The sequence below is a fragment of the Carnimonas bestiolae genome (assembly GCF_051251145.1).
Classification (GTDB): Bacteria; Pseudomonadota; Gammaproteobacteria; order Pseudomonadales; family Halomonadaceae; genus Carnimonas; species Carnimonas bestiolae.
Genome location: NZ_JBPCZK010000004.1, coordinates 115,344 through 173,014, shown reverse-complemented (window position 1 = coordinate 173,014; position 57,671 = coordinate 115,344). Strand labels below are relative to the sequence as shown.

Here is a 57,671-nt window from a genome sequence, read left to right as displayed (position 1 = left end):
GCGCGAATATGCGGTCACTTGGTGGCCCGCGCTGCAAGCGGCATCGGGAGGACCGTCAACACTCGGGTTTGTATTCCAGATAGCGCTGCTGGTGCTGTTCTTTTTGATCAACTACTGGAGTGTAAAAGCGTTCGGGCGAGTCAACACGGTGGTGACGTTCTTCAAGTTTATCGTACCGTTGATGGTGATCGTCACGCTGTTTGGTTTCTTCACAGCCGACAATCTGGCGGTGGCTCCTCCGCCCCCAGGCGGGTTGCACGGGATCTTTTCGTCACTGACGGGTGCCGGCATTGCTTTTTCCTATCTTGGTTTTCGCCAAGCGGTCGATTTCGCCAGTGAAGCCAAAAATCCTCAACGCGATATCCCGCTGGCCATTCTGATTGCGCTGGGCATCAGCTTTGTTGTTTATCTGCTGCTGCAGTATGCGTATCTCGGCGCTGTACCCAACTCGGTACTCAGCGAGAAGGGCTGGGACGGCGTTGCGTCACTCTATAGCTCGCCATATGCCGATATTGCCATTCACCTAGGACTTGGCTGGCTGACCTCGCTAGTATTGGTCGATGCCGTTATTTCGCCTGCCGGCACCGGCAACATTTATATCGCGGGCGCTAGCCGAGTGCTGTTTGCGTGGGCCAAAAACGGTCACCTGTTCGAACTGTTCTCCCGAGTTGATCCGAAGTCGGGCGTGCCGCGTGGTGCCCTGTGGCTATCACTGATCATCTCGATTGCCTGGACGCTGCCGTCCAACTTCCAGGTGTGGGGCGGGCTGATTTCTGCCTGTACCTCAGCAATGGTCTTCACCTATATGCCAGGCTCCACCAGTCTTGCCGCATTCCGCGCGCGCATGCCGCAGATGCAGCGACCGTTCAGCCTGCCGTTCCATCATTTCCTCTCACCGCTGACCATGATCGCCTGTACCTTCCTTCTCTACTGGAGCGGATGGAACGTAGTGTCGGTGCTGGTGCCAATTCTGGTTGCCGCATGGGTGCTCTATGCACTGTTCGGCAGCAAAAATGAAGAAAGCGCTAACGACATTCACTCAGCGTGGTGGCTGTTGTTCTACTACGTCGCGCTGATGCTGGTATCGTGCTTCGGCTCCTTCGATGGCAGCGGCGCGCTCTCAGGCACCCCGGAAAATATCCTGATCGTGGTGATCGCGTTGATTACTTATTATTGGGGAAGCGCTACCGCGCTCAAGGCACCGCGTATTAATCACGATTGAGTGGTGGTGGGGGGAAGGGGGTTGATTTGGAGGTTTGCGTAGGTTTTCGATGTTGGCGGCTTAATCGGGTGGCTGATTCTAAAGCCTGCGCAGCCTTTCACTGTTAGCTTCTTTGCAAACGTTATTGATTGATATCCGAAGGGGACCTTGCAGGCCCCCTTCACCCCCGCTGTCGTCAGTCGCGCCAGACCATCCGCTTGCAAAAATGCGCTGCAAGCGGATGATTCCGCGCCTTCCTACATGAGACTTGCGATATTGCTGGCTTTATCAGGTGGCTGATTCTAAAGCCTGCGCAGCCTTTCACTGTTAGCGTCTTAGCAAACGTTATTTCTGTGATTCGAAGGGGACCTTGCTGGCCCCCTTCACCCCCGCTGTCGTCAGTCGCGTCAGACCATCCGCTTGCAAAAATGCGCTGCAAGCGGATGATTCCGTGCCTTCCTTACGAGGTTTGCTGTATTGGTGGTTTACCAAGGCCTGACAGCCTATTGAATGTGTGCGCTGTGCTGCTTTTTTGCACAGCGACATCACATTCGGGGCGCTTCCACGAGCGGGAGAGCGCGAGAGGGACAAGGTTCCTCTCGCATTCAAAGGAAAGGTTAGGTTTGAAAAGACGCTAACAGTGAAAGGCTGCGCAGGCTACCGAATGAGTTATTAGTAAAGACGCCATCAGTGAAAGGCTGCGAAGACTCACTTACCCGCCAATCCCGCCCGATGCCGATGCAACTTTGTATAGCTATCGAGCAGTCGCTGATGACGATCGAGTCCTTCCAGCTGCATGCTGGTAGGCGTTAGCCCGTAAAAACGTACATCGCCGTTGATCGAGCCGACGACGGCGTTGATAACTTCTTCGCCGAACATGCGGGTGAGATTGTGCTGGTAGTCGTCGAAGTCGAGTTCTTCGTCGATGGCAATTTCCAATACTGCGCGCATTGCTTGATAGAAAAGAGCGCGAGCGACGGTGTTATCGTTGTATTGCAGGAAGGTATCGACGCGTTCCTGTGCATCCTCAAACTGTCCCAGGGCGAGATTGATCAACAGCTTCAGCTCGAGCAGCGTTAGCTGTCCCCACACGGTGTTGTCGTCGAATTCGATACCAATCAGCGTAGTAATATCGGTGTGTTCGTCGCATTCGCTGTCGTCGAGACGATCAAGCAGGTCGGCGAGTTGGTCGTCGCTCAACTGGTGTAGATTGAGAATATCTTCACGGAAGCTCAACGCCTTGTTGGTGTTGTCCTCAATCAAATCCTCGAGCGGATAGATTTCGGAGTAACCGGGAACCACGATGCGGCAGACGGGCGCTCCGAGATCGGTGTGGACGAATTCGTAGGCTTCCAGCCCCATCTCTGCCAGCAGACCGAACAAGGTTGCGGCTTCCTGCTCGGTGGTGCCGGAAAAGTCCCATTCGACGAATTCGACATCGGCGCGGGTGCTAAAGAAGCGCCATGACACCAGCCCTGACGAGTCGATAAAGTGCTCGACGAAGTTATTAGGTTCGATCACCGCCTGCGAATTGAAGGTTGGAGGCATGAAGTCGTTGAGCCCTTCGAAGCTGCGGCCCTGCATCAGTTCGGTGAGGCTGCGCTCAAGCGCGACCTCGAAGCTGGGATGGGCGCCGAATGACGCGAATACGCCGCCGTTTTTGGGGTTCATCAGGGTGACACACATCACCGGAAAGCGGCCGCCCAGCGAGGCATCCTTGACCAGCACCGGAAAGCCCTGTGCTTCGAGTGCCTGAATGCCCGCCACAATGTCTGGATACTTGTCGAGCACCTGCTGCGGTACCTCCGGCAGCGCTAGCTCCTGCTCAAGAATCTGCCGTTTGACGGCGCGCTCGAAGATTTCCGACAAGCATTGTACTTCAGCTTCTGGCAGCGTATTGCCGGCGCTCATGCCGTTACTGAGGAACAGGTTTTCCAGCAAATTGGAAGGGAAGTACACGGTTTCGCCATCGCTGTGGCGAGTGAAGGGCAGCGCCACAATGCCTCTATCGCGGCGGCCCGAATTGGTATCGATCAGATGCGAGCCATGTAGCTCGCCGTCAGGGTTGTAGAGCGCGCGGCAGTGTTCGTCGAGCAGGCCTTCAGGCAATGAGTCGTCGGCGCTAAGTTCAAACCAGCGCTCATTGGGGTAGTGAACGAAACTGCTGTTGGCGATCTGCTCGCCAAAAAACTGATCGTTATAGAAGAAGTTACAGCTCAAGCGCTCGATAAATTCTCCCAGCGCCGAACACAGCGCGCTTTCACGCGTGCTCCCTTTACCATTGGCAAAACACATCGGCGACGCCGCATCGCGAATATGCAGCGACCACACGTTGGGCACTATGTTTCGCCAGGATGCAATCTCAATCTTCATGCCAAGATTTGCCAACAGCTGCGTCATATTGGCGATGGTCTGTTCGAGCGGTAGATCCTTGCCCTCGATCCAGGTTTGCTGATGGTCATCGGGGCTTCCCATCAACAGCGCCTGAGTGTCTTCGTCGATATTCTCGACGGCTTCGATCTGAAACTCTGGGCCTGTCTGCACCACCTTCTTGACCGTACAGCGATCGATAGCGCGCAGAATACCGGTGCGGTCCTTGTCGGAAAGATCCTCCGGCAGCTCGATCTGGATCTTGAAAATCTGGTTATAGCGATTCTCAGGATCAACAATATTGTTCTGCGATAGGCGAATGTTTTCGGTCGGAATATCGCGCGCGTTGCAATACACCTTCACGAAATAGGCAGCACACATCGCCGACGACGCCAGAAAGTAGTCGAACGGGCCCGGCGCCGAGCCATCGCCTTTATAGCGGATGGGTTGATCGGAGATCACCGTAAAATCGTCGAATTTTGCTTCCAGACGAAGATTGTCGAGATAGTTGACCTTGATTTCCATGAGCGCTCGAATGTCCTGAACCCCGCGCGACACCTGGTAGTGTCGGCAGAGCCGTTCGATGAGTGGCAGCGACGCAGGCTGAGATGCGCGCCATTATCCAGCTTTGGGACGCGTTTGGAAAATCGGCGGGGTGGTTTGTCGAGATGAAGCGCTAATCGACAGTCTGCTTGGCGGCGCGAGGGCTTTCGCTGTGTACTCTCCAACGCCCTAAACGCATCGAGCCACCACAGCCCCGCGGGGCCGAGGGTGGTATCGCGACGGCGTACAGCATCACTTTGCAGTCTTCGCTGCCAGCCGCTGACCGGTAGCTCAATCAGGCTATTATCGCCGTAAAGCGCAACCGGCTCGCGGGGAAGTTCGGCCCAGCCTAAGCCCGCCATCACCATTTCGAGTACGGCAATGTAATCTGAGGCCGACTACACGGGGCCTGCGGAAGAGGAGAGCAGCGAAAGAAAACCCGCCACGATGGGCGGGTTGTGGCGCCGTTGAGACACTACTTGATGAAATAGATCAGCGCGCCATTTATAGCACTAAAGAATGCGGCGAATACGCCCATGGCCGTAATCATTTTCCACGTTTGGGCCCCGATTGACTTGTGTAACTCCGTGTTGACATTGGCAATGTCTTCTTTGGTGGCCATAGTCTGCTTGATAACGGCAACATCAGCTTCAAGGCACCCAACTCGCGTGTAAAGGTCATTCATCGGTGGCTCTCTCCATCCAACGTCTTTACCAGTGCCGCCAATAGACGCATTGTCGGGAAGGGTAAATGTGCTGCGGATTAGATTATCCACCATTTTTACTTACCGCATAATAAAGCCATTATTAATTTCGTTTACTCGAAAATTCCACAGGTATCCGCACTAAGTACAAAATGCCGCGCAAGTAGGATAAGGAATACCAATGGTTTCGTGCGCTTTCATCCTGAAATGCCCAATGATGTGAGCTGGGTTATCTGGACCGTCGGCAGCCACTATTGGAAGCTCGGAGTATAGGCGTGCCGAGCATTTCAGGGGCGGCGAAAAGCTTTCAAGAAATGCATGGAGATCATCGCCAGAAATCGCCACATTGTCAGGCCTTCTAGGTGAGGCGCCTATGTTGGTCTCCGTTGGCCTATTTCATGTGGAACCAAACGTATCACCGGGAATAGGTCGGCACCTTTTGCAGCAATCACGTCGACTAACGCTAAAAGAGTGCTTTCAGTCTTGGCACTATGTCTCCAACGCTTTAAACGCATCGAGCCACCACAGCCCCGCGGGGCCAAGGGTGGTATCGCGACGGCGTACAGCGTCACTTTGCAGGCTTCGCGGCCAGCCGCTGACCGGTAGCTCAACCAGGCTATTGTCGCCGTAAAGCGCAACCAGTTCGCGAGGAAGTTCGGCCCAGCCTAAGCCTGCCATCACCATTTCGAGTACGGCAATGTAATCTGAGGCCGACCACACGGGGCCTGCGGAAGAGGGGATGCCGTGATAGCTGATGCGAATACGGCGATGGCGGTTAAGCTCAGCGATTAGATTATGTTCACGCTGAGCCAGAGGGTGGTCGCGATGGACGAAAAGCGCCACTTCACTGGAATGCGTCAGCGGCTGAATGACTATTTCAGGCGGATACTGTTCACGTCGCGACAGCAGCCCCAGCTGCGCACGCCCGCTAAGGATGTAGTCGATCACGTCGCCGCCCTCGGCATCGAGCCATTCAAGCTCGGTGTGAGGGAAACGCTGGCCGAACTGGTGCAGCAGTTTCCAGCCGGGGTCGGGCTGAAATACGTCAGAAAACACCAGCGTCAGACGTGATTCGACCTGGGCGGTCAACTGAATGCTGAGCTGACGCAGGCGGCTATCGGCGGCCAATACCTCTTCGGCGTAGCCCAGCACTTTTTGGCCTTCTTGGGTAAGTCGCGGGTAGCGCTGTGAGCGATCGAAAAGCGTGATACCTAAGTCGATTTCCAGGTTAGCCACGGCGGTGCTAACGGTTGATTGTGTTTTCCCTAACTGGCGCGCGGCCGCTGAGAACGAGCCGCGCAGCGCTGACTCGACGAAGGCTTCAAGGGATTCCGGTGAATAGCGCACGATACTCTCCTGAGTGCGTTCCAATCCATCGATAAAAGCGATGGAATCCATTTTTAACATGCAGTAATAAGCGATGATAATAAGCCGCATTCAGTACCCAATGTAAGGTTCAGATCATCATGTCGAGCAATAAATCTCTTTCCCAAGGTGCCGCCTGGGCATTTCTGCTGGGCGCGGTCGTTATGGAGGTGGTCGGTACCAGCTTCATGACCATTAGCGCTCGCGAAGATGCACTTTGGGGGTACGCGGTGATGGCGGCCGCGATCGCAATTTCCTACTTCCTGCTGGCGCAGGCGGTGCGCGCCATTCCCCTTGGGCTGGCGTATGCGATTTGGGAAGGTCTCGGGCTAACGCTGATTGCGTTGGTGGGACTTTCGGTATTCGGTGAAGCGCTTTCCTTTGCCAAGGTGGCAGGATTGTTATTAGCGGTAGGCGGGATCGTGATGATTTCGTCAGGAGAGTAATGGAAATGAACGTATTACCGGCAGTATTTGTAGTGATGGCAGCGCTGATGGATGTTATTGCCAACCTATGCGTCGCTAAATCGCGCGGCTTCTCACGCCTCGGCTGGGGCCTCGCTTCCATCCTGCTGATCTGGGCCGCCTTCTTCACGCTCGGGTTCGCAGTAAAAAGCATCGATGTATCGATTGCCTATGCCTCCTGGGGCGCCATCGGTGTACTCGGCACCGCGCTGTTGGGAAGGATCGTGTTCAAGCAGAAAATCAGCGCGCGTAGCATGATCGGTATTGTGATGGTGATTGCCGCGGTGGGGTTGTTGAGTTTTAGTGAGTAGAGAAGGAGGAGGGTATTCACCTGGTGAGTAATTCTGAATCCTGTGCAGTTTTTCGTTGTTGGCATCTTTACCGAATAGCTGATTCGAGAGCCTGCGCAGCTCTTCACTGTCGGTGTCTTTTCAAACGTTATTTATTGATATCTGAAGGGGACCTTGCAGGCCCCCTTCACCCCCGCTGTCGTCAGGCGCGTCAGACCATCCGCTTGCAAAAACGCGCTGCAAGCGGATGATTCCGCGCCTTCCTTACGAAGTTTGCGTATGTCGGTAGCTAGTCACGCTGAACGTTCTGCTTGCCAACGCATGACAGCCCATTGAATGTGTGCGCTGTGCGTGCACAGCGTCATCACATTCGGGGCGTTTCCATGAGCGGGAGAGCGCGAGAGGGACAAGGTTCCTCTCGCATTCAGAATAAAGGTTAGGTTTGAAAAGACGCCAACAGTGAAGCCCTGCGCAGGCTTTAGAATCAGCCAAGCCCCGCATCCCAAAAACTACCTCACCACCTTATCCAATCGATCAGCAGTAATCTCATCAGGCGAGTTAGCACCGATCAAGCACATGGTAACCTTCATGTCGGCTTCTATCAGCTTGAGCAGGTTGGTTACGCCTTGCTGGCCGCCGGCGGCGAGGGCGTAAATATAGGAGCGTCCTAGCAGTACGCCTTTGGCGCCGAGTGCCATCATGCGCACGACGTCGAGGCCGGAGCGGATTCCTGAGTCGGCGAGCACGGTGAGGTCATCGCCGACGGTTTCGGCAATTTCGGGCAGCACGCGTGCGGTGGGTTTGGCACCGTCCAACTGACGACCGCCATGGTTGGAGACAATAATGCCATCGGCGCCCATGCGTACGGCTTCGCGGGCGTCCTCTTTGTCCAAGATACCTTTGATGACCAGGTTGCCTTTCCAGCTATCGCGAATCCATTCGAGATCGTTCCAGGCGATGGATGGATCGAAGTTTTTGCTCAAAAAGCCCATGTAGTCGTCCATGGTCATGCGGTGACCGGTGTACTTCTCGATGTTACCGAACGACAGCGGGCGACCTTGCAAACCAACGTCGATAGCCCAATGCGGGTGCAGACAGGCCTGCAGATACTGACGCATAGTGGCGTTGGGGCCCGACATACCGGAGTGAGCATCGCGGTAGCGCGAGCCGGGCAGCGGCATATCGACGGTGAACACCAGCGTTTTCATGCCGTTTTCCCAAGCGCGTTCCAGCGAGTTCTTCATGTAGCCGCGGTCTTTGAGAACATAAAGCTGCGACCACTGCTCACCGTTGGCACCGGCAGCCACTTCTTCGATGGGGCATACCCCTACGGTAGATAGCGTGTAAGGAATACCGGCGTGCTCTGCGGCTTTCGCTGCCTGCACTTCGCCACGACGGGCGTACATGCCGGTCGCGCCGACGGGGCCTAGCGCAATGGGAAGCTTCCATTGGCTGCCGAGAATCTCTGATTCCAGCGTCGGGTTGCCGCCACCTTGCAAAACACGCTGGCGCAGCGCAATCGATTGCAATGCCTCTACGTTGCTGCGCATGGTGCCTTCAGTGACGGCAGCACCATCGATGTAATCAAACAAAAAGCGGGGAAGGCGTTTTTTGGCCGCTAACCGATAATCCGTGGGACTAGAAATAATCATGTATTCGTTTCCTATATAAATAACGGGAAGGCGATGAGAAAAGTGAGCGCCGTCGAAACGCAAGACGATCTAACAGAATAGGCGGGCAACGGCGATGTTGCCGTCGTCAATTCTGGTAACGGGGGAAGTGACCCGCAGCGGTGGCGGGTCACTTCAGCGCTATTGCGCTGAGGCAGTCGAGCTTACTGCTCGATCAGTTCGCTCATCAGGCCTTGTTGGGCCATCAGCTTGCCGTTGTCGGAATAATCCACTGGGATAGCAACGACTGAAGGGCCTTGAGTGGCCATCGCGGCGGCCAAGGTGTCATGCAGTTGATCAGGACGATTGACTGAGAATCCTTTGGCGCCCATCGATTCGGCATAGGCAGCGAAATCAATCGCACCAAATTCTACGCCTGAGCTGCGACCGTATTTATCGTCTTCCTGAATCTGCACCATGTTGTAGTGATTATCGATCCAAATCACGTGCATGATGTTGCAGTTCAGGCGTACGGCGGTTTCAAGCTCCATGCTCGACTGCATGAAGCTGCCGTCGCCAGACACCGAGATGATTTTCTCGTTAGGGCGCACCAGTGCCGAGGCGATCGCCCAAGGGAGTGCCACACCCATGGTTTGCTGACCATTCGAGATCAACAGCTGGCGGGCGCGGAAGCTGGTCAGGTAGCGGGCAATCCAGATATGGAAGCTGCCCATGTCCACGCACATGGTGACGTTATCATCCACCAGGTGCTGCAGCTCATGCACAATGCGCAGCGGGTGCACCGAATGACCGTTATCCAGCGTGGGCGCTATCTTGGCGATGTTAGCGCGCTCTTCTGCCACGCGTTTGAGCAGGTCTGCGGCAGCGCCATCGATGCTACGCGGCGTGAGTTGCTCGCTCAATGTCGTTAGCGTTTCGGCGATATCACCGCGCAGCTCTACATCCGGGTTGTAATAGTTGTCGATTTCCGCCTGAATGGAATCGAGGTGGATCACCTTGTGGTCGGCAGCGTTCCATTTGAAGGGTTCGTGCTCGGCAGGGTTGTAGCCGATCGTCAGTACCACGTCTGCGTTTTTCAGCAGTTCATCGCCTGGCTGGTTGGGCCATAGGCCAACACGTCCGGCGAATAGCTCGAGGCGCGGCATATCGATCGCGCCAGCCGCCTGAAACGTACCTGCGACCGGTAGCGTGGTTTTGTTCAGCAGTTGGTGCAGCGCTTCTACATTGCGCGGCTCGCTCGACTGCATGCCAAGCAGAATAGCGGGCTGTTTGGCGTTGTTGATAAGCTCGGCCGCCTGTTCGATGCCATTGCGGCTAGCAGCGCCCATGCGTGGAATCTTGCCGGACACCAGCACTTCCTCACTCACGCCTTCGCTGTTCATGATGTCTTGTGGCAAGGCCAGAAAACTAGCGCCGGGGCGGTCGCTCACGGCTGCTCGCAGCGCGTTGGTAACGCCTTCCGAAATCGCATTGGGCGAGGTGATCTCAGCGCTGAATTTGGTAACCGGAGTGAACAGGCTAACCGTGTCGAGGGTTTGGTGAACCTGTTTCAGGCGATCCTGTAGCGGCACTACGCCGCCCAGCGCTAGCATCGGGTCTGCTTCAGTGTTCGCGGTCAGCAAACCGGTGGTCAGGTTAGTACAGCCGGGGCCAGAGGTAACCAGCGCCACACCGGCCTTGCCGGTCAGGCGGCCAACAGCGCCTGCCATAAAGGCAGCGTTGGCTTCGTGGCGTGCCACCACGGTTTGAATGGAAGAATCTTCCAGCGCGTCGAACACGCGGTCTACCTTGGCGCCAGGGATACCGAACACCCATTGAACGCCGTGGGCTTCAAGATTGCGCACGACTAAATCCGCGCCGCTATTTCTAAGCTTGTCGTTGGTTGCCATGATCAATACCTGTCGATGAGTAACATGTGCGAATCGCTAGGCGATCGCCCATATAAAGTGAGGGATAGCCTGTCTATCAGGCTTCCGCTTGACGAATGGCTTCATCGATGTCGGCGGGGTTGAGGTCGGCATCAAGAAAGTCGGAAGAGCGCGGCAAATCAATACGCAGCTTGCTAATCACGCTTAATTGCAGGGTGCCGCGTGTCACCTTGTAATCGAGCACGTGGCCGCCGCCGTCGCGCTGATCGGTAATGTAGTGAATGTGGTAGCCCGCCACGTTCACGCCTTGCAAGTAGGAAGGTGTGCGGAAACCAATCATGGTGCCGGTGCTCTCCCTGAAATCGAAGGTGGGCTGCTCGGCGATGGCTTCAAGCATTGGTTTGTACGGGCGCTCCTGACGTGGCACTGTGCGGGTGCTCACCAGTTCGAAGTCGCCATCGATACGAATGGCGCAGAAGTGGTTTTCCGAGGGCACCAGGCGATCAATCAGGGCTTCGATGGCGTCGCTGTCCATCGCTTCATCCAGCGTAATCGTCACGCTCGGGTTGAAATCGGTAACAACGGCGAACGGCGTCTTCTGATCGTCAGTTGTCGCGCTAGCTGAACCATCCGAGCGCAGCTGGTGGGATTCCTTGTCGAACGCGATCAACTCGCCATCGAGATTGTCGAAGGTACCGAGCCCAAAGTCGCCGTGGGTGAACAGGTCACCGAGGGTGGTCTCACCTTCATACACGCCTGCGATCAGGCTGCTCATCAGCGATGTTTGATAAATCTCAACGCCGTCGTCGGCGCCGGGATGGTCATGATGAGCAAGATAGGCGGCGGCGATGCGTTCAGCGCAGTCGCAAGATGCGTTAGCCATAACGATGTCTCCAGAATTGTCAGCCAGCTCTAAAACATCGCGCCTACAGCGAAACCATTGCTGCTTACCACAGGTGCTTCAGAGCATCCTTCCGTCAAGGGATGTGTACATTATGGTAATTCTTGTGTGATTATTCCAATATATTGATGTTGCTATTTTGAGACGTTTTTAATATGGATATTCGTCAGCTCAGGTACTTTCTCGCAGTGGCAGAAACGCTGCACTTCACACGCGCCGCCGAGCACCTTGGGATTGCTCAGCCTCCGCTTAGTCAGCAAATTCGCAAGCTGGAAGGGGAGATTGGTGCACCGCTGTTCCACCGGTTCAGCCGCGGCGTCGAGCTCACCGAAGCAGGGAAGCGGTTGCAAATCGATGCGCAGCACGTAATGAATGCCGCTGAGCAAGCCCTGACCAACGCCCAGCGCGCTGCGCGCGGTATTAGCGGGCGTGTGCGGCTCGGGTTTGCGTCTTCGGCGGTTTTCCATGCCAGCATTGCGACCACCTTGCGCGCCTTTCGCGCACGCTACCCGCAGGTCGAGCTGGCCCCTCACGAGAGCGATTCACCTTCATTGATTGAAGCCGTGCGTGAGAGTCGGCTCGACGCCGCCTTTGTGCGCTTGCCCCCAGAGGACGCGGGTCTTGATTTTACGTTGGTGGCTGAAGAATCGCTGCGGCTGGTATTGCCGGATGGGCACGCCGAGGCGGGTAAGGAAGAGGTCGATCCGGGAGATTTGGGCGAAGATCCGCTGATTACGGCACCTCCCTGGACCAGTCCTGCGCTCTACGAACTTATTCTGGGCGTGTTTCGTCACACTGGGCGCGAGCCGCTGCTGAGCCAACAAGCACCGCAGGTACCTTCGTGCCCTAACCTGGTCGCCAGCGGCTTCGGCATTAGCCTGATTCCCGAGTCGGTCTGTCAGGTGCGTAGTGAGGGGGTGGTGTATCCACGCATCAAGGGCTGCTCACCGCCGATCAGTATTGTACTGGCGACGCGCCATAACGATCAGACGCCAACGATCAGAAATCTTATCGAAGTGGTCAAGCGTGAGTTGTCGTAGGAACTGATTTTTATAAGCATAATCCTTTAATTGTGCGCGTTATTATTGCAAATATTCGTCAACTATATTGCATTCTAGCGATCAAGTGAGGAAGGTCAGGCGGGGCGCGGTATGTCATCGATATTCGCTATTTGGGTAATAAAATTATTTGCATTGATTACTTGCTTTTGAAGTTATCGCTACATATATTTTTTCGTGACGGCAGCGGTGCCGCCAAACGGTCATTTAGACCTACTTTAATAGCAAGTTAATGAATATCAGAGGTGTATTATGAAAGAACTCAATGTTGCTGAAATCGCTCAGGTAAATGGTGCGGCTGGCCCGGATGAGCTCTCGTTCTACACAGATATCGCGGGCGACATTCTGAACGCGGTAGGTACTGGCCTGGATCTCGGTGCTTCTGCCATCGGTGGGCTGGTTGACGGCTATCAGGGCGTTTCTGGCCCGATCCTGCACGGCATCGGCGATGGCGTTAAAGAATTCGGCCATGCGAATATCGCTTCGGGCGTAGGCGACATCCTGGCGGGTGTTTCCAAAGGCGTTGAAGCTGGCGTGTCCGATATCAAACTGGTGGCTGGCAAGTTCTTCGGCTAATCATTTATGTATGCCTGGGCGGTATCACTCCTCCTCGGCAGCACGTGATCGGCTCTGATAGATCAGTAGAAAAATAGTATATGTATATAATAACATGCCCCTTCCGCATTTATGTGGAAGGGGCATGTTATATGTAGTGATTGCCGTTGCGTAACATCTTAAGAATATAATGCTGCGTTGGAATACCTGAGTGTATTAGTAGTGTAATTAAGCCATGCGCGCACTCGACTTTCGTATGATGTCGAACGGGCATCCCGAAGGATGCCACGCTTTCTATTATTTATATGATTAAGTCAATTTCAGTATCAAATGAACCGGCGATAATAATCGACATGTCGGCTGATCCATTACCGGCAAAATCGACGCTCAATCGCTGAGTCGACGCATCGCTTAGGGGGCTGAGCGTTACTTCTGCTCCGTTACCGCTAAACGTATCCACCCTAGCCAGATGATCGATGCCGTAAGCATCACCGATCACCGAGAGATCCAGGCTATCTTCGCCGCTGGTAAAATCGGTAATCAGGTCGGTTTGTTCAAGCGTCGATTCTGCGCTATCCAGATAGATGAAGGTGTCTTTACCGCTGCCGCCAGTAAGCGTATCGCTGCCTAGCCCGCCATAAAGCGTGTCGTTGCCCGCACCTCCTTGCAGATGGTTACCGGCAGCATTGCCAATCAGCGTGTCCTCACCGCTACCGCCGATGGCGTTATGGATGGTAACGCCCTTGGCAATGGAGACGTTGTGCACGCCCTTGCCAACGTCGGAAAAAGTGCCTTCGTTCAGGTTGATGATCTGGTAATCGGAGTAGCCAGAAAAATCAAAGGTGTTAATGCCGCCAGTGTCCCATACCGAGAAAATCAGCTGGTCGTCGCTGGAGTGCGCGCTCATGTAGTCGCGGTCGCTATTGGAATGGAAACCGTAGGTGGTGTCGCCGCTGCGGGTGTCCTGATTGACGCCGTATAGGAGCTGAGCGGCAGCGATGTCATCGATCTGTGGGCCTGCTGCAAATTCACCCACATTATTGCCGCCGGTATAGGATTCGCTCCAGTAGCTCATCACGGTGTACTGACTGGTGTCTTCCATATAGTCCGAGAACTCCCAATGCAGCGATTGGTTACCGTTGTAGTCGCCTGGATGGCTGAGTCCTAGCGCATGGCCGATTTCATGCACGAAGGATTTGCGCCCATAGTTGCCCGCTTCCGGATAGGCGTTCTGATAGGCGCCGAGATTGTCCGGGTCGTCCTGATAGCCAATGTTGAACCAGGTTTGCCCGGATAGGCTGCGGCCGCTGTAGTCAGTCAGGGTGTTGCCCGGCATCACCGTATACGCCTGGCCGGGTCCCTCATAGTTGCCGAAGGTAATGTCGGCGGCCTGATCGGGTGCGACTTCGGTAAAGTCGATATTGGCGACATCTGCCCAGCTTTGCAGCGCGCGTTGCGCCTGTTCGCGCTGCTGAGGGGTAAACGCCGAAAGATGGGTATCCTGCCTTCCCTCGTCCGGTGAGAGGTTATGGGCGTCGTAGGACCAGTCAGGAAAAGCGTAGGTCAACGACACCGAACTGCCGAGCGGTTTATCGTCGAGCTGATTCTGGCCACTGCGAATGAGCTGGTGCGCGGCCTGATCGCTGTCCCACGAGGGAATATCCTTGAAGACTCCGTGATAGGAGTGTTCGCCTCGCAGGTCGCGGGTGAGGGTATCGAGTACGGTGTTCACTTCATTGGTGTAGCGATCTGACGGAGCCTTTTTGCTGGTCATTGTCGTCTCCAAAGATACCAATCCGGAATGTCGCTTAGGTTATGTGTTCTTCCACTCACTGCATTGGCTCCCCGTGAAGGAGAGCCACTTTGATAAGCAAGAGTGTTAACGAAGGGAGTAGGGCGCGCGCTATGCCACTAGATCAGTGGTTAGATCGAACGAGCCGCCAATCACCACTGCGAACTCTGTTGCGTTAGCACCGCTGAAGTCGATGCTGAGCAATTGGCCTTGGTGGCTGTCCGACGGTTCCACTACCACCTCTCCGGCCTGCCCACTGAAATGCTCGACCTGAGTAAGTCCGGCGAGCCCTTTGGCGGCAGTAATAGCAGACAGATCGAGTAGATCTTCGCCACTCACAAAGTCGGTGATGACATCGCTGTCGGTGGCGGTGGACTCAGCGGTGTCCAAATACACGAAGGTATCGCTGCCACTACCGCCCGCCAGTGTATCGCTGCCAAGACCACCATAGAGCACGTCGTTTCCCGCACCGCCTTCAAGATGGTTAGCAACGTCGTTGCCCACCAACACATCGTTTCCGCTACCGCCGATGGCGTTGTGGATGGTAACGCCGTCAGCGATCGAAACATTCTTCTTGAGTCCACCCACATCGGAGAAGGCCAAAGCGTTGAGGTTGATATGCTGGTCGTCGGCATAGCCGGAGAAGTCGAAGGTGTTGATTCCGCCAGCGTCCCACACTGAGAAGATCAGGATGTCGTCACTGCTGTCGGCAGAGTAATAATCGCGCTCGGTGTTGGAGTGGAAGCCGTAGGTAGTGTCACCCGTGCGGGTGGTCATGTTGGCACCGTAGAGCGTTTGGATGGCGACAATGTCGTCCAGCAGTGGGGCGCCAGTGAAATGACCTTTGAAGTCGGCCCCGGTGTGCTCCTCTTCCCAGTAGCTCATGACTGAGTATTGGCGTGTGTCTTCTGCGTAGTCGGAAGCGGCGTAACCCGCGTGGCTTGAGCCGTTGTAGGCACCCGGATGGTTGAGTCCCAGGCCATGGCCGATCTCATGGGTGAGCGTGTGGCGGCCGTAATTACCAAGCTCGGGGTGCAGGTTCTGCCAGTTCTGGTCACCTTCTTCTTTCCACTTGGCGTTAAACCACGATTGACCGGCTTCGTTGCGTCCAGTGCCGTCAGTCAGTCCGCTCGGCGGCGGTTGAGTGAAGGCAACGGTCGAGTCGTATTGGTAGTTGCCGAAGGTGATTTGTGCTGAAAGATCGTCAGGCGCTACTTTGGTGAAGGTGATGTTGGCTAGATCAGCCCACGATTGCAGCGATAGCTCTGCCTGCGCTTGCTGCTGGGCATTGAAGCCGCTGGTGCCTCCTGCTGAAGAGAACCAGCCGATTCTTACCGAGCCATCCTTGGGCCAATCCGGAAACGCATAGGTGACCTCGACGGGCGTATCCGTTACATCAAAACCGTGCCACGATTGCTTGAAACCGATCATGCCGGTCGCTATATGATCGCCTGCCTGATGATTATCGAATGAAGGCAAGCCGTTAACCGTGCCTTCACCGCGCATGTCGCGGGTGAGCAGGTCGATGACTTGCGCAATGTCATCGCGCTGCTTGGTTTGATCGTATGTTGTCATGGTAAACCGCTCTCGATGTGGGTTATTGGGATTATTCTGGCGCTGTTACTGAGATGGGGCCTTACCTACTTTTTCAGCATAGACCCAAGTTTTAAGACGCGCATAAGGCTTTAGTAGAGGGGAGCACTCGTCGCGTATCCCACTTTTCTTGTACCGCAGCGATCAAGAAGGCGGCGTTCATCACCGAATGAGCAGGGCAGCCGTTGGGTTGGCGCTTGGTTAGCGCGACGAGGTAGAGCGTTACGCGGGGCTTAGCTCTTTCCGCTGCGGCAACAGATAGAGTCATTCGATCGGCAAGGGGGAGATAATGGCATGGGTAGACTAAAGTAGTAATTTTGCGCGCTGAGGCGTTTTTATCCCGTGGCTACCTTCTACTCCTTCGGTGTTTGCCTGCCTGCTGCATGTGCCGCTTGCTGGATCGCGATACCGAGTATTTTCACTGGTGCAATCATGCGGTATTTCCGAGGGGGAAGGAGGCGCTAGCGGGGGAGGGACAACTGCAATGGCTGTGCGAGGCGAATAGGCAGCGTCGCGGATATTGGTTGTGTTGTTAAGTGTTTCTATCTTTCTGAAACAAAAGGTAAATATACGTTTATAAGACAGAGAAATAGTGTTTTTTGGTGGGCCAGAAAACGTCGCTCAGATGCCTGTTATCCCTCTTTGATAGCCGATGGAAAAGCGCTGCTGTTGGCGCCAAAGCCTAAGTACACATCACCTCTCTTCAGGTTGGCAAATACCTTCCATGGCTGGCTGAAAAACAGGGTAAAAAACCGCTAGCGCGGTGTGGTCTTTCGTCGTTGAACGTTTCTTCTAATATTGGTGCTGAGCGGCCCGTTGATACGCCGTGGCGCTTTGACTCTGCCATAGAAGTCTGTTTTACATATAAAAGCCTTCCGGTGAACGAAGGTTTTCAAGGGAAAAGGCATCAGTCTTCGCGCAATACGTATAATTTTCCAACAACACTGCTATTGCCAGCTGCCGCCGATTGTCTTCCCGTCATCCGCATCCATTTGGGATTATCCAATGACCCCAACGTTATTGCGACGCGGTGGTGGCGCCTTGTGTGCCGTGATTCTTTGCTGGTTGATTCTGTACTGGATTGGCTGGGCCACCGTCGTTGAGTTTCATACCGATCTGCTCTTCTACACCGGTCAGCATTTGCTGCTGGTGCTGGTCTCCATGGTGGCGGCGTTGGTCGTGGGTATCGCCGTTGGCATAGGGCTGAGCCGACCGCGTATGGCCGGCAGTGCCGAACGTTTCATGCAGGTCTTCAATATCGCCAATACGGTACCGCCGATGGCGGTGCTGGCGATCGCGCTGGCGTTCTTCGGAATTGGCGCGACATCGGCGGTGCTGGCGCTGTGGCTGGCGTCGCTGTTACCGATCGTACGCAACACCTATCAGGGCCTCAGGAATGTAGACCCCGCGCTAAAAGAGGCTGCCAAAGGGCTGGGGATGCGGCCGCTGCAAGCGCTGATAAGGGTGGAATTACCTAACGCTTGGGGCGTGATCATGAATGGCGTTCGCATTGCGCTGGCGATCAATGTTGGCAGTGCGCCGATTTCGTTCCTGATTGGAGCCAATAGCCTGGGCAATCTGATCTTCCCCGGTATCTATCTCAATAATGCCCAACAAATGCTGCTGGGTGCCTTTGCTACCGCGCTGCTGGCGCTTGTGCTGGATGGCCTGGTGGCGCTGATTGCTCATCGCCTGACTGCTTTTCAGGGCCATAGCGCTGCGGAGGGTGCTGCATGAAAACCAATCCTAAAAGCAGAGCTCAGGGCGCACTCCGATTGGTGCTGGCAGCCATACTGCTGGCGGTGTTCTGTGGGCAAACGCAAGCGGCCAGTCAGGGCAGTATTCGTATCGGGGCGAAGTCATTCACCGAGCAGCGCTTGCTGGCCACCATGACGGAGATGTATCTGCAGCATCTGGGGTATGAGGTCGATGTGACCTGGGGATTGGCAACGTCCATCTCTCGTCCAGCGCAGATAAACAACGAGCTTGATCTGCTATGGGAATATACCGGTACGTCGCTTTTAACCTTCAATCATGTGGAGGAGGTGCTTGATTCTGAGCAGTCGTACAAGAGAGTGAGTGAGCTGGATCGCAAAAAGGGGCTGATATGGCTCGATCCCAGCGAATTCAACAATACTTACGCCATTGCCATGCCAGAGGCCATCGCCCAGAAAAATGGTGACCTGCGTACCTTGAGCGAGTTTGCCAAGTGGACGCGCGATCACCCTGAGCAGTACATGCTGTTTGCGATGGACTACGACTTTGCTGGGCGTCCCGATGGCCTGCCCGGACTCGACAAGAAATATCACTTCGGCTTCAGCCGTGGCGAAAAACGCTCGATGGACCCGGGGCTTGTGTACCTGGCACTGCGCAACCAGCAGGCATTTGGCGGCGTGGTATACACCACTGATGGACGCATCAACGCCTTCCATCTGCGCGTGTTGGAGGACGATCGCAAGTTCTTCCCCGCCTATAACGCCGCTCCGGTGGTGCGCGCCGATTATCTAAAAAAACATCCGCAGCTACGCGCACAGATGAAAAAGCTGTCAGCGCTATTGGATGGCCCGACCATGCGCTCGCTCAATACGCGCGTCGATGTCGATCAGGAGTCGGCGAATACGGTGGCACGGGACTTTCTCTCTCAACATGGATTGATCTAAGGCGCCCATGGATTTTACGACCACGCTTAACAACCTTGATTGGATGCAGGTGCTATTGCTGACCGGCCAGCACATCTATCTGGTCGCTATTGCCGTTGGCCTGGCCATCGTTATCGGTGTGCCGCTAGGCGTGCTGATGCTGCGAGTGAGCTGGCTGGCGACGCCGCTGCTTACCGCAGCAACCGTCCTGATAACGCTGCCCGCGGTGGCGCTGTTTGGCATCATGATGCCGCTCTATTCCGCCTTTGGTATGGGGCTGGGTGCGGCACCGGCTATTACGGCGGTATTTCTCTACTCGCTGCTGCCCATTATGCGTAACACCTACGTTGCGCTGGCCGGTATCGATCCTGGTATTCGTGAAGCCGGTCGTGGCATTGGCATGACCTTCTGGCAGCGCTTGCTTCGTGTCGATATGCCGCTGGCTGTTCCCGTCATTCTTGCGGGCGTGCGCACCGCAGTAGTGATGAATATTGGCGTTATGACTATCGCCGCAGTGATTGGGGCAGGTGGTTTGGGACTGCTGATTCTGAATGCCATTGGGCAGAGCAACATCCCGCTGCTGGTGGTGGGTGCGGTGATTGTTAGCTTATTGGCCGTCATTACTGACGTCGTGTTGAACCTGATTCAACGTCTTCTGACCTCCAAAGGAATTGCGTAATGATTGAACTTGATGCACTGAGCAAAGTGTTTCCAACGTCCAAGGGAGGCGACGGGGTGGCGGCAGTGGATAACGTTAGCCTTACGGTCAAAAAGGGCGAGCTTTGCGTATTCCTCGGTCCTTCCGGGTGTGGCAAGACCACTACGCTCAAGATGATTAATCGGCTGATTGAGCCAAGCGCGGGGCGTGTGTTGATCGACGGCAACGATACTGCGGCGATGGATAAGGTAGAACTGCGTCGCTCGCTGGGCTACGTCATTCAGCAGATCGGTCTGTTTCCCAACATGACGATCGAGCAGAACATTACCGTTGTCCCGCGCATGCTGGGCTGGTCAGCCAAAAGTATGCATGAACGTGCGCGTGAGCTAATGGCGATGGTGGCGCTTGAGCCCAACCAGTATCTATCGCGCTATCCACGCGAGCTGTCAGGCGGCCAGCAGCAGCGCATTGGGGTTATTCGTGCGCTGGCGGCCGATCCTCCGCTATTGCTGATGGACGAACCCTTCGGCGCGGTCGATCCGGTTAACCGTAGCGTGATCCAGGACGAGTTCCTGCAAATGCAGCGCACCTTGGGTAAAACGGTCATCATGGTAAGCCACGATATCGATGAAGCGATCAAACTAGGGGACAAGGTAGCGCTGTTCCGCTCGGGGCAGCTGAAGCAGTTTGCCCACCCCGATAGGCTGCTGGCGGATCCCAGCGATGAGTTTGTCCGCGCGTTCGTGGGGGCCGACCATACCTTGAAACGCCTGCTTCTGATCTCGGCCGGTGATGCCGCCGACGATTCTCCTTCCAGTCCGTTGGGCACTCGGGTGGGGGATGCACGTGCGCGAATGGACGAAGAAGACCGCCGCTATCTGGTGATATCGGATGCCAGCGGCAAGGGGGCCGGCTTTGTGCGCCGCCACGATTTGCGCCACGTAGACGATGCCAGCACTATCGATCGCTATTTGCGTGAGTTCTCTACCAGCGCCGAAGGCGGCGAAAATCTGCGCGTGGTGTTGTCTCGCATGTATGAATACAACACCTCATGGCTACCGGTAATCGACGATAGCGGCTCATTCATGGGGGAAGTGACCCAGGAATCGATAGCTGCGTATCTGAGCACTCGCCATGGGGCCGACGAAAGCTCAATAAAAGCGCCTGGCGTGGAAATATAAAAGGCCAGTTAGAGGCAAGCCCGGGGTATTTGCGGAAAGGTAAGGCAGATGATGCAGGTATCGCGGGAGATTTTCGGGGCGCTAAGCATGCTCAAGAACGCTAGGCCGAACGAATAGAATTAGTGCAGGGGGGCTGTGCTAATCGTCAATTGAGCGGTGAAGAAAGGATGTGGTTGTGATGGCTCCCCGAACAGGACTCGAACCTGTGACCCAATGATTAACAGTCATTTGCTCTACCAACTGAGCTATCGGGGAATATCGATGTGTAATGCTGCGGCGCTGCTGGCTCCCCGAACAGGACTCGAACCTGTGACCCAATGATTAACAGTCATTTGCTCTACCAACTGAGCTATCGGGGAATATCATATGTGATGCAGCGGTGCTGATTGGCTCCCCGAACAGGACTCGAACCTGTGACCCAATGATTAACAGTCATTTGCTCTACCAACTGAGCTATCGGGGAACAGCCTTAAGCACGCGGCGTAGTATACTTGGCCTGTCTTCAGCGTCAAGCGTCAGCGTTAAATTAGCGACGTAACGCACTGTTTCGACGGCCATTGAGCGAAGGGGGCGACGAAGACTCACAGGCGCTTTCGGGCAATACCTGAGCTCGTTATCACGCTCATTCGCGCGCATTATTTCGGCTAATCGCACGCAAATTTGCTTCTCTTGGCCACGCTAGCATGCTTAGCTGGGCGAGTAGTCGCAAACAGGTTCGAATCTCGAGTCTGTTTGCGCTGGTTTATATGCATTACAAGGAAGACATCATGTCGTTATGGATTCAGCGATGCGGTATTGCGGTGGCAGTTTCCACCGCGCTTGCCACAGCAGGGTGTTCCGCTCCGCCACCACCACCGGGTGATCACGGCGATCAGCCGCGGCAGGTCGATGTTCAAGCGCAAGGCTCGATTGAGGTCGCGCCTGACATTGCGACCATTCACGCCAGTCTGCTGGAGCGCACGCCTGCGCAGCCGGCCGATCAGCAGTCGTCGACCGATGCCAAGGCGTTGGGGCAAGCGCGCGACGGCCTGGAGCGTCGGGTGGGAGAGGCCATCCGGGCAATCGAAGGAGCGGGTGTCGACACCAAGGATGTTTCTGCAGGATCGCTGAATGTTGCGCCGGAAACCTTCTATCAGCGGGCAAACAGCGATGATCGCCAGCAAATGAGCAGAACGCGGGTTGAGCGTCCGCTCACCGTGACTGTGCGCGATCTTGAAAAAGTACCGGCGGTGCTCAATGCGCTCACGGAGGCGGGCGTCGATAATTTGTCCGGTGTGGATTACGCGCTGGCCGACCCCGACAAGGCAAACGATGAGGCGCTGCACAAGGCCCTCGAGCGCGCTCGCGCCAAGGCCGAGCTGATGGCGAAGTCACTGGGTGCTGAGCTGGGTCCGGTGCAGAGTATCGAAGAGAACACCAGCGGCGGTGGGCCACGGCCGCCGATGATGATGGCACGCATGGCAAGTGCCAAGAGTGAGTCGGCATCGGCGCCTGAATACCGCAAAGGACAGCTGAATCGCGAGTCCTCTGTGCATGTGGTGTGGCAACTCCGCTAATCAGCGCTGTTAGCGCTGATTAGCGTCACTGTACATCCGCTGTGAGGGTAGGCAAGCCAGTAATTTTGACGGCTTGCAGCAGCCCTTGCAGCGGATGTTTTAGTTGCACATCGGAAAAACGCTTGGTTTGACTGCGGCACGAATAACCGGTTGCGAGCAGCATCTCATCGTGTTGCGCGTGCTCCACTTTAGGCTGCCAGGAGAGCGCGTAGATGGTGCGGGAGGTTTCTCTGTTGCGCGTTTCATGACCGTAGGTGCCTGACATGCCGCAGCAACCAGTGCTTTCAATCTCCAGCGGTAACCCAAACGCAGCAAACAGTTTCTGCCATGCTGCCTGCGACCCCGCGGCGGTGGTTTTCTCGGTGCAGTGTGCCAACAAGCGGTAGCGGGGCAGTTCTGCCGCTGCATCAGCGGGCTGCGTGAACTGTCGCGCGCAATAATCGCTTAGCCACTCTTGTAGCAAGGCCACCTGCGGGGCGTTATTCGCGCCCAGCACCTTGGCGTACTCCTGGCGATAGGTGAGCGTCATGGCTGGATCGATACCCACCAGCGTAACGCCGCTGGCAGCCAGCGCGTTCAGGCGCGCGCTTTGGCGCTTGGCAGTGCGCTTGAAAGCAGCGCTGAAGCCGTGCACCTGCTGCGGTTTACCGTTGGCTCCATAGGGAGCAACAAACACGGTTACCCCCAAGTGTTGCAGCAGCTCAACGATGTCGCGCACCACCGCGGTATCGAAAAAGGTGGTGAAGGTATCCTGCACAATCACCACGCTGCTAGCCCGTTGCTCTTCGCTCAATGCCTTCAGGCGTTCGGGGGTGGCGTATGCAATGCCCCAACTGCGCAGTTGCTTGACCAAAGGCGCACGCGTCAGGCGAGGCATATCCACTAGCCCGATATAGCGCTGGCTGAGACGGGCAACCGGACGCCACTGGGTAATGCGGTTATACGCTAGCGCCAGCGATGCCATTAGCGGTATCGCACGCTCCAGCGATGCCACCAGATGGTCGCGTGGCGAACGCAAATAGCGGCTGTGGTAAAGCGCAAGAAACTCACTGCGGAAGTCGGGCACATTGACCTTGACCGGGCACTGGCCCGCGCACGATTTACACGCCAGACAGCCCGTCATGGCGTCATATACCTGATGCGAGAAGTCATCCCCTCCACGGCGCGCTTGCCAGGTCGCTAGCGCACGCTTGGGCATGCTCAACAGTGGCTGCCAGCGGCTGAGCTGTGCAGCGGTGGTGTCGCTGCCCGCCTGCTGTTCGCGTAGCAGCCACTCCTTGAACAAGGTGGCGCGGCCTTTCGGCGAATGAATGCGGTCTCGCGTTCCCTTCCACGATGGGCACATGGCATCGTTGGGATCGTAGTTATAGCAAGCACCATTGCCGTTGCAGTGCATTGCGGCGCCGTAGTGCTGCCATACCGTGTTATCCAACTGACGGTCGCGTGCGCCGCGCGTCGGCACTTCGTCCACCTTGAGCAGTTGCCAGGACCTATCCCGTGACGCTGAATCGCTATCGATTGGCGGGGTGGCAATCTTGCCGGGGTTGAGCTGATTGTGAGGGTCGCAGGCGCCTTTTATGCGCTGCAGCAGGGGGTACAGCGGGCCGAAGAAGGTCGGCGAGTATTCGGAGCGCACGCCTTTGCCATGTTCCCCCCACAGCAGGCCTCCGTAGCGCTGTGTCAGCTCTGCGACCGCGTCGCTAATGGTGCGAATGAGCGCTGCCTGAGCGGGATCCTTCATATCGATGGCCGGGCGTACATGCAGTACCCCAGCATCCACGTGACCAAACATGCCGTAGGCAAGACCGTGGTGATCCAGCAATGCGCGAAATTCAGCAATGTAGTCGGCCAGCTGCTCTGGCGGTACGGCGGTATCTTCGACAAAGGGGATTGGACGCTGCTCGCCTTCGACATTGCCAAGCAGGCCAACCGAACGTTTGCGCATGGCATAAACGGCGGTCATTTTGGAACGCCCCCACGCAGTGGTATGACCTAACCGTTCGACGGCGGCATCGTTATCAAGGTGCTGAGTGAAGTCGGCGATCTTCTGTTGTAGGGCTGCGTCGCTTTCAGCGTTGAATTCGGCCAGATTGATACCGGCGGTGGGAGTACTTCCTGTGGGGAAGTACTCCGCCACCTGATCCCATACCATGTCGTTCATCGCTAGCCCCAGCACCTTGCTATCGACCGTTTCGATGGAGGTGGGGCGGGTAGCGCCGTGCATCAGCGCTGTTGCGTCGCGCAGGGCGTCCATGAAGCCTGCGTAGCGTATATTGACCAGCGCAGAATACTTGGGAAGCGGCAGCACGTTGAGCGTGGCCTCAACAATTAGCCCTAGCGATCCTTCGCTGCCACACAACAAACTGCGCAGGTCGAGGCGCTGCTGATCGTCGCGCAAATGCGCGAGATCGTAGCCGGTCAGGCAGCGATTGAGCGGTGGAAAGCGCTCGGCAATTGCGTCGCCGTGCTTATCAATTACCTCGCGGGCGGTCGCCACTAATTGTCCGACGTGCCCACCCGCCGTAATGAGTCGATCGACCTCGTCATCCTCAAGGTGACCCGCGCAAAGCGTTTCACCGCCGATCAGCAGCGCATCAACGCTAATCACGTGGTCGCGCGTCTTGCCATATTCGCAGCTGCCCTGGCCGCTGGCGTCGGTATTGATCATGCCGCCGATAGTGGCGCGGTTGGAGGTCGATAGCTCGGGCGCGAAAAACAGCCCATAGGGTTTGAGCGCCGCGTTTAGCTGATCCTTCACCACACCGGGCTGTACGCGCACTCGTCGCTGCTCAACGTCGATATCGATAATGGCGTTCATATGACGGCTGAGATCGACCACCACGCCATCGGTTAGCGACTGACCGTTGGTGCCGGTACCGCCACCGCGTGGGCCGAGCACAATCCGGGTAAAGGCGGCCTCGCCAGCAATTCGCGCAAGCAAAGCAACATCTTCACGATGACGCGGAAAGACCGCTAGCTTTGGTACGCGCTGGTAAATGGAGTTATCGGTAGACAGTACCGTGAGACTTGCGTCGCTGTGTTCGATTTCTCCGCTGAAGCCTTGCTGATGTAGTCGGTCGGCAAACTGGCGGTACAGCGAAGCCAAGGCCGTGTCTGGCGGGGGAGTTGTGGCGGCGGTCATGCAAATTTCGTCCAGTATCGGGGGCGCAGCAGCAAGAGCAGTGGGCCCGTCGAACGAAAATGGCGTCGAAGGCTGCTCTAGGCGGCGTTTATCAGGCTAGCGTGGTAATAACGTTATTCTGACGTGCTGATCGTGATAGCTCAACATGGTGCGAGGTTTTTCGAGGCACAAAAAAACGCCCCGCAATGCGGGGCGTTCTTTTCAAGAGCGAGTGATTCAGCTCTTAGAAGCGGAAGGTCAGACCAGCACCAACGCGAAGCGGATCGTATTTGCTGCTGAATCCGTCATCACCTTTAACTTTCAGGTGAGTGTACTGAACGTTGACGTTGGCAGCCAACCAGCTGGTCAGGTAGTAATCAAGACCAAGCTGTGCAGTCGGATCCCAGCTGTCAGATTCGAGTTCGCCGCCAGAGTTGCTCAGGCCACGATCGGAGAATTTGGTGTAAGACGCACCAACACCGACGTAAGGCTGGATCTGAGACGCGTCACCACCCAGTGGGTAGTATTGAGCCAGCAGGCTGTACTGCTGATACTTGGCGTTAGCGTCTTTACCGTTGGAGCTGCTTTCGTAGTCGAGCTTTTTGGTCGGGGCGTTGAATTCAACACCGACTTTGTCGGTGAATTTCCAGCCCAGCGCGCCAGCGAAGCCGCGGTTGGTGTCGCCGCTGCTCAGTGCTTCGGTACGGATAGCGTCTGCACGAACATAGAAGTCGCCCAGGGTGCCGTAGGCCATTGCCTGAGAAGCGCCCAGAACAGTGCCGCTAGCGATAAGCGCTGCAGTAAGAACTTTTACGGTTTTCATAGTGATTGCGTCCTTTTAATCCCTTGAACGATGCTTTCATTAGCGTTTTGTGTAGAGTGCCAGCTTCCTAGCGTTGCTACCTCACCACTAATGATAGATCAATTCGGTTGATATGCCATCAACTGCGATCAGTGTAGCCTAACTAGATCTACCCTGACCACGTTTGAAATTGGGCAGCTGCCACCCAGTAACGGGATGAGAAATGAGTGCGCCAGCGGCGAACTATTTCCGGGTAAATCTACAGGGCTCAACCTCGTTGCTTAATAGTCGAGGTCGAACGTAGCGCCTACTATAGAAAACACTGTTCGATTTGTCATGCGTAAAATTTGTAAAAGTTCCTCTCTTTTAGATTGAGAATAACTATTACATAGATGGTTGCTGGCCTGCGGGCCTATTCGCGAGGGAAAACTCGACCGTATCTAGTGCCTGCAGCGGTGCTGACGGCCGTAAAAAACGTCGAATAGGGGCAAGCGACGGTGGCCGGGCGGGGCATTTTGAGGCGGACAATCCCTAATGCATGAGCACAAAAAAGCGCTGCCTAAAAGACAGCGCCCTTTTGCAACCAGTGGGGCCGGGCAACGTTTACCCCGACATCCACGGTGGTAGTGACTTAGTAGTGCACTACGCGCAGTTTCGAGCCAGAGCCAACCAGACGTACACGCTGCCCTTTAGAGAAGCTGTTGTCTGCGGCCTGAACGATAACCACGTTTTTACCGTCGTCACGCTCGACCTGAACTTCCATGGCGTTGGTTTTCTTGGCACCGTGCTCAACGCTGTTACCCGCCAAGGCACCGCCAACTGCGCCTGCTGCGGTCAGGATTTTCTTGCCAGAGCCGCCGCCCAGTGCGTTACCGAGGAAGCCACCCAGCACGCCGCCGCTCAGGCCGCCGAAGCCAGAAGTGTCGTCCTGGATCTGCACGGCACGAATACCGGTGATGGTGCCGTAGCTAACGCTCTGGCCGCTCATGGCTTCGTTGCCGCTGTAGGTATTGCCGTTGTAGGCATCGTTGGCACAGCCCGCGAGGGAAAGTGCGCTCATGGCAGCAACGCCGAAGATTTTTACTGCTGTTTTCATTCTAGTCTCCCTTAGCCAGCGCCTTTTTAACTTAGGGCTGTCGCGATATAAAACGGTGTTTTCTTGGTTTATTCTAGCGATGACGAAGGCGCAATGCCAATTGAGCGATACTCACGGCTTCGTCGAATCGCCTCTAGTTACGCCTCACTCTGCTCTTCCAACACCAGACTACCGCGGTTGGTTAGCTCCAGCAGCAGTTCGGCAGCAGCGGGCTCATCAAGCAGCTCGGCGGGCAGCGGCTGGTCGACTTGCGCTAGCTGCTGCGCTAGCGACAGCGAACAGGGTATCCCGTCGCCATCGACAAATAGCGTAGCGCTGTCGGCCTCATTGCCTAGCGCCGGACGGTAAGCAAAGCGCGAGCCTTGACTGCGCACCAGTTGCTCTCCTGCTGCTAGCGCGCCTCTTAGAGTGGCAAGATCGATGGAAGGTTCCAAGGCGATCAATTGATCGGGGTATTTGGTTTGGGTCATGTAGCGCCCAAACCATTCGCCCAGTTGCTGTTTGTCATCGAGTGATTCAAGAATCAGCGCGCGCACCCGCTCAATGGCGCCTTCATCAAGCAGCGCCGGGTCTTGCACGCTCAGATCGGGATCAGCATAGCGTAGGGCATCGCTTAATTGCTCGCCCCGATAGTCGGCCCACGAGGTGACGGCTTCGTCGGCAGAAGGAGCGCGAAAGCCAATCGACCAGGTCATGCAGTCGGTGGATTCGCTGATGCCGTGATGGGCATAGCGGGGCGGTAGGTACAGCATATCGCCCGGCTCAAGCACCCACTCTTCGTCATTGCTGACGGTGAATTCTTTCAGGATGCGCAAACTGATGCCATCGACGATGGCGGCGTCTTCACCCTTGAAACCGCCCAACTGCCAGCGGCGCTGCCCTGCACCCTGGAGCAGGAAGACGTCGTAGTTATCGACGTGAGGACCGACGTTACCTCCCGGCGGCGCATAGCTGATCATGATGTCGTCCAGACGCCAGCGCGGAATGAAGGAAAATTGCTCCAAAAGCTCGGCGACTTCCGGTACATAGTGATCCACTGCCTGCACCAGCAGCGTCCAGTCGCGTTCGGGAAGACGTGCGAACACCTCTTCGTCGAGCGGGCCGTGGGTCACCTGCCACGGCTTACCGTCTGCACCAACGCTTTCGATCAGCCGCGACTCAACGTCCTCTTCGCACGCCAGCCCAGCCAGTTCTTCTGCGCTGAGAGGGGATTTGAAGCCAGCAATGGCCTGACGAATCAGTAGCGGCTTTTTCTGCCAATATTCCGCCAGAAAGCGCTGCGGCGTGAGTTCTCCAAGAACGCCTGTCATTTTACTGCTCCACGGCTATCGAGCGCGTTGGCCTGTGCGACTGCATTACCGGTATAGGTAGCCGGCGTGAGCGCTTTCAGCTCCTGCTTGACTTCGTTCGGTAGCTCCAGCGTATCGATGAAGGCAGCGAAGCCTTGCTGGTCAATAGTCTTGCCGCGAGTAAGCGCCTTGAGCTTTTCGTAGGGCTTTTCGATGCCGTAGCGGCGCATAACGGTCTGAATCGGTTCGGCCAGCACTTCCCAGCTGTGATCAAGATCCTGCGCTAAACGCTCTGGGTTAGCTTCAAGCTTGCTAATCCCCTTGAGGGTTGAGGCGTAGCCAATCAGCGCATGTGCCAGGCCGGTGCCCAGCGAGCGCAGCACGGTAGAGTCGGTCAGGTCGCGCTGCCAGCGTGAAATCGGCAGTTTCTGGGACAGGTGGGCAAGCAGGGCATTGCTGACGCCAAAGTTGCCTTCGCCATTTTCGAAGTCGATCGGATTGACCTTGTGCGGCATGGTCGAGGAGCCAATTTCGCCTTCGACGGTGCGCTGCTTGAAATAGCCGAGTGAGATATAGCCCCAGATATCGCGGTTGAAGTCGATCAGGATCGTGTTGAAGCGCACCACTGCGTCGAACAGCTCAGCGATGTAGTCGTGCGGCTCGATTTGAGTGGTATAGGGGTTGAACGAGAGCCCCAGCGACTCGATGAACTGCTGGGCGTTGGCGTCCCAATCGATATCGGGATAGGCCGATAGGTGCGCATTGTAGTTACCCACTGCGCCGTTGATTTTGCCCAGCAGCTCGACGCTTTCGATCTGCTTCAGCTGACGCTTCAGTCGATAAGCGACGTTAGCCATCTCCTTGCCCAGCGTGGTGGGGCTGGCCGTCTGGCCGTGGGTGCGCGATAGCATCGGCTGTTCAGCGTGCGCCGCCGCCAGCCCTGCAACGGCAGTAACTACCTCGCGCATGGCGGGCAACACTGCATTATCGAGACCGCCGCGCAGCATCAGCGCGTGCGACAGGTTATTGATATCTTCGCTGGTGCAGGCGAAATGCACGAACTCGCTTTTAGCGGCCAGTTCGGGCAGCGCTTCGATCTGTTCCTTGATGAAGTACTCGATAGCCTTTACGTCGTGATTGGTGGTGCGCTCGATTTCCTTGATGCGCGCCGCCTGTTCCGGGGTGAAGTCGGCGATCATGCGCTTGATGAAATCACGCGCTTCAGCGGACAACGGATTAAGCTCTTCGATGCCCGGGTGATCGGCCAGACGCTCAAGCCAGCTCAGCTCTACCTTCAGGCGTGCATGCATCAGCCCAAATTCGCTGAACCAGGGACGCAGGGTGTCAGCCTTGCTGGCATAGCGCCCATCGATAGGAGAGATAGCGGTAAGCGTCGAGAGTTCCATGAAGAGTCCGTTGTAAGCGTTCGTTATTGAAAGTCGAAAGATGAAGGCGTTATAAAGCAAATCGCGTAGATCGGCGGTAAACCGCCGGGTTATCCCTGAGTGTCTGCGCTGGTGGAAGAGGGCTATATGGCCCGCTATCCGCCGCGCACCGCAGGGCTGCATGTTGTCTGACTACCAACTGGTCGGGCGTCGCTTATTCCATCGAGCTGCGTAACTCGTCCAGCGTTTGTTTGATGCGTTTACGGGTTAACAGTATCTGCCAGCGATGCCCGCCTTGTTGCCGCCACAGCAGCGAGAAGCGTACGCCGCTCAATAGCACGGCTCTGACGCGCTCAGCCATGTGCGGTGTTTTGAGAAGTTCTGGATCGCCCTTGACCACAATGCGATAGCGCAGTGTCGATAGGGTGTCGGAATATAGCTCACCCAGCGCCAGCACCACGTTATCGTGGGTGGGACCGAGGTGGTGGGCCTGCTGCTGAATACGCTCAAGGCGTTCGCCGAGCTGGCTCATTAGCGCCGGATCCTTGCGCGCGCGGGTGGCCAGCAGCTGAATCGACAGCATGTAGCGCATTACCTGCGACCCTGCCGGCGGATGATCGAGCAGTTTGCGCGCAGCGTTCATTCCCACGCCAAGGTTGGCCAGGTCATCGCCATAGATATCTGCAAACTGGTCAGGGCGCGGGTCCACTGTCGCCTTGATCAACGTTTCCCACGCGCGAGTATCGTAGCGGCCGGTACGCGCCAATTCGTCGACCACTACCGCCGCTTGAAATACGCCCGCCAGTGCAAGAGCCTGCCGCTGATCGCGGTTCATCCGGCGTATTCCTCGCTAATCTGACGCTGGCACTGATCGCTGGCAGCCATGGTGCGAATGATTCCGCCCCCCAAGCATTCGTCGCCGCGATACAGCACCAGCGACTGTCCGGGCGTTACCGCGCGCTGGGGTTGGTCGAAGGTGACCGTCACGCTGCCATTAGCGCTGGCATGCACCACGCAGCGCTGATCGTGCTGGCGATAGCGCACCTTGGCGGTCAGCGTCAGGCCCTCATCAAGGCCCTGCGGCGGCTCTCCAGCAATCCATTCGATGGCTTCGCTGTGCAGCGAATCCGAGTAGAGCAGCGGATGGTGTTTGCCCTGCACCGCAATCAGTACGTTGCGCTCAAGATCCTTGGCAGCCACGTACCAGGGCTGTTCGGGGTGGTGCGGTAAACCACCGATGCCCAGCCCCTGACGCTGGCCCAGGGTGTAGTACATCAGCCCCACGTGTTCGCCGATGCGTTCACCTTCCGGTGTTTCAATGGCACCTGGGCGGGCGGGCAAATATTGCTTCAGGAAGTCGCCGAAGCGACGCTCGCCAATAAAGCAGATGCCGGTCGAATCCTTTTTCCGCGCCGTGGCAAGGTCGAGTCGTTCGGCAATGGCACGAACGTCGCTTTTTTCCATCTCGCCCAGCGGAAACAGGCTTTTCGCCAGCGCCTGGTGGGGCACGGCGTGCAGGAAATAGCTTTGGTCCTTGTTGGCATCCAGCCCCTTGTAGAGCCGCCCCTGACGGTCGCCGCGCACGTAGTGCCCGGTAGCAATCAGATCGGCGCCGAGCATTTCTGCGTAATCGAGAAAGACCTTGAACTTGATTTCCCGGTTACACAGGATGTCCGGATTGGGCGTGCGGCCAGCGCGGTATTCCTCAAGGAAATGCTCGAACACATTGTCCCAGTATTCGGCCGCGAAATTGGCGGTATGCAGCTTGATACCTAGACGGTCGCTGACCGCCTGGGCATCGGCCAAATCGGTTTTGGCGGTGCAGTACTCGGTGCCATCGTCCTCGTCCCAATTCTTCATGAACAAGCCCTCGACAGCATAGCCTTGCTCAAGCAGCAGCGCGGCAGTTACCGAGGAATCGACGCCACCCGACATGCCGACGATCACGCGTGTCGGCGCGCTAGCATTGGAGGTGGAGAAGTTGGCGTTACTCATGGATAGTACTCATTGGGATGGAACATGGCTGGCGCGATACGACGGATATCGCCCGTTGAATTCAAGCCGCACCGTATAAAAGTACGTCATTGTACCTGATAGCGCAGACACGCTTAATAGCTGAATCGCGGAAAGCGACAACGAAAGCTGTCACCGAAACGGCGGATATCCGCGCACGGCATCGTCAAAGTACTAAGCAGCGCTTTACCATGGCGGTTACGCTGGCGCTGGTGCGCGGCTTACCGAACGAACAGACAGGCTGCGCTAGCGGGCACGCCGCGGCGGCCGATTGCCTAGCGCCGATGATTACGCCGCGCCTGACCGCGCCCCGCTGAGCGGGTTGGCATATTGACCCTGGTGGTGCGCCACTCGCCGGGCGCTAGGCTATCCAGCGTCCATGGGCCGATAGAGGTTCTCACCAGGCGCAGCGTGGGATGCCCAATATGAGCCGTCATGCGCCGCACCTGGCGATTGCGCCCTTCAATGATGGTGATCTCTAGCCACTGAGTGGGAATTTCAGCACGAAAGCGGACCGGCGGGTCGCGCTCCGCAATGGCGGGCGGTGTAATCATCCTCACCTTGGCGGGGCGGGTCGGACCGTCTTTCAGCGTAACCCCGCGACCTAGCTGCTCCAATGCGCTTGGCTCCGGTATGCCTTCCACCTGCACCCAATAGGTCTTGGGCTGCTTGTGATCGGGGGCAGTAATGCGGTGGGCCAGTGCTCCGTCAGCCGTTAGCAGCAGTAACCCCTCGCTATCGTAATCAAGCCGTCCGGCAGGATAGATGTCAGGGATATCGATAACCTCGGCCAGCGTACGCCTTTTACCGTTCGTGGGCGGTGAGTTATCGGTGAACTGCGACAGCATCAGGTAGGGTTTGTGCAGCAGGTAAATCAAACTCATGGCAAACAAGGCTGTCATTAAAAGAGGAGTGAGAGGGCGGCGTAGCGGCTATCGACGGTGAGGCCAATGGTGAAATCAATGTGCATCCCACCAGGCCGCCATCGTGCAGCGACACGTTCGTCACTATCAATACTACTACAGTAGCCGCGCCGGCGATGTACCGATGTCGCTGATAGGCTACTGGGAGCGCGCCCTGTACGCAGGCCACACCGGTTCGCTAGGCTAATGGGGGATAGCGGCGTTCACCGCTGGCGTGTTACTCCATTGGTATGAAGACCTTCGCCGCATGCGCTGCAGATACACAAGAGCGGCAAGATAAATCACGCAACGTGCTTCCGACCACTCGCGTCGGTGGCTTATCACGACTAGCCGAGGCTTGATATGTCCGAATCACCCACGATCATTTACACCCTTACCGATGAAGCGCCGTTTCTGGCGACGCAATCACTGCTGCCAGTGATCAAAGCGTTTTCCGCCACCGCAGGCATCGGTATCGAAACCCGTGATATCTCGCTGGCGGCACGCGTGCTGGCGCAGTTTTCCGATCTTTTGGGAGAGCGCGCCGTTGCTGACGATCTGGCCGAATTAGGCCAACTGGCGCTAACCCCCGAGGCCAATATTATCAAGCTGCCCAACATCAGCGCCTCGATGCCGCAGCTGCGCGCAGCCATAAAGGAACTGCAGCAGCAGGGTTACCCACTGCCTGATTATCCCGATGATCCGCAGTCGGACGAAGAGCGGGATATCAAAGCGCGCTATGACAAGGTGAAGGGGAGTGCGGTAAACCCTGTCCTGCGCGAAGGTAACTCGGATCGTCGGGCACCGGCCTCGGTCAAGAGCTTCGCACGCAAGTACCCGCACCGTATGGGCGAGTGGTCGAGCGATTCCAAGACCCATGTCGCCCACATGGAGAGCGGCGATTATTTCGGTAATGAACAGTCAGCAACGCTCGATCAGGCCGATGCGCTGAGCATTTCACTTGAGCAGAGCGACGGTACCACGACACAGCTGCGCGACCCGGTGAAAGTGGAAGCGGGCGAAGTTGTCGATGCTACCTTCCTGAGCAGCGCTGCCTTGGCTGCCTTTATCGAGCGTGAAATCGAAGACGCCAAGCAGCAAGGCGTGCTGTTCTCGGTTCACCTCAAGGCCACCATGATGAAGGTGTCCGACCCGATCATGTTCGGTGGCGTAGTGTCGCAGTTCTATAAGGATGTACTGAGCAAGCATGCTGATACGCTGAATCGCATTGGTTTCAATCCCAATAATGGCATTGGCGATCTGTATTCGCGTCTTGATCAACTGTCCGATGATGAGCGCAGCACTATCGAGTCTGATATTGCGGCGGAATACGCCGAACGCCCCGCGCTGGCGATGGTCAATTCAGACAAGGGCATCACTAGCTTGCATGTGCCCAGCGATATCATCATCGACGCGTCGATGCCGGCGATGATTCGCGATTCCGGTAAAATGTGGAATGCCGATGACGCGCGCCAGGATGCCAAGGCGGTTATTCCCGATCGTAGCTATGCCGGTATTTACGCCACCGTGATCGATGACTGCAAGGCCAACGGTGCTTTCGATCCGTCGACCATGGGCAGCGTGCCCAACGTGGGGCTGATGGCGAAAAAGGCAGAAGAATACGGTTCTCACGACAAAACGTTCGAAATTCCCGCGGCCGGTACTGTCAAGGTTACCAAGGGTGACGGCAGCGTTCTGTTTGAGCATAAGGTTGAGAAGGGCGATATCTGGCGCATGTGTCAAACCAAGGATGCGCCGATTCGCGACTGGGTACGTTTGGCGGTTGAGCGTGCACGGTTAAGCGACACGCCGGCCATCTTCTGGCTTAATCCGGAGCGTGCGCACGATGCCCAGCTGATCGCCAAGGTGGAGCAGTACCTGAGCGAGCAAGATACCGACGGCCTCGACATTCGCATCCTGCCGCCTGAGCAGGCCATGCAGGTGTCGCTGCAGCGTATTCGCAAGGGCGAAGACACCATCTCGGTCACCGGCAACGTGCTGCGTGATTACCTCACCGACCTGTTCCCGATCATGGAGCTTGGCACCAGTGCCAAGATGCTCTCGATTGTGCCGCTGATGGCGGGCGGTGGGCTATTCGAAACCGGCGCCGGCGGTTCAGCGCCCAAGCACGTGCAGCAGTTCCTCGAAGAAAACCACCTGCGCTGGGATTCTCTGGGTGAATTCCTCGCGCTGGCTGCATCGCTTGAGCACTTGAGCCGTAGCTACAACGTGCCGCGGGCACAGGTGCTGGCAGATGCGCTGGATAAAGCCACTGGGCAGGTGCTTGATAACGGCAAATCACCTGATCGCAAGGTTGGTCAGTTGGATAACCGTGGCAGTCACTTCTACTTGGCGCTTTACTGGGCGCAGGCGCTGGCGGAGCAAAGCAGTGATGCCGAACTGGGCGGACTGTTTGAGGAGATCGCCACACGTCTCGCAGAAAACGAGCAGCAAATCGTCGAAGAATTGGCGAAGGTGCAGGGCCAGTCGGTGGATATTGGCGGCTACTATCATGTCGACAGCGACAAGGCGAGCGGTGCTATGCGGCCCTCCTCAACGCTGAACACCACCCTTGAGCTGTTGAAACAGAAAGCGTGACACGCATCGCTGCCGCTTAAGCGGCAGTGTATTGATTGAACGCATCGATGGCGTATCTGATAAGTGCGCCTGATTTATCGAAAAGCGCCCTGGCGGCATCGCCGTAGGGCGCTTTTCTTTGTTCAAGCTTAACCATTTCAGAGGGCAGGATAATTACTCACAAAATAACAATGATAATCAGTATCATTTATGGGTTCGTTTCAACAAGGGAACCTGGAACGTGTCCTCAACTTTTTCATATTTGCGCGGAAGGGCGGTGGTGCTATCAAGCGCTACCGTGTTGCTCGCCGCACTGCATGTCGCCTCTGCTAACGCTGCTGCTGTTAACAACTACAACATCGCCCCAGCCCCGCTGAAATCGGTCCTCGACCACCTCGCTGGCCAGGCCGGACTATCGCTTTCACCGTCGAGCGTATCGCTGGCAGGGCTTTCTTCTCAGGGAGTGAAGGGCAGCCAGCTATCGGTAGAGCAAGCGCTTGCTCAGGCACTCGAGGGTACCGGCATTGAGGCAACACTCAGCGGTGGGCGCATTACCCTCAGCGAAGCGCCGGTCGCCGCTGCCGCAGCGGCTGAAGATGATGCGGTCGCTGCTGCGGCTCCTGCGGCAGACGACGCATCGGCCGCAGGAGCGACGTCGCTGTCGACGATTACCGTGGTGGGAAAGGGCTTGGCGCCTGAGGGAACTGAGCCCAACACTAACTACACGGCACGCTCTTCAACCGCAGCGACGCGCCTGAATCTGGCGATGAAGGAAACGCCGCAGAGCATCACTACGATCACCACGCAGCAGGTCAAGGATCAGAACTTCAACACCCTTGAGGACGTGCTGAACTACACGCCTGGCATGACCGTTGTCGCCAGTGGCCCTAACGGTGCCGGTAACATGAACATCTACTCGCGTACCTTCCCGGTGCGCGCGATTAGCATGGACGGGGTGCCGGGCAGTACGTTCCTGCTGTCGGGAGGTTTTCAGGGGCGCGTTTCGGCGCAGGACCCATTCCTTTACGAGAAGATGGAGATCATCCGGGGTTCTACCGGGCTAACGGCGGGCTCCGGTGATCCATCGGCGAGCCTTAATTTCACCCGCAAGCACCCTTATCGCGATCGCCAGTTGAGTGGTCAGATAAAGTATGGCAAGTGGGGAAGAAAACGCGGTGAGCTCGACGTGTCGGTGCCCTGGATGGATGAGCATTTGCGCTCGCGGCTGGCGGTGTTTGGCGATGACGGTGGCCAGTGGCTCGGCAACGCCGACCGTAAAAGCTACGGTGTCTCGTTTATTACCGATGCCGATATCGACGACAACAATAGCGTCAGCGTGGGCGTTACTCACTATAAGGTGAAGCTCGACGGCGTTGGCCCGCATGGCATTACCCGCTACTCGCAGCTAGAGGATTCCCGCGCTATTGAGGACGTTCCCGAATATCGCAGAGGACTTCAAAAGGGGGGCTTCCCCTCCACGGTAGTGATGCCGACCACCACCGGCATGCGCAACGTCAATAACGCCACACCTTGGTCAGCCACCAATCGCTCCTATACCAATCTTTTTGCGACGTACGATCACTTCTTTGATAACGGCTGGGATTTCAAGGTTTCTTATAACTACGCTGATAATAAGGATGACCAGAAGTACGGTGAAATGGGCACGACGTTTTATTTTCCAAACCCGGCGGACAACGTAGCAAGCTATTCCTATCGTCATCGTGATAGTAGGAACTATGTTAACAATGTTGATGCCAATCTAAGCGGCAGTTTCGAGTTACTGGATAATGATCAGGACTTTGTCGTTGGATATAACTATTACCGCACGCAGCATCGTGAGTTTACTGGCTATCCTACCCAAAGCGCAGGAGGGATCGCCGTTTGGAATACACAGTTTGGCTTTGTTTGCCAAGAATTAAATAACTGTCAGCAACACGACCCAACGTACATCAGTAATGGGCGTGGGATTTCCCTCACAGATTGGAATAACGGAATATATCCGTCCGAGCCGGATGGGATGGACACACCATACTACAAGACTGGAACAGTTTGGACGCAAAAGGGACCCTACTTCGCTACCCATTGGCGGTTGATTCCACGCACTCATTTGATTTTCGGTGGCCGCTGGACTGAGCAAACCTATGGAGATCCCAAGGAATCGTGCCTGAATGGCATTGACGCATCCGAATGCAACCCTAACCAACAATATTATGAATCCTCGGACAGCGATATAAAAACGGGCTTCTTGCCTTATGGCGCATTAGTTGTTGAATTAACCAAGGATATCAACGCCTATTACAGCTATGCTGAGAGTTATATTGAAAATGATAATTCGGGCGATAACCGTTACGAAGATGGCAGCTTCCGGCCTCCGATTCGTGGAGTTACCAATGAGGGCGGCCTCAAGGCGGGCTTCTTTAATAATCGCTTGAATGCCAGCATTGCTCACTTCGATATTATGCAGAAGGATTTCCCCGATCTTGATGATGACTCGGTCAGCAATGGCTATCACGCCCACGGCTGGGAACTGACGCTGGCCGGTGAAATTACTCCGGAGTGGCGGGTTAGTGCAGGCTATGTGAAGCAGCAGCAGTCGCCGCCGAACATGCAAACCTTCAACCGCATGCTGGACGACAACAACAATTCTTATGCATCGCCGCGCGAACAGTTCGTGCTGTTTAGCACTTACGACGTGCTTCCCGAACTGACCGTGGGTGGCGGGATGCGCTGGCGTAAAGGTGCGGAGGGAGAGTGGGTGCCACCGACAGCCAACGTTGATACCGCCGCTGACGTGATGAAGCAGAAGCCGTACAGCGTGTACGACGCCATGGTGCGTTGGCGGATGACCCAGCAGCTGGCGCTGCAGCTCAACGTTAACAACATTTTCGATAAAACCTATTACAGCCACGAGAACTCGTATATCTCAGGGGCCCCTCGTAACGCGACGCTAGCGCTACAGTACAACCTGTAAGCGTCTGTCGATAACCGCCCAAGCGCTAGCCGCCATTGACAATCAATGGCGGTTTCCGCGTTTTGGCCTAGGCAATTTCCGTTAGGAAGAGCTCCCTCGACGTCAGTCCTCTCATCACGAATTATAGTTTGAAACTTAATTCTATCAGAGGCGTGACGTTTATTTGACATATTTTACGATAATGAAAATCGTTATCATTTATACTGTGCTGCGTTGCAGCGCAGGGCCCGATGTCTCTCCGGTACGGGCGTAACGCCAGGGAAAGCGACGGATGAAGTGCCTTGAAGCTGCCAACATCAGTAGTGAGCTTTCACTGCTGTTTATTCAGCTGTGCTTCATAACTCAGAGGGAATATTGATGAAAAAACGCGCTTTGTCGCTGTCCATCGCGCTGGCCTTGTTGAGCGTCAGTGCCGCGCAGGCTGCGCAGTGGCAGCAGCTCAATCTAAACCAGCCCAGTAACATCGATCCGAACGTGACCTATTCAGGCTCATTCGATTTTAATGGCCACACCTACGGTCCTGACAATGCCCGCAAGGTTAATGGGCAAGCGTCCAGCAACGTTGAGCACACCTTCGATCTTACTCAATTGAAAGCGGACACCCTGTACGGCAAGAACAACGGTAACCTGGGCAAGAACGATGTGGTGCTGAAGTCCAACGACAACTCGTTTTCCAATGGCGCGCCAGTGGTTTACCGCATGTACCGCCAGCAATATTCAGCCGCAGTGGTCAACCTGTCGCGCGGTACCGAATCGCGTCACTTCGTGAAGAGTGTAGTAGGCGAGAAGACAGCGCCTGATACTCTGGTAAACGGCACCTATAACTATCAAGGGGTAACGTTCACCAACTTCCCGCGGGGCGATTTCAATTATCAAGTCAACGTGACCGGGCCGAGCAGCGCGACCGGTCAGGGTAAATTCAACCTCAACGATATCAAGATTCCTGCTGGGCAGAGCTCTACGGGTAAAGACGTCTTCTTCGATATTGCCGGTAACCTAGATAAAACTAATCTGGTGAAAGCAGGGGGCGGATTGGTATTCCAAGGCGGGGTGTCAGGTGTTTCTGCCACCAATAACTCCGCTTGGAGAGAGATTGGTGGCCCAGCGGCTGCGGCCGAGTATCAGCTAACCCTTTACGGCCCCGGTGGTCGCGAGATTGCTGGCTCTATCCAGGGGTTACCTGACCGCATTGGTTCTGTGGCGGTAATTGGTAAGCGCAAGTAGGTGTATCCGTAGACGGGCGGCCTCAGTGCCGCCCGTTTTAGTGCCTGAGTGACGCTGTTACCCATGTTATCGCCGTTAGGGAAATTCACCTCCGCAATGCGTTTACCTTCTCTCATTTCTCTATGTGCCAGCGTCGCGCTGCTAGTTGGCTGGCCCAGTGCCTCGCAGGGTGCGGCGCCCTCGTTATTGCCGCAGCGGCCGCTGGATACGCCGCTTGAGCTGAAGACGGAGCCAAAAACGCCGCCGTCCAAGGTGGCTCCCAAATATCAAGCGCAAAGCAAGCAGTCTGCGGCGGTCAAGGTGACCCGTGAGCAGTTGAAGCACAACCTCAAACTCACTGAAATGATCCTCAATCAGGCAATGTTGCAGGAACACTGGCCGACGATCGCCGATATTCTGACCTTTTATCCTGACATGGAAGGCCATGACAAGATTCTGGAAGGCTATACGCGAGCAGCGCTGGCACGGCACGATGGCCGCTATGGTGAGGCGTTAGCCATTTACCAGCAGTTGCTTGGCAACGACCCCGAGCTGGATTACGTGCGCCTCGAAATGGCGAGCACGCTATATGAAAACAACCAGTTGAAGGACGCCGAGCGCGAGTTTCAGCGGCTTTCCCAGCGTCGTATTGATATTCATGCCCAGCGCGATATTTATCTTTACCGTGTGGCGATGGTCGATGCTCAGCAGTGGAAGTTTTCGGTGGCAGCGGGGCTTGGTTACGACAACAACATCAACTCGGCCAATCCGGATCGGGTGTTAAGCATACCGGTATGGCAGGAAATTACCCCGGAACAGGCCGCCGAGCTGGGCGTCACAGGCAAACGTGACGAAGTACTGGCCGCGCTGCTGCGCTCAGAGCTGATCAAGCAGGATCGGCGTCAGCGCCCAATTGATGCTTTCGGCCTGCGCTATCGCGCCAGCGCCGACAAGGAAGTCAACATTGCCGGCCATCACTATTATTCGGTTGGGTTGGGCGTCAGTGGCGTGCATCAAGGGCGCTACGCCAGCGATTACGACGATATGCTGCTGTCTTTACAGATGGGCTATCACTACAAGGTGGCGCGTCACTGGCTATCGATCTCTCCGGTGGCCATGAAGCGCTGGTACGGCAGTCAATCCTACCAATACGACGCAGGCAGTAATTTCGAGTACGGCTATCGAGTGCAGCCCAACTGGCGCGTATCGCTGGGCTACACCTGGCTGAAGCATGAGTACGAGCGCCCGGAAGAGAAGCCGTACGACGGTTATCTCAACAACTATATGCTGTCGAGCCAGTATTTCTTCACGCCGAGCCTGGCGCTCTATGGTTCGCTGATATATGCCGACGAAGCCGCTCAAGAGCGTGCTTACGGTTCGCGCGCGCCAGCCGTTATGTTTGGCGGCTACGGTGAGTGGCCCGACCTGATCGGAGCGAGTCTTTCGGCGCGCTATCAGCGCCAGCGTTTCAAGGCGCGCTACCGCGTGTTCGATAGTCAGCGCAGTGATCGCGTGCTCAGCGTTAATGCATCGTTGTGGAAACCGGAGTGGCAGTGGTGGGGCGTAATGCCAAGACTTAATGTCGACTATGAGCGCGTCAGTAGTTCGATTCGCGCTTATGAGCGCCATCGCACCCGCGTAGCGCTGATGGTTGAGAAAAATTTTTAGTGGCTAGCGGGCACTTTTGGTAGGCGGTATTGCCTACAAAAGAAGGGCCAACGGTTGCGCGAGTGAGCATGTTGCTCTTGCATCGGTCGCCAAGTGGCTCCATGTTGTGAGTATCAGTTAATCACTCACGCCGCTCGCTAATGCTCAGTGTTAGTGGGTTGCAGTGCGGCATCGCGGCACAAACTACAGTAAAACCGCGTTTTGCTGTCATATACTGCCTGCCACGGCGTAAATGTCGCCGATGTTGCACTTTCCACTTGTGTTCACCGGTTTAGCCACTTATGTTCGAAGTAACGGGAAATCTCGAAAAGGCAGCAGGTCTGCCTGAATCCGCCTTGGAGTGGGTAGTTAAAGCTCATTCTGGTGATCCTGACTCAGGATTCAGCGATGATATCGCTGAGCAGGCGAGCGATCCTGAGCTTGCCGAGCCGCCGCTGTATAAGGTGGTCCTGCTCAACGACGACTACACGCCAATGGAGTTTGTGGTCGAGGTGTTGCAAAGGTTTTTCGGGATGGACAACGAGCAGGCGGTACAGGTCATGCTGACCGTCCATACTCAGGGCAAGGCAACATGCGGCATTTTTACCCGCGATGTTGCTGAAACCAAGGCACACTTGGTGAACGAATACTCGCGGCAAAGTCAGCAACCGCTGCTGTGCGATATCGACCGGGTCGAGTGATCCATTTTGGTGGCCAATAGGGGATTGTCATGCTAAGCAAAGAACTCGAGCTTACCCTGAACACGGCCTTTACCGTGGCACGCTCAAAACGCCACGAGTTTATGACCGTCGAACACCTTCTTCTTGCCCTGCTGGAAAACGTTTCCGCAGCCGACGTGCTGCGGGCGTGCGGAGCCAATCTCGATAAGCTTCGTGCCGACCTGCAGGATTTTATCAGCGCAACTACTCCGCTCATTCCGGAAGGCCAGTCCGACCGCGAAACACAGCCAACGCTGGGCTTCCAGCGCGTGCTGCAGCGGGCGGTGTTCCACGTTCAATCGTCCGGCAAAAGCGAAGTTAACGGTGCCAACGTGTTGGTTGCCATCTTCTCTGAGCAGGAAAGCCAGGCGGTTTACTTCCTCAAGCAGCAGAACGTCGCACGCGTGGACGCCGTTAACTATATCGCTCACGGTATTTCTAAAGTAACCGGTCACGGTCAGGCGCAGCAGTCGCCTAATCGTGAAGGTGAAGAAGCTGAAGAGGGCTCCGGCGATGCGTCGTCGCATCCTCTGACCGGTTACGCGACCAACCTTAACGAGCAAGCGCGCATTGGCCGCATCGATCCTTTGATCGGGCGCGACCACGAGCTTGAGCGCGTTATCCAGATTCTCGCCCGCAGGCGCAAGAACAACCCGCTGCTGGTGGGTGAGGCTGGCGTCGGCAAGACCGCTATAGCCGAAGGATTGGCGAAGCGTATCGTCGAAGAAGACGTGCCCGATGTCATCAAGGATGCCATTGTCTACTCGCTCGATATGGGCGCGCTGCTGGCGGGCACCAAGTATCGCGGCGATTTCGAAAAACGCTTGAAAGCACTGCTGGGCGAGCTGAAAAAAGAGCCCAACTCGGTGCTGTTTATCGATGAAATTCACACCGTCATCGGTGCGGGCGCGGCTTCTGGTGGCGTCATGGATGCATCCAACCTGCTCAAACCGCTGCTTTCTTCGGGCGAACTGCGCTGCATTGGCTCGACCACCTTCCAGGAGTTCCGCGGCATTTTCGAGAAGGACCGTGCCTTGGCGCGGCGTTTCCAGAAGGTCGATGTGCCTGAGCCTTCGGTCGAAGACACCATTCGCATCCTGAAAGGACTGCGCGGCCGTTTCGAAGAGCATCACCAGCTCAAGTACACCGACGGCGCCATGGAGGCGGCGGTGCAGCTGTCCGATCGTTATATCAACGATCGTCACCTGCCCGACAAGGCCATCGACGTTATCGATGAAGCGGGTGCGCATCAGCATTTGCTGCCTGAAGAAGCGCGCGCCAGCACCATTGATGTCGAGCAGATCGAGTCGATCGTGGCGTCGATTGCCCGTATTCCGCCGAAGAGCGTTTCCAGCTCCGACCGTCAGCGCTTGGCCAATCTCGAGCGTGATTTGAAAATGCTGGTGTTCGGGCAGGACGAGGCGATCGAAAGCTTGTCAGCGGCTATCAAGCTATCCCGTGCCGGGCTTAACTCGCCAGAAAAACCGGTGGGTAGCTTCCTGTTCGCCGGGCCCACAGGGGTGGGTAAAACCGAGGTGGCTCGTCAGTTGGCTCAGTTGATGGGCATTGAGCTGGTGCGCTTCGACATGTCCGAATATATGGAGCGCCACACGGTGTCGCGCCTGATCGGTGCACCGCCGGGCTACGTTGGGTACGACCAGGGCGGGCTGCTCACTGAGGCAGTCACCAAACAGCCGCACTGTGTGCTGCTGCTCGACGAGGTCGAAAAAGCGCATCCCGAGGTCTTCAATCTGCTGCTGCAGGTGATGGATCACGGCAGGCTAACGGATAACAACGGACGTGAAGCCGACTTCCGCAACGTGATTGTAATCATGACGTCCAACGCTGGCGCCGAGCAGGCATCGCGCCGCTCGATTGGCTTCCAGCATCAGGACCACTCGACCGATGCCATGGAGGTTATTCGCAAGACCTTCACGCCGGAATTCCGTAACCGCCTTGACGGCATCATTCAGTTCCATCGTCTGGATGCGCAGATTGTGCGCAGCGTCGTCGACAAGTTCCTGGTGGAATTGCAGGCGCAGCTTGATGAGAAGCGCGTGCAGCTCGATGTCGATGACGAAGCGCGTGCATGGCTTGCCGAGCACGGCTACGATCCCGAAATGGGCGCACGCCCGATGGCGCGTTTGATTCAGGATCAGGTCAAGAAACCCTTGGCTGAGAAAATCCTGTTCGGCGATCTGGCAGACAAGGGCGGTATCGTGCACGTTAGTGTCGAAAACGATCAGCTGCGGCTTGAGAGTGAGGCCGCACTGGCGTCAGAAGCCGAGTAAGCAAAGTGGCGGCTGCCCGCGCAGCCGCTTCTCTCTGTTCAACGCAACCCGCAACGCAAAAAGCGCCTTCCCATGCAGGGAAGGCGCTTTTTTATGTTCGCGATGGCGGTTAATGCTAGTGAGCGCAGTCCATCGAATGCTGATATCCCGTTAACGCGCGTGTTAAGGCGCAGGTAGATATTAGCGAGAACGGTATACGATACGTCCTTTGGAAAGGTCGTAGGGAGTTAGCTCTACCTTGACCTTGTCACCCGTCAGAATACGGATGTAGTTTTTGCGCATTTTGCCGGAAATATGCGCAGTCACAATGTGACCGTTTTCGAGTTCCACTCGGAACATGGTGTTGGGAAGGGTGTCTACTACTACACCTTCCATTTCAATATGGTCTTCACGTGCCATATAGGCCTTTCCTCCAAAAAATAACGTCTGAGCAAGCGGTGCAGGTGGTCGCTGCGGCAGGATCAATCTCTCGGTAGCCGTAAGCGAATACGCTGAGTCCGCGGGAGTAGGGCGGAAGATCGCGAATGGCGTGGCAAGATTGCGGCGGATTATGCCACATGAGGGGTTTTCAGGCAAAAAACGTTGGGGAGGGTGGTTTTCCGGGTGTCTCACTCAGGAGCCTGTGCAGAGTTGCTTTGTCGGCGTTCTTACCTGCTGGCTAATTATAGAGCCTGTGCAGTTCTTCACTGTCGGCGTCTTTACCTGTTGAGTGATTCTAAAGCCTGCGCAGTCTTTCACTGTTAGCGTCTTAGCAAACGTTATTTATTGATATCTGAAGGGGACCTTGCAGGCCCCCTTCACCCCCGCTGTCGTCAGTCGCGTCAGACCATCCGCTTGCAAAAACGCGCTGCAAGCGGATGATTCCGCGCCTTCCTTAGGAAGTTTGCGTATGACGGATGTTCAAGTACGTAGAGGGTTCTAGTTATCAACGCCTGACAGCCCATTGAATGTGTGCGCTGTGCGTGCACAGCGACATCACATTCGGGGCGCTTCCACGAGCGGGAGAGCGCGAGAGGGACAAGGTTCCTCTCGCATTCAGAATAAAGGTTAGGTTTGAAAAGATACCGACAGTGAAGAACTGCGCAGGATTTAGAATCAGCCTACCGATAAGAATGCCAACAAAGCAATACTGCGCAAACTCCAGAATCAGCCACCCAATAAAGCCGCCAACAATAATCCCCATGCAGAACTCTCACTCAGCCAGCAGAGAAAACACCAGCATCGCAAATCTCATGTAGGAAGGCGCGGAATCATCCGCTTGCAGCGTGGTTTTGCAAGCGGATGGTCTGACGCGCCTGACGCAGGCGGGGGTGAAGGGGGCCTGCAAGGTCCCCTTCGAATATCAATAAATAACGTTTGCTAAGATACCAACAGTGAAGAATTGCGCAGGATTTAGAATCAGTCTACCGATAAGAATGCCAACAATGAAAGCCCGCGCAGGATTTAGAATCAGCCTACCGATAAGAACGCCAACAAGGCAATACTGCGCAAACTCCAAAACTAGCCACCCAATAAAGCCCGATCAATAAAGCTTCCACCCCGTCTGCGTCAGCAACTCCAGCGGCCGAAACCTCGTTTTGTATCGCATCTTGGAGCTGTCGGCGATCCAATAACCCAGATACATGTAGGGTAGCTTCTGCGTGCGGGCGCGTTCTATCTGCCATAGCACGGCGTAACTGCCCAGTGACCGGCGGGTGTATTCAGGCTCTGGGGCATAAAAGGTGTAGATAGCGGAGAGCCCGTCGCTTAGCTGATCGATGGCGGCGACGGCTAACAGCTCATCATCCAACCGAAACTCGACCATTCGCGAAAAGTGCTGGTTGCTGGTGAGAAATGAGCGGTATTGCGCTTCATCGGGAGGATACATAGCGCCATCACGGTGGCGAGCGCTGATGTAGCGGCAGTAGAGGGCGTAGTGTTCGTCGGAAAAGTGCGCGGGTAGGTCTTGTATTTGCAGGTCCCGATTGCGCTGATAGAGCCGCCGCTGGCTGCGATCAGGGTGGAAATCGGCCACCAGTACACGGGCGGACTGGCAGGCGCTGCACGCATCACAGTGCGGGCGGTACAGATTAGGGCCGCTGCGTCTGAAGCCGGCGTGCGTAAGCGCAGTATAGAGCGCTGTCGTGACATCGAGAGCCGGGTCGATAAATAGCGTGGTGGCCTGCTGATCCGGCAGATAGCTGCACGGGTGGGGCGGTGTCACGAAGAGCTTGATATTGCTCTCGGTGGCACTGGTCATGAGCGATCTCCCGATAGAGTGAGTGAAGGGTCGGTAGTATTAACTGTGCGCTTTCACGCGGATCATGACATTAATGTAGTGTGCCATTGGCTGGATACGCCAATAGGGTCGTGATCGATGGCGCTATCAAGCAGCGCCGTGAAATCGCTGCGTGATATAAGGCGCGCGCCCAGTCGTTCGAGATGAGGCGTGTGCATCTGGCAATCAATAAGCTTGAAATCGCGTGCTTTCAGAAACTCTACCAACATGGCCAGCGCCACTTTCGAGCTATCGTTTTCGCGCGAGAACATCGACTCGCCAAAAAATACCTTGCCTACGGCCACGCCGTACAGGCCTCCCACCAACTGTTGATCGCGCCACACCTCGACCGAGTGGCCATAGCCCAACTGGTGCAGCGCCTTGTAGGCGTCCTTCATTGTCTCGGTAATCCAGGTGCCCCCTTCATGCAGCGTCGAACAGCACTCGATCACGTCGCTGAAGGCATGATCGAGGGTGACCCGAAAGCCGCCGTTGCGAATGCGCTTCGCCAGGCTGCGGCGTATTTTCAGTTCATGGGGAAACAGCACCATGCGCGGGTCCGGGCTCCACCATAGAATAGGTTCGCCATCACTGAACCACGGGAATATGCCGCGCCGATAGCCTTCCAACAACCATTCAGGAGAGAGCTGGCCGCCAGCCGCCAACAAGCCTTCGGGCGATTCCAGCGCCTGCTCGACGTCGGGAAACCAGGGCGAAAGAGTGTTGCCAAGCCAGCTAAGAGGAGGTTGTTCTGCCATGGGGGAGGGGGCCTTAACATCATGCCAAACATGCGTGAAGCGGGTAATAGCGGCGATGCTCTGTGGTTAAGTGCCGAACATAGCGCCCGCCAACGTCATCATATCGCACCTGCCAGTCGTGCAAATAGTCCGTGTTATCAATAGTATGCTGATGCCGTTACATAAGAGTGGGCTGTGTTAGAATAACAGCGAGGACGAAGCGGCTGCTGCCGACTACTGCTGCCACGTAGTAATGGCGCTGTCTGCCATTCGCCACGGTACTGTTTGCCGCGGCGAGTCAGGGTGGTAAGGTCGCTCCTCGGCGCTGGTGGTTATCACTTTATCCGTTATCAAGCCGTTATCGTCGGCCAGCAGCCCAAATGTTAGCGACATACGGTCGAAGCAATCTTCCTTGCATAACGTCTTTACCATATTTTTACGGCCCGGCGCCCAATGTCCGAGCCGTCGTCGTGATTGTTAATAGTGCCTTTTGGCGCGTAGGGGATGTCAACATTGAGTGTCAAGAAACGATCACAAGCCACTCCTAATCGCAAACGTAAACCGGCTCAGAAAAACGCAGCCAAGAACACGCGTAATAGTCGCTCTCGGCAGGGCGCGCAGTCGGCTGCCAGTCGTAATAAAGCAGTGCCGCGTGATAAGAAACAGCAGGCACGTGCGCATGCTAAAACGCGTCACATGTCCGAAGCCTCGCAGCGCTTCTCGGCCAATTTGCAGGGTGCCGCGAAAGATGGTGTCGCGATTGGCATGCTGGCGGTGTGTGCGTTTCTGCTACTGGCCTTTTTTAGCTATTCCAATACTGATCCCGGCTGGTTCAGTAGTGGCCCTGAACAGCAGGTCGGTAACTGGATGGGGCAGTGGGGCGCCTGGCTGGCTGATGTGCTGTTTGCGCTATTGGGGGATGCGGCGCTTTGGCTGCCGGCCATTCTTGGCTTCGGCGGCTGGCGTTTGATTCGCTCGCGTGTCGCTCATTACGAATGGAACCCTAACGCGCTGGCGGTGCGTCTGGTGGGCCTGATGATGGTGCTGGTAGGCACCTGTCTGATTGCCGAATTGCATACCAGCGGTGGCAGTGACCTTCCTAACGGTAACGGTGGGGTTATCGGGCAGGGGCTCGCCGATCTGCTTAACGGCGGCATCAGCGTCAGCGGCACCACGCTGGTGGCATTGGCGCTGCTGTTGGGCGGTGTGCCGATGCTGCTCAATGCTTCCTGGCTGACCATTATGGACAGCCTCGGCAAGGCCGGTGCGGCGCTATTCGGCTGGGTGTCTGAAAAATTCTCGGCATCACGTGACGCGCTCGATAATCGTCGCGCCAATCGTGACGCCGCTGCCCTTGATGACGACACCCATCAGGCTCCAGCGCAGCAGCACAAGGGGCCGTCGCTGCTGTCACGCGCGATCGACAAGCTCAAAGGCTCGCCCTTTTCGGCGGGGCTTGATCGTAACGGCAGCGGCGACGATCGCAGCAGCGCGTATTACGACGATAGCGTTTACAGCGATCGCGACCATTATTCTTACGACGACCGTCGCGCATCAGGAGATGCCAGCGAACTGCCGTGGAGCGATGTAGAAGAAGCACCTTCTCGCCGTACGCGTGCGGAGTTGCAGGAACGCGATACTGCGCCAGCGCAGCCTTCTTATGCACGCGACGAAGCGCCGCGTGAGCATCGCGATACGTACGCTGCGCCACTCAGCGCATTCGACGAGCGCGACACCTGGGCAGAGGAAGAGGCATCGCAGCAGCGCTCCAGCCACTTTGCTGCTCAGCCTGAAGACAGCCAGCCTGCCCAGCATCGTGATGAGCGTCCCACGCTGCCGCCGCAAAGCGACGTCGATCCCTTGGAGCGCTCGGCCGCTCAGCTACCTCGTCACGACGAATCGGCCAATGCGCCGGCTGCTCAGCAGCCTGATAAGGCGCTTGCGCAGCACGCCGACCATAGCGTTGCTGCGCAACACTCTAGCCTTGGCGCACCCACTCAGCCCTACAGTGATGTTACCCGTCGTCGTATTCCCGACGCATTGGATACTCCAACAGCAGCGCGTGAAGAAGCTGAAGAGGGCGATCACAGCGCTCAGGCTGCGCCAGCCAAGCCGCGTATTCGCGTGGGAGCAGGTGAGCGCTATCAAAACGATGGTGCCCATAAGAACGCGCCCGCTGCGGCTGCGGGAGTCGCCGCAGGTGCTGCGGTGGTCGGTGAGCAGGTAGCCGCGGCAGCGTTTATACCCGCTGCTGATACGGCTGCCGACAGCCATGCCGACACTACGTCCGAGACGGCTGCCGGCACCAGCAGCGCGTCCGAGTCGTCAGCCGCCAGCGCGATCACCGAACAGCCGCATGCCTCCGCTGATCAGCCTTCCGACGCTGCGCCAACCGCGCAGCCGGCAGCGCCAGCCAGTGGTCAGCCGGGTGATAGCGTTGCGTCTTCTCCCGCCTCTGACCACGACCAAGAGACAGCTGCTCCCTTCGACCTTGACGACGATGTGGTGCTTCCCACGCCGAACGAAGAAGCACCTGCGGCGACGGACCATCTGTCAGCGCTTGAGGACGAAGAGCCCAGCGAGCCCACGCTGGATGCGCCCATATCGGCACATGATGAAGCTCAGTCCGAGCAGGACGCGAGCAGTGCTGCGCTGTTCGGTGCGCCCGTAGGTGAGAACGACGACGAACTGACTGCGGTGCAGCCCGTTGCGCCCAGCGCTAGCGAACCTGAGCCTGCCGCACCGCTGGAACCTGTTGCCGCTGCTCCCGAGACACCTGCGCCGGCAGCCCCTCAGGGGCCACGTGTGTGGACCGTCGAGCAGATGCAGAATCAGGGCAACGCTTATGAGCTGAGCGAGCCAGTGGGCAAGATGCCTTCCACCGAGCTGCTAACGCCAGCAGATACGGCCAAGCCTTCCTATACGCAGGAAGAGCTCGACAACATGGGCCAGATGCTTGAAACACGCCTGAAGGAATATGGCGTCAAGGCGGAAGTGGTCGATGTCTCACCTGGGCCTGTGATCACGCGTTTTGAAATCGAGCCAGCGGCGGGGGTTAAAAGCTCCAAGATCAGCAACCTTTCCACCGATCTGGCGCGCTCGCTGCGGGTCAAGAGCGTGCGTGTTATCGAAGTCATTCAGGGCCGCTCGACGGTAGGTATAGAGATCCCCAATCCCAAGCGCGAAATGATTCGCCTGCGTCAGGTCCTGGAATCGTCTGCCTATCGCGACGCAGCGTCGCCGGTCACGGTGGCATTGGGTCAGAGCATCAGCGGTCAGTCGATGGTTGCCGATCTGGGCAAAATGCCCCACGTGCTGGTGGCAGGGACTACCGGCTCGGGCAAATCGGTGGGCGTCAACGCGATGCTGATTTCGATGCTGCTGAAATCGACGCCTGAAGAAGTGCGGATGATTTTGATTGATCCGAAAATGCTCGAACTGTCGGTCTACGACGATATTCCGCATTTGCTGACGCCCGTCGTTACCGATATGAAGGAGGCAGCCAACTCGCTGCGCTGGTGCGTGGCCGAGATGGAACGTCGCTATAAGCTGATGTCGAAGATGGGCGTGCGTAATATCGCAGGCTTCAATGCCAAGCTCGATGAAGCCCACGCAGCGGGCGCGCAGATTGCCGATCCGCTGTGGGACCCAGAGCCTTGGCAGGCGTCTGAACCGCACCCCATGCTCGAAAAGCTGCCTTACATCGTGGTGGTGATCGATGAGTTTGCCGACATGTTCATGGTGGTGGGCAAGAAAGTCGAAGAGCTGATTGCTCGCCTTGCCCAAAAAGCGCGTGCAGCGGGTATTCACCTGGTGCTGGCGACTCAGCGTCCTTCGGTGGATGTGGTGACCGGCTTGATCAAGGCTAACATTCCGTCACGTATCGCTTTCCAGGTCTCCTCGAAAACCGATTCGCGGACTATCCTTGATCAGGGCGGGGCAGAAAGCCTGCTTGGTCACGGCGATATGCTCTACCTGTCGGTTGGCGCGGGAACGCCAGTGCGCGTGCACGGTGCCTTCGTTGACGATAACGAAGTACACCGCGTGGTCGAGGACTGGAGGGCGCGCGGCACGCCCGATTACGTCGAAGAGATCCTCTCCGGTGATGTAAGCGCCGACGCCTTGGCAGGGCTTGAAGCCGACAGCGACAACGCCGACGCCGAGCAGGATGCGCTTTACGACGAAGCGGTCGCCTTCGTGACAGAGAAGCAGAAGGTTTCGGTTTCCTCGGTGCAGCGTAACTTCAAGATTGGCTATAACCGCGCATCGCGGCTTGTCGAAGCGATGGAAAAAGCCGGCGTCGTGTCCGAAATGGGCGCCAACGGCGGTCGTGAAGTGCTGGCTCGACCCGCACCTCGAGCGTAGCAAAAAGGGGCTTCGGCCCCTTTTTTTGGTTTTTCTAGTTAGCGGACCCTTGTCATGAAAGATATGCCATGGAAGCAAGCAGTCGAGCAGGTGCTTCGAAATACCAGCAGCGTAATGAATAGGACCGAAATTGCTGATGCAATTATCGCCGAAAAGCTCCGTATCAATGTCGGCGCAACGCCTGCACACACGGTTGCTGCTACGCTTAGTATGTCGATCGATAAAGATGGAGACGCCTCTCCGTTTTTCCGCGTGCGGCGCGGTGAATACATGCTACGGGAACTCGTAGATTCGACTGCACATTCTTCAGCAGCCCTTGAACAAAACGTTCGCTATGAAGAGAACGAAGAAAGCGAAGCAGGAGGCATCAAGGCCTTTGGTGTTTATTGGGCGCGTGACAGAGTGAATTGGCAGCGCAAGCCCAAGTTGTTAGGGCAGCAACAAATAGCCGCTGAAGCGGTTGATATGTGCGATCAGATAGGCATCTATTTGCTCTACGATGGGCGTGAGGCGATTTATGTTGGAAGGTCGATTGATCGCCCGTTGGGTATTCGCCTCTACGAACACACCCTAGATAGATTGCGTGGCAGATGGGATCGTTTTTCCTGGTTTGGGCTTTACGATATAACCTCTGACGGGCAGCTATCTGATAAACGCCTGGATGCAGACCCTGAGTCGTTGATTCGAGCGATGGAAGCAGTGTTAATCGAATCCATTGAGCCGAGGCAAAACAGAAAGCGTGGAGACGATTTCTCCGACATTGAATATATCCAGCAGACTGACCCTTTCATTGAGAGAGAGCGTAAGCGCAAGATTCTTCAAGATCTTGCCCAGAAGCTATGATGAAAGGAACTTTCCTCTTGTTTTAGCCGTCAATGTCCCAATCTTTCCGACATAGCCACTAATAAAGGATTCTCAATGATGCATCTTGGCCGCACGCTGATCGGTATGTTTTGTGGTGCTGCGCTGTTCGCTTCGTCAGGCGTATACGCGCAGGCCAATCCCGCCGAGCAACTGACCCAACTGCTTGAGCCGCTGCACACCTACTCTGGGGATTTCAAGCAGGTGGTGGCAGGTGACGGTGGTCAGGCGGCGCAGCAGGCCAGTGGCCATATGTGGCTGGCGCGCCCGGGCAAATTCAACTGGCAGGTTAACGCGCCTTATTCGCAAACCGTGGTTTCGAATGGCAAGAAGGTGTATCTGTACGATCCCGACCTGAACCAGGTGTCGGTGCGTAATCTCGATCCGCAGGTGACCTCGACGCCAGCGCTGCTGCTGTCAGGCAGTGCGGGTCAGATTACCCGCGATTACAGCGTGACCGAGCGCGGCAGCGGCAATACCAAGGTGTTTAGCCTTACGCCGCGTGACAAGGGCAGTCTATTCCAATCGCTGCAGATGACCTTCAACGGTGATCGCTTGACCAGCCTGAGCATGGAAGACCCTTCGGGCCAGCAAACTCGCGTGTCGTTCTCGAACGTCGAACAGAACGGCTCCATCGATGACGCTCGGTTTGTCTTCAATATCCCCAAAGGGGCCGATGTTGTCGAGCAGTAAGCAGCTTCTTCACGACGCCTGTGTAATGCAGGCGTTTCTGGTTCGGAGTGGGTTAACAGGAAGGACAGTGTGAACGACGATCTGTTTGCTCCCGACGCGCCGCCCGGACAACCGCTGGCGGCGCGTTTGCGTCCATCATCGCTCGATCAGTATATCGGGCAAACCCACCTGCTCGGCGAGGGCAAACCGCTGCGCCAAGCGGTGGAGCGCGACCAGCTTTATTCGATGATCCTGTGGGGCCCGCCCGGGGTGGGCAAGACCACGCTGGCACGGCTGCTGGCGGCGCATACGAAAGCTCACTTCGATACGCTTTCGGCGGTGTCTGCGGGCGTTAAGGATATCCGTCAGGCGGCCGAACAGGCGCAGATGCGGGCGGTTAACGGCACGCGCACGCTGCTGTTTGTCGATGAGGTTCATCGCTTCAATAAAGCGCAGCAGGATGCCTTCCTTCCGTGGGTAGAAGAAGGCGTCTTCATCTTCGTCGGCGCGACGACCGAAAATCCCTCCTTCGAGCTGAATAACGCACTGCTGTCTCGCGCTCGCGTGCATGTGCTCAAATCGTTGTCTCAGCAAGAGCTGCGGCTGGTGATTGATCGCGCACTGGTGAGTCCTGCCGGACTGGGCAACACCCCAGTGGAGGTGCCCGAGGAGGTTCGAGATTTGCTGGCGCGTGCGGCAGATGGTGACGCTCGGCGTGCGCTTAATTTGCTGGAAATTGCCGTCGATCTGGCTTCGGCCAACGGTGGTGAGCGTCCTCTGCTCAATCGCGATGTCGTTGAAGAAGCGCTAGGCGAAAGCACGCGACGTTTCGATCAAGGCGGCGAATATTTCTACGATCAAATCTCGGCGCTGCATAAGTCGGTGCGCGGGTCGCATCCGGATGCGGCGCTTTACTGGCTGTGCCGAATGCTCGATGGCGGTGCCGATCCTCGCTACCTGTCACGTCGCATTGTGCGGATGGCGTGGGAAGATATTGGGCTAGCCGATCCGCGCGCGATGCAAATCGCCAACGATGCCGCGACCACCTTTGAGCGTTTGGGAAGTCCAGAAGGCGAACTTGCATTGGGGCAGGCGGTTATCTACCTAGCGGTGGCGGCCAAAAGTAACGCTGGCTACAACGCCTACAATCAGGCCCGCGCGTTCGTGTCGAAGGATGTTGGCACCAGCGAAGTGCCGATTCACTTGCGCAATGCGCCCACCAAATTGATGGAAGAGCTGGGCTACGGGCACGATTATCGCTATGCCCACAGTGAGCCGAACGCCTATGCGGCGGGCGAGACCTACATGCCCGATGAGTTAGAGGAGCCGGGCTGGTATCAGCCGGTGCCGCGCGGGCTTGAGAGCAAGATTGCCGACAAGCTGGCGTGGTTGGCCGAGCTGGACCGCAAGGCGAATGATGCTAATTAGCGGCGCTGGTTCGGTAAGCAGCGGCGCTGCCTGTTTGGCGGCGGCAGGGGCAGCGTGCATTAGCGCTGCGATGGTCGCTGTCGATACCTCCAGCATCATCGGCCTCGGCGTTACGCGTGCGGGCCCTGTATCAGGAAGAGCGGGATGAGCCATTCAGGACCAGTATTGGTATTTGACTCAGGCGTGGGCGGACTTTCGGTGGTTGCTCATTTGCGTGCTGCCATGCCGGAGCGCGCGCTGGCCTATCTGTGCGACAACGCGGCCTTGCCTTATGGGACCAAGGACGATGCATGGTTGATCGAGCGCATTGTGGCGGTCTGCTGCGCTGGTGTACGTGCCAGCAGGGCGGGGGCGCTAGTGGTGGCGTGCAACACGGCCAGTACGCTGGCGCTCGACGCATTGCGCGCTGCGCTGCCGATTCCGGTAGTCGGCACGGTGCCCGCGATCAAGCCCGCCGCCGCCATGAGTCGCAATGGCGTGATTGGGCTACTGGCAACCTCGGCCACGGTCAGGCGGCGCTACACCGATCGCCTGATTGCTCGCTTCGCCACTGAGCAGCGAGTGGTGCGGGTGGCTGGCGATGCATTGGTCAAGCAGGCGGAACAGGTGCTGGCGGGTAGTCCGCCCGATGCAGGGGTTATCGAGCAAGCGCTAGCACCGCTATTTGCCGATGCCGAGCTCGATACTGTGGTGCTGGGCTGTACCCATTTCCCGCTGCTGCGCCCATTCTTCGAAACGCTCGCGCCGCGTCCTATGCAGTGGATTGATTCCGGTGCCGCCATTGCCCGTCGCACCGCTACGGTAGCGCCGCAGGGCAGTAGGATCAGCGGCGTCGATATAAGCTTTGCGACCGCGCCTGCTGAGGCCGGAATGATCCGTGCGCTCGAGCGCTATGAATTTGCCGCACCGCAGGGGCTTGAGGCGCTCGAGCAGTAAACGCTCGGATAACCGCTGTTTCCACTGATGACTTCCGACCCAATACTGGTCGAATGTCGGCCGCTTCGGCAGCAGCGAGTTCAAATGGCGACCACTTGGCTTATAGCGTCACATTGCTGCGGTAATGGGCGGCGCACGTGACGCCGTTGGTATGCCGCTGCTTACCTTCATTCCAGGGTACGGAATTCGACCACGGTCTTTTGCTTTGATCTCCTGCTTACGCCGCCACTTTCGGGTACACTAAGCGCCTTGTTTTACGCCGATGATGGCTATCGGATGGTGGCACATCCAGGGTGTTTTCGGGGTCAGAAAACTCGCAACATACCCGCGCATCTTGTGTCAGCACCGCACGGTTGGTGATACGTCCGCCTTGCCATCCATTTGCCACGTCCAAGACAGAGCCTAGTGAGGTTGTCCGTTTGAGCGTCCCTGTCGTTGACCCTTCACGCTATGCCGAGCAGCTATCTGCCAAGCAGCAGCGCATCACCCAGCAGTTCGCACGTTTTAATCCGCCGCCGCTGGAAGTCTTTGCATCACCCGCCGCACACTATCGCATGCGCGCTGAATTTCGAATCTGGCACGAAGGCGATGATCTGTTCTACGCCATGTTCGAGGTGGCGGCCGACAATCCCAAAGACAAAACCGTTATTCGTCTTGATCAGTACGACGTTGCCAGTCAACGCATTAACGAGCTAATGCCCGCGCTGCGCGCCGCTTTTTTGCAAAGTACGGCACTGCGCCGGCGCCTCTTCCAGGTGGAGTTTCTGACCACGCTGGCGGGTGAGGCGCTAGTGACGCTGATTTACCACCGCCCCTTGGATGACGAGTGGGAGCGCGAGGCGAGAGCGCTTGAGCAGCAGTTGGGTATTGCCATTATCGGACGCTCACGCAAGCAGCGTCTGGTGCTGACCCGCGATTACGTTACCGAGCGTCTTCACGTTGACGGCACCACCTTCGCTTATCAGCAGGTCGAAAACAGCTTCACCCAGCCCAATGCCGCCATTGCTGCCACCATGCTTAGCTGGTCGCGGGAGGTGACGCAGCCCGAGGCGGATACCACGCAGGGCGATCTGGTCGAGTTCTACTGCGGTAATGGACATTTTTCGGTGGCGCTGGCGAGCAACTTCAGGCGTGTGCTGGGGACCGAGATCTCGCGCACATCGGTAGCGTCGGCGCAGCACAATCTTGCCTTGAACGCTATCGACAATGCGGTGATTGCGCGGATGTCGGCAGAAGAGTTTTCTCAGGCGCTGTCGGGGGAGCACCGCGGACGGCGCGCCACGGCGCTGGCGCTCGATGATTATGACTTCACTACGGCGCTGGTTGACCCGCCGCGTGCGGGGCTTGATGACGACAGCTGTGCTCAGTTGGCACGCTACTCACGGATTGTCTATATCTCTTGCAATCCGGACACGCTCGAGCGCGATATCGAGCGCTTGAGCGCCACTCACGAGATCGCGCGGCTAGCGCTTTTCGATCAGTTTCCCTATACCCATCACTGTGAATGTGGCGTGTTGCTGGTACCGCGCTGTGATTAGCGGAGTCTCACTGTGACCAATCCCACGCCAACGGCTCAGGTACGCGTGGCCGCGCTTTACTGCTATCCGGTGAAGGGGCTGGGAGCGGTCGCGTTGCCCCATAGCGTGGTCGGTGGCGAAGGACTGGCGTGGGACCGCCGCTGGATGGTGGTGGATAGCGCGGGGCGTTTTGTTACCCAGCGCCAATTGCCCGCCATGGCGGCTATTCAGGTGAGCCTGGAGCGTTATCAGCTATGCTTGCGTGCACCGGATGGCCGCCGCTGCTACGTACCGTTAACCCCGCCGCAGGGTGAGCGAGTCGCCACCCAGGTGCACGGCAATCCTTGCTACGGCATCGATGAGGGCAACGCTGTGGCGGCGTGGCTGGACAGCGTGTTCCGCGAGCACTGGCGTCATGGCTTACGGCTGCTGCGCTTCGCTCACGATGCCGTTAATGACGCAGCATTGCTGCGGCGTGTGGGCGAACAGCGCTTTGCGCGAATGGGGTATCCCG

General features: G+C 56.7%; 45 protein-coding genes and 3 tRNA genes (2 of these 48 cut by a window edge). 24 read left to right on the top strand and 24 right to left on the bottom strand.

The window, feature by feature from the left end; genetic code table 11:
* Positions 1-1,222, top strand: partial view of an APC family permease gene (locus R84865_RS07105; protein ID WP_435630868.1) — the 3' portion only. The gene continues 329 nt to the left of window position 1, outside the view; the window shows 1,222 of its 1,551 coding nt (coding positions 330-1,551); its start codon lies off the left edge, out of view; the stop codon is at positions 1,220-1,222.
* 687 nt (positions 1,223-1,909) lie between these two features.
* On the opposite strand, the gene R84865_RS07100 is transcribed toward R84865_RS07105, so the two are convergent.
* From R84865_RS07100 to R84865_RS07085, 4 genes are all read right to left on the bottom strand, one after another.
* A complete protein-coding gene (locus R84865_RS07100; protein ID WP_435639230.1) occupies positions 1,910-4,096 on the bottom strand; it encodes an OsmC domain/YcaO domain-containing protein in 2,187 nt (728 codons plus the stop codon).
* Positions 4,030-4,497, bottom strand: a complete 468-nt coding sequence (locus R84865_RS07095) for a LysR substrate-binding domain-containing protein (protein ID WP_435639280.1) — start codon at positions 4,495-4,497, stop codon at positions 4,030-4,032. Before R84865_RS07095 ends, R84865_RS07100 begins: the two co-directional genes overlap by 67 nt.
* A gap of 92 nt (positions 4,498-4,589) precedes the next feature.
* Complete coding sequence (locus tag R84865_RS07090; RefSeq protein ID WP_435630865.1) at positions 4,590-4,892, bottom strand: hypothetical protein; 303 nt, start codon at positions 4,890-4,892, stop codon at positions 4,590-4,592.
* A gap of 414 nt (positions 4,893-5,306) precedes the next feature.
* Positions 5,307-6,215 carry a LysR family transcriptional regulator gene (locus tag R84865_RS07085; protein WP_435630864.1) on the bottom strand — a complete coding sequence of 303 codons (909 nt, stop codon included), beginning with the start codon at positions 6,213-6,215 and terminating at the stop codon, positions 5,307-5,309.
* A gap of 68 nt (positions 6,216-6,283) precedes the next feature.
* Between R84865_RS07085 and R84865_RS07080 the strand changes: the two genes are divergently transcribed.
* Positions 6,284-6,628 (top strand): DMT family transporter, encoded by a 345-nt coding sequence (locus R84865_RS07080; RefSeq protein WP_435630863.1) that lies wholly within the window; start codon positions 6,284-6,286, stop codon positions 6,626-6,628.
* A gap of 5 nt (positions 6,629-6,633) precedes the next feature.
* Positions 6,634-6,957 carry a DMT family transporter gene (locus tag R84865_RS07075; protein ID WP_435630862.1) on the top strand — a complete coding sequence of 108 codons (324 nt, stop codon included), beginning with the start codon at positions 6,634-6,636 and terminating at the stop codon, positions 6,955-6,957.
* Positions 6,958-7,445: 488 nt separating this feature from the next.
* On the opposite strand, the gene lldD is transcribed toward R84865_RS07075, so the two are convergent.
* The 3 genes from lldD to budA form a co-directional block, all read right to left on the bottom strand.
* On the bottom strand, positions 7,446-8,588 hold the full coding sequence (lldD, locus tag R84865_RS07070) for an FMN-dependent L-lactate dehydrogenase LldD (protein ID WP_435636657.1): 1,143 nt from the start codon (positions 8,586-8,588) through the stop codon (positions 7,446-7,448).
* A gap of 182 nt (positions 8,589-8,770) precedes the next feature.
* Entirely contained in the window at positions 8,771-10,456 is a 1,686-nt protein-coding gene (alsS, locus tag R84865_RS07065; protein WP_435630860.1) for an acetolactate synthase AlsS, read from the bottom strand.
* A 76-nt stretch (positions 10,457-10,532) separates the two neighbouring features.
* Complete coding sequence (gene budA, locus R84865_RS07060) at positions 10,533-11,318, bottom strand: acetolactate decarboxylase (protein ID WP_435630859.1); 786 nt, start codon at positions 11,316-11,318, stop codon at positions 10,533-10,535.
* 173 nt (positions 11,319-11,491) lie between these two features.
* Here budA and R84865_RS07055 point away from each other — a divergent pair, with 173 nt between their 5' ends.
* Both R84865_RS07055 and R84865_RS07050 read left to right on the top strand, forming a co-directional pair.
* The gene (locus R84865_RS07055) at positions 11,492-12,376 is read left to right on the top strand and encodes a LysR family transcriptional regulator (protein ID WP_435630858.1); all 885 of its coding nucleotides are present in this window, start codon (positions 11,492-11,494) and stop codon (positions 12,374-12,376) included.
* A 270-nt stretch (positions 12,377-12,646) separates the two neighbouring features.
* Positions 12,647-12,970 carry a hypothetical protein gene (locus R84865_RS07050; protein ID WP_435630857.1) on the top strand — a complete coding sequence of 108 codons (324 nt, stop codon included), beginning with the start codon at positions 12,647-12,649 and terminating at the stop codon, positions 12,968-12,970.
* A gap of 280 nt (positions 12,971-13,250) precedes the next feature.
* On the opposite strand, the gene R84865_RS07045 is transcribed toward R84865_RS07050, so the two are convergent.
* Both R84865_RS07045 and R84865_RS07040 read right to left on the bottom strand, forming a co-directional pair.
* Positions 13,251-14,723, bottom strand: a complete 1,473-nt coding sequence (locus R84865_RS07045; protein ID WP_435639229.1) for a serralysin family metalloprotease — start codon at positions 14,721-14,723, stop codon at positions 13,251-13,253.
* Positions 14,724-14,852: 129 nt separating this feature from the next.
* The gene (locus R84865_RS07040) at positions 14,853-16,316 is read right to left on the bottom strand and encodes a serralysin family metalloprotease (protein ID WP_435639228.1); all 1,464 of its coding nucleotides are present in this window, start codon (positions 16,314-16,316) and stop codon (positions 14,853-14,855) included.
* 1,023 nt (positions 16,317-17,339) lie between these two features.
* Between R84865_RS07040 and R84865_RS07035 the strand changes: the two genes are divergently transcribed.
* From R84865_RS07035 to R84865_RS07020, 4 genes are read left to right on the top strand one after another with little or no spacing between them, the layout of a single operon-like run.
* The gene (locus R84865_RS07035; RefSeq protein WP_435639227.1) at positions 17,340-18,071 is read left to right on the top strand and encodes an ABC transporter permease; all 732 of its coding nucleotides are present in this window, start codon (positions 17,340-17,342) and stop codon (positions 18,069-18,071) included.
* On the top strand, positions 18,068-18,994 hold the full coding sequence (locus R84865_RS07030) for a glycine betaine ABC transporter substrate-binding protein (protein ID WP_435639226.1): 927 nt from the start codon (positions 18,068-18,070) through the stop codon (positions 18,992-18,994). Before R84865_RS07035 ends, R84865_RS07030 begins: the two co-directional genes overlap by 4 nt.
* Positions 18,995-19,001: 7 nt before the next feature.
* The gene (locus R84865_RS07025) at positions 19,002-19,652 is read left to right on the top strand and encodes an ABC transporter permease (RefSeq protein ID WP_435630852.1); all 651 of its coding nucleotides are present in this window, start codon (positions 19,002-19,004) and stop codon (positions 19,650-19,652) included.
* Positions 19,652-20,812 carry an ABC transporter ATP-binding protein gene (locus R84865_RS07020; RefSeq protein ID WP_435630851.1) on the top strand — a complete coding sequence of 387 codons (1,161 nt, stop codon included), beginning with the start codon at positions 19,652-19,654 and terminating at the stop codon, positions 20,810-20,812. The genes R84865_RS07025 and R84865_RS07020 overlap by 1 nt, the downstream gene beginning before the upstream one ends.
* Positions 20,813-20,991: 179 nt before the next feature.
* Here the strand turns inward: R84865_RS07020 and R84865_RS07015 are convergent.
* The 3 genes from R84865_RS07015 to R84865_RS07005 all read right to left on the bottom strand — a co-directional run bounded on the left by R84865_RS07015 (position 20,992) and on the right by R84865_RS07005 (position 21,275).
* A tRNA-Asn gene (locus R84865_RS07015) sits at positions 20,992-21,067 on the bottom strand.
* A gap of 28 nt (positions 21,068-21,095) precedes the next feature.
* Positions 21,096-21,171 (bottom strand) — tRNA-Asn (locus R84865_RS07010).
* Between the two features lie 28 nt (positions 21,172-21,199).
* A tRNA-Asn gene (locus tag R84865_RS07005) sits at positions 21,200-21,275 on the bottom strand.
* Between the two features lie 304 nt (positions 21,276-21,579).
* On the opposite strand from R84865_RS07005, the gene R84865_RS07000 reads away from it, so the two are divergent.
* Entirely contained in the window at positions 21,580-22,368 is a 789-nt protein-coding gene (locus R84865_RS07000; protein ID WP_435639225.1) for an SIMPL domain-containing protein, read from the top strand.
* 25 nt (positions 22,369-22,393) lie between these two features.
* On the opposite strand, the gene ydiJ is transcribed toward R84865_RS07000, so the two are convergent.
* From ydiJ to R84865_RS06960, 8 genes are all read right to left on the bottom strand, one after another.
* Entirely contained in the window at positions 22,394-25,510 is a 3,117-nt protein-coding gene (gene ydiJ / locus R84865_RS06995; protein WP_435639224.1) for a D-2-hydroxyglutarate dehydrogenase YdiJ, read from the bottom strand.
* A 223-nt stretch (positions 25,511-25,733) separates the two neighbouring features.
* Positions 25,734-26,312 carry an OmpW/AlkL family protein gene (locus R84865_RS06990; RefSeq protein ID WP_435630848.1) on the bottom strand — a complete coding sequence of 193 codons (579 nt, stop codon included), beginning with the start codon at positions 26,310-26,312 and terminating at the stop codon, positions 25,734-25,736.
* 610 nt (positions 26,313-26,922) lie between these two features.
* On the bottom strand, positions 26,923-27,387 hold the full coding sequence (locus R84865_RS06985) for an outer membrane lipoprotein (protein ID WP_435630847.1): 465 nt from the start codon (positions 27,385-27,387) through the stop codon (positions 26,923-26,925).
* 137 nt (positions 27,388-27,524) lie between these two features.
* Complete coding sequence (locus tag R84865_RS06980; protein ID WP_435639223.1) at positions 27,525-28,697, bottom strand: JmjC domain-containing protein; 1,173 nt, start codon at positions 28,695-28,697, stop codon at positions 27,525-27,527.
* Complete coding sequence (gene purB, locus R84865_RS06975; protein ID WP_435636666.1) at positions 28,694-30,082, bottom strand: adenylosuccinate lyase; 1,389 nt, start codon at positions 30,080-30,082, stop codon at positions 28,694-28,696. Before purB ends, R84865_RS06980 begins: the two co-directional genes overlap by 4 nt.
* Positions 30,083-30,275: 193 nt before the next feature.
* Complete coding sequence (hflD, locus tag R84865_RS06970) at positions 30,276-30,896, bottom strand: high frequency lysogenization protein HflD (RefSeq protein WP_435639222.1); 621 nt, start codon at positions 30,894-30,896, stop codon at positions 30,276-30,278.
* Complete coding sequence (mnmA, locus tag R84865_RS06965) at positions 30,893-32,056, bottom strand: tRNA 2-thiouridine(34) synthase MnmA (protein ID WP_435639221.1); 1,164 nt, start codon at positions 32,054-32,056, stop codon at positions 30,893-30,895. Before mnmA ends, hflD begins: the two co-directional genes overlap by 4 nt.
* A gap of 293 nt (positions 32,057-32,349) precedes the next feature.
* Entirely contained in the window at positions 32,350-32,958 is a 609-nt protein-coding gene (locus R84865_RS06960; RefSeq protein WP_435639220.1) for a pseudouridine synthase, read from the bottom strand.
* Between the two features lie 381 nt (positions 32,959-33,339).
* Here R84865_RS06960 and R84865_RS06955 point away from each other — a divergent pair, with 381 nt between their 5' ends.
* From R84865_RS06955 to clpA, 6 genes are all read left to right on the top strand, one after another.
* Entirely contained in the window at positions 33,340-35,574 is a 2,235-nt protein-coding gene (locus R84865_RS06955; RefSeq protein ID WP_435639219.1) for an NADP-dependent isocitrate dehydrogenase, read from the top strand.
* 220 nt (positions 35,575-35,794) lie between these two features.
* Positions 35,795-38,524, top strand: a complete 2,730-nt coding sequence (locus R84865_RS06950) for a TonB-dependent receptor domain-containing protein (protein ID WP_435639218.1) — start codon at positions 35,795-35,797, stop codon at positions 38,522-38,524.
* Positions 38,525-38,881: 357 nt separating this feature from the next.
* A complete protein-coding gene (locus tag R84865_RS06945; protein WP_435639217.1) occupies positions 38,882-39,748 on the top strand; it encodes a hypothetical protein in 867 nt (288 codons plus the stop codon).
* Positions 39,749-39,844: 96 nt separating this feature from the next.
* A complete protein-coding gene (locus tag R84865_RS06940; RefSeq protein ID WP_435639216.1) occupies positions 39,845-41,395 on the top strand; it encodes a porin family protein in 1,551 nt (516 codons plus the stop codon).
* A 281-nt stretch (positions 41,396-41,676) separates the two neighbouring features.
* Positions 41,677-42,075: an ATP-dependent Clp protease adapter ClpS gene (gene clpS, locus R84865_RS06935; RefSeq protein WP_435639215.1), complete on the top strand. Its 399-nt coding sequence runs from the start codon at positions 41,677-41,679 to the stop codon at positions 42,073-42,075.
* Positions 42,076-42,104: 29 nt separating this feature from the next.
* Positions 42,105-44,384, top strand: coding sequence for an ATP-dependent Clp protease ATP-binding subunit ClpA (clpA, locus tag R84865_RS06930; protein WP_435639214.1), 2,280 nt, complete (start codon positions 42,105-42,107; stop codon positions 44,382-44,384).
* A 180-nt stretch (positions 44,385-44,564) separates the two neighbouring features.
* Here clpA and infA read toward each other — a convergent pair whose 3' ends face one another.
* From infA to R84865_RS06910, 4 genes are all read right to left on the bottom strand, one after another.
* On the bottom strand, positions 44,565-44,783 hold the full coding sequence (gene infA, locus R84865_RS06925) for a translation initiation factor IF-1 (RefSeq protein WP_025732678.1): 219 nt from the start codon (positions 44,781-44,783) through the stop codon (positions 44,565-44,567).
* A 1,123-nt stretch (positions 44,784-45,906) separates the two neighbouring features.
* Positions 45,907-46,623 carry an arginyltransferase gene (locus R84865_RS06920; protein ID WP_435639213.1) on the bottom strand — a complete coding sequence of 239 codons (717 nt, stop codon included), beginning with the start codon at positions 46,621-46,623 and terminating at the stop codon, positions 45,907-45,909.
* Between the two features lie 62 nt (positions 46,624-46,685).
* A complete protein-coding gene (gene aat, locus R84865_RS06915; protein ID WP_435630833.1) occupies positions 46,686-47,399 on the bottom strand; it encodes a leucyl/phenylalanyl-tRNA--protein transferase in 714 nt (237 codons plus the stop codon).
* A 213-nt stretch (positions 47,400-47,612) separates the two neighbouring features.
* Complete coding sequence (locus R84865_RS06910) at positions 47,613-47,771, bottom strand: hypothetical protein (protein ID WP_435630832.1); 159 nt, start codon at positions 47,769-47,771, stop codon at positions 47,613-47,615.
* A 111-nt stretch (positions 47,772-47,882) separates the two neighbouring features.
* Here R84865_RS06910 and R84865_RS06905 point away from each other — a divergent pair, with 111 nt between their 5' ends.
* The 8 genes from R84865_RS06905 to R84865_RS06870 form a co-directional block, all read left to right on the top strand.
* Positions 47,883-51,743, top strand: a complete 3,861-nt coding sequence (locus tag R84865_RS06905; protein WP_435639212.1) for a DNA translocase FtsK — start codon at positions 47,883-47,885, stop codon at positions 51,741-51,743.
* Positions 51,744-51,797: 54 nt separating this feature from the next.
* On the top strand, positions 51,798-52,586 hold the full coding sequence (locus tag R84865_RS06900; protein ID WP_435639211.1) for an HTH domain-containing protein: 789 nt from the start codon (positions 51,798-51,800) through the stop codon (positions 52,584-52,586).
* 75 nt (positions 52,587-52,661) lie between these two features.
* The gene (gene lolA, locus R84865_RS06895; protein ID WP_435639210.1) at positions 52,662-53,297 is read left to right on the top strand and encodes an outer membrane lipoprotein periplasmic chaperone LolA; all 636 of its coding nucleotides are present in this window, start codon (positions 52,662-52,664) and stop codon (positions 53,295-53,297) included.
* A gap of 69 nt (positions 53,298-53,366) precedes the next feature.
* Positions 53,367-54,704 carry a replication-associated recombination protein A gene (locus tag R84865_RS06890; protein ID WP_435639209.1) on the top strand — a complete coding sequence of 446 codons (1,338 nt, stop codon included), beginning with the start codon at positions 53,367-53,369 and terminating at the stop codon, positions 54,702-54,704.
* Complete coding sequence (locus R84865_RS06885) at positions 54,691-54,852, top strand: hypothetical protein (RefSeq protein WP_435630828.1); 162 nt, start codon at positions 54,691-54,693, stop codon at positions 54,850-54,852. The genes R84865_RS06890 and R84865_RS06885 overlap by 14 nt, the downstream gene beginning before the upstream one ends.
* The gene (gene murI / locus R84865_RS06880) at positions 54,849-55,640 is read left to right on the top strand and encodes a glutamate racemase (protein ID WP_435639208.1); all 792 of its coding nucleotides are present in this window, start codon (positions 54,849-54,851) and stop codon (positions 55,638-55,640) included. The genes R84865_RS06885 and murI overlap by 4 nt, the downstream gene beginning before the upstream one ends.
* Before the next feature lie 419 nt (positions 55,641-56,059).
* The gene (gene trmA / locus R84865_RS06875; RefSeq protein WP_435639207.1) at positions 56,060-57,178 is read left to right on the top strand and encodes a tRNA (uridine(54)-C5)-methyltransferase TrmA; all 1,119 of its coding nucleotides are present in this window, start codon (positions 56,060-56,062) and stop codon (positions 57,176-57,178) included.
* A 12-nt stretch (positions 57,179-57,190) separates the two neighbouring features.
* Positions 57,191-57,671 carry the 5' portion of an MOSC domain-containing protein gene (locus R84865_RS06870; RefSeq protein ID WP_435639206.1) on the top strand. The gene runs 422 nt beyond the window's last position, so only the first 481 of its 903 coding nucleotides appear in the window; it begins with the start codon at positions 57,191-57,193; the stop codon falls past the right edge of the window.

What these genes read in the sequence shown, in the direction of transcription:
- lolA (WP_435639210.1), top strand. Translation starts at nt 52,662, where the DNA reads ATGATGCATCTTGGCCGCACGCTGATCGGTATGTTTTGTGGTGCTGCG.
- hflD (WP_435639222.1), bottom strand. Translation starts at nt 30,896, where the DNA reads ATGAACCGCGATCAGCGGCAGGCTCTTGCACTGGCGGGCGTATTTCAA.
- R84865_RS06985 (WP_435630847.1), bottom strand. Translation starts at nt 27,387, where the DNA reads ATGAAAACAGCAGTAAAAATCTTCGGCGTTGCTGCCATGAGCGCACTT.
- aat (WP_435630833.1), bottom strand. Translation starts at nt 47,399, where the DNA reads ATGGCAGAACAACCTCCTCTTAGCTGGCTTGGCAACACTCTTTCGCCC.
- ydiJ (WP_435639224.1), bottom strand. Translation starts at nt 25,510, where the DNA reads ATGACCGCCGCCACAACTCCCCCGCCAGACACGGCCTTGGCTTCGCTG.
- R84865_RS07035 (WP_435639227.1), top strand. Translation starts at nt 17,340, where the DNA reads ATGACCCCAACGTTATTGCGACGCGGTGGTGGCGCCTTGTGTGCCGTG.
- infA (WP_025732678.1), bottom strand. Translation starts at nt 44,783, where the DNA reads ATGGCACGTGAAGACCATATTGAAATGGAAGGTGTAGTAGTAGACACC.
- R84865_RS07085 (WP_435630864.1), bottom strand. Translation starts at nt 6,215, where the DNA reads ATGGATTCCATCGCTTTTATCGATGGATTGGAACGCACTCAGGAGAGT.
- lldD (WP_435636657.1), bottom strand. Translation starts at nt 8,588, where the DNA reads ATGATTATTTCTAGTCCCACGGATTATCGGTTAGCGGCCAAAAAACGC.
- R84865_RS07055 (WP_435630858.1), top strand. Translation starts at nt 11,492, where the DNA reads ATGGATATTCGTCAGCTCAGGTACTTTCTCGCAGTGGCAGAAACGCTG.
- R84865_RS06920 (WP_435639213.1), bottom strand. Translation starts at nt 46,623, where the DNA reads ATGACCAGTGCCACCGAGAGCAATATCAAGCTCTTCGTGACACCGCCC.
- clpS (WP_435639215.1), top strand. Translation starts at nt 41,677, where the DNA reads ATGTTCGAAGTAACGGGAAATCTCGAAAAGGCAGCAGGTCTGCCTGAA.
- R84865_RS06885 (WP_435630828.1), top strand. Translation starts at nt 54,691, where the DNA reads ATGATGCTAATTAGCGGCGCTGGTTCGGTAAGCAGCGGCGCTGCCTGT.
- R84865_RS07030 (WP_435639226.1), top strand. Translation starts at nt 18,068, where the DNA reads ATGAAAACCAATCCTAAAAGCAGAGCTCAGGGCGCACTCCGATTGGTG.
- R84865_RS06980 (WP_435639223.1), bottom strand. Translation starts at nt 28,697, where the DNA reads ATGACAGGCGTTCTTGGAGAACTCACGCCGCAGCGCTTTCTGGCGGAA.
- R84865_RS06990 (WP_435630848.1), bottom strand. Translation starts at nt 26,312, where the DNA reads ATGAAAACCGTAAAAGTTCTTACTGCAGCGCTTATCGCTAGCGGCACT.
- mnmA (WP_435639221.1), bottom strand. Translation starts at nt 32,056, where the DNA reads ATGAGTAACGCCAACTTCTCCACCTCCAATGCTAGCGCGCCGACACGC.
- R84865_RS07080 (WP_435630863.1), top strand. Translation starts at nt 6,284, where the DNA reads ATGTCGAGCAATAAATCTCTTTCCCAAGGTGCCGCCTGGGCATTTCTG.
- R84865_RS07075 (WP_435630862.1), top strand. Translation starts at nt 6,634, where the DNA reads ATGAACGTATTACCGGCAGTATTTGTAGTGATGGCAGCGCTGATGGAT.
- R84865_RS06905 (WP_435639212.1), top strand. Translation starts at nt 47,883, where the DNA reads ATGTCAACATTGAGTGTCAAGAAACGATCACAAGCCACTCCTAATCGC.
- R84865_RS07045 (WP_435639229.1), bottom strand. Translation starts at nt 14,723, where the DNA reads ATGACCAGCAAAAAGGCTCCGTCAGATCGCTACACCAATGAAGTGAAC.
- R84865_RS06900 (WP_435639211.1), top strand. Translation starts at nt 51,798, where the DNA reads ATGAAAGATATGCCATGGAAGCAAGCAGTCGAGCAGGTGCTTCGAAAT.
- R84865_RS06945 (WP_435639217.1), top strand. Translation starts at nt 38,882, where the DNA reads ATGAAAAAACGCGCTTTGTCGCTGTCCATCGCGCTGGCCTTGTTGAGC.
- R84865_RS07040 (WP_435639228.1), bottom strand. Translation starts at nt 16,316, where the DNA reads ATGACAACATACGATCAAACCAAGCAGCGCGATGACATTGCGCAAGTC.
- R84865_RS07090 (WP_435630865.1), bottom strand. Translation starts at nt 4,892, where the DNA reads ATGGTGGATAATCTAATCCGCAGCACATTTACCCTTCCCGACAATGCG.
- clpA (WP_435639214.1), top strand. Translation starts at nt 42,105, where the DNA reads ATGCTAAGCAAAGAACTCGAGCTTACCCTGAACACGGCCTTTACCGTG.
- murI (WP_435639208.1), top strand. Translation starts at nt 54,849, where the DNA reads ATGAGCCATTCAGGACCAGTATTGGTATTTGACTCAGGCGTGGGCGGA.
- R84865_RS07020 (WP_435630851.1), top strand. Translation starts at nt 19,652, where the DNA reads ATGATTGAACTTGATGCACTGAGCAAAGTGTTTCCAACGTCCAAGGGA.
- R84865_RS06940 (WP_435639216.1), top strand. Translation starts at nt 39,845, where the DNA reads ATGCGTTTACCTTCTCTCATTTCTCTATGTGCCAGCGTCGCGCTGCTA.
- R84865_RS07100 (WP_435639230.1), bottom strand. Translation starts at nt 4,096, where the DNA reads ATGGAAATCAAGGTCAACTATCTCGACAATCTTCGTCTGGAAGCAAAA.
- R84865_RS07025 (WP_435630852.1), top strand. Translation starts at nt 19,002, where the DNA reads ATGGATTTTACGACCACGCTTAACAACCTTGATTGGATGCAGGTGCTA.
- R84865_RS06960 (WP_435639220.1), bottom strand. Translation starts at nt 32,958, where the DNA reads ATGAGTTTGATTTACCTGCTGCACAAACCCTACCTGATGCTGTCGCAG.
- R84865_RS06955 (WP_435639219.1), top strand. Translation starts at nt 33,340, where the DNA reads ATGTCCGAATCACCCACGATCATTTACACCCTTACCGATGAAGCGCCG.
- R84865_RS06910 (WP_435630832.1), bottom strand. Translation starts at nt 47,771, where the DNA reads ATGTCGCTAACATTTGGGCTGCTGGCCGACGATAACGGCTTGATAACG.
- R84865_RS07000 (WP_435639225.1), top strand. Translation starts at nt 21,580, where the DNA reads ATGTCGTTATGGATTCAGCGATGCGGTATTGCGGTGGCAGTTTCCACC.
- R84865_RS07050 (WP_435630857.1), top strand. Translation starts at nt 12,647, where the DNA reads ATGAAAGAACTCAATGTTGCTGAAATCGCTCAGGTAAATGGTGCGGCT.
- purB (WP_435636666.1), bottom strand. Translation starts at nt 30,082, where the DNA reads ATGGAACTCTCGACGCTTACCGCTATCTCTCCTATCGATGGGCGCTAT.
- alsS (WP_435630860.1), bottom strand. Translation starts at nt 10,456, where the DNA reads ATGGCAACCAACGACAAGCTTAGAAATAGCGGCGCGGATTTAGTCGTG.
- budA (WP_435630859.1), bottom strand. Translation starts at nt 11,318, where the DNA reads ATGGCTAACGCATCTTGCGACTGCGCTGAACGCATCGCCGCCGCCTAT.